Genomic DNA, 57,671 nt, shown 5'->3' on the forward strand with positions numbered 1-57,671 from the left:
CCGACCACGCAACCGGTCTCGCTCAGCACCTGATCCTTGGTCTTGCCCTGGCCGACCATGGCCAGTGCGTCCTTGGCGCGGTTGCCGAAAATCTTGAAGACGTTTTTGACTTCGATCTTGCTCACGGTTGCGTTGCTCATTTGCTCACCTCGTGCCGTGGCCGACCGTACGCCTGAGTAATGCGGTCGATGACCACTGCGAGAATCACGATCGCCAGACCGGCCTCAAGACCACGTCCGACGTTGAGGGTCTGAATCCCCACCAACACATCTTCACCCAGGCCACGGGCGCCGATCATCGAGGCGATCACCACCATCGACAAGGCCATCATGGTGGTCTGGTTGATCCCGGCCATGATGCTCGGCAGGGCCAGCGGCAGTTGCACGCCGAACAGTTGCTGCCAGCGGTTGGCGCCGAAGGCGTTGATCGCTTCCATCACTTCGCCGTCAACCTGGCGAATGCCCAGATCAGTCAGGCGAATCAGCGGCGGCGCGGCATAGATAACGGTAGCGAAAATCGCCGGCACCTTGCCCAGACCGAACAGCATCAGCACCGGAATCAGGTACACGAAACTTGGCATGGTTTGCATGATGTCGAGCAGCGGCATCAGTACCGAACGCAGGCGATTGCTGCGTGCCGAGAGAATCCCCAGCGGGATGCCGATCAGCACCGAAATGATCGTCGCGACCATCATCAGCGCCAGGGTTTGCATGAGTTTGTCCCACAGGCCGACCGCGCCGACGAGGAACAACAAACCGACGATGACCGCAGTGGTCACCACTTTGCGCGTGGCGTGCCAGGCGATCACACCGACGATCGCCAGCATCAGCCACCACGGCGCTGCGCGCAGCAGGCCTTCAAGGTTGACGATGGCCCACAGCAGGGTGTCAGAGATGTGGCGGAACACATCACCGTAGTTGGTGACGAGCGAATCGACCCAACCGTTGACCCAGTCGGCGATGGAAAAGGTAAAGCTTTCGGGAAACATAAGCGGCTCTCAATCAGAAATCTCAATCAAGCGTTTACGGCATATCTCCCGGCCAGCCTCACGGTTGACCGGGAGGTATCGACCTACAGCGCCGCGTCGATTTTCTTGGCTGCGTCTGCACTGACCCACGCATGCCAGACCTCAGGATGTTCCTTGAGGAAGATTTTCGCCAGTTTTGGCGACTCGATACGTTCCTTGGCCATGCGGCCCAGGTTCTGGTTCAGCAGATCGATCGGCAGGTTGACCTTTTCCAGTACGGCGACCAGTTCTGGCGCCTCTTCGTGGAAGGTTTTCGACAGGCCGACCTTGATGCTCACCGACTTGTCGACGCCCGGTTTTTCTTCGAGTTTGACCAAGTCCACCTGGCCCATCAGCGGGGTTGGCGACCAGTAGTAGAACAGGATCGGCTCGCCACGCTTGTAGCTCGACAGTACTGCCGCATCCAGCGCCGGGCCGGTGCCTGGGCGGAAGTTGGTGTAGCTGCTTTCGAGGCCGTAGCTTTTCAGCATTTCGCTGTTGTCGAGTTCGCAGGTCCAGCCGGCCGGGCAATTATAGAAACGACCCTTGGAAGGCTCTTCGGCGTCCTTGAACACGGCGGCGTATTTGCCCAGGTCGGCGATGTTTTTCAGGTCCGGCGCTTTCGGTTCCAGCTTGCGCTTGGCGTCGCCTTCGATCACGTAACGCGGCACGTACCAGCCTTCCACCGCGCCGACGACCGGAGCGCCAACGCCGACGACCTTGCCGGCCTTCTCGGCCTTGTTCCAGACCTCGCTGCGGCCGACCCACTCTTCGGCGAACACTTGAATATCGTTGCTGCTCAGGGCGTTCTCCATGGTGATGGAGTTGCCCGGCAGGCTGTCGGTCTTGCAGTCGTAACCTTTCTCCAGCACCACTTGCAGCACGTCGGTCAGCAGCATGCCGCTTTCCCAGTTCAGACCGGCGAATTTCACCGGTTTGCCTGATTCGCACCAGCCGGCGGCTTGCGTCGCACCGGCACTGGCCAACAGGCCCATGGACAGCAATGTGGTCAGCAGGGTCTTGTTCGATTTCATTGTTGTGACGCTCCTAATCATGAATTGGCTTACGGCAGTCAAGAGGCATCCAGCCCTGTCCACGTCCAATCAGGCCTGCGCCGCAGCGCGACCGGCCCCGCTTGTTTTAGGTTGTACAACGCCGTTCTGCTCGACCGGCAGAACCAGTTGATCGGGTACCGCGCTGTGCCATTTTTTTGCGCACACGTAGTAGACGACGGCCGGCAGCACCAGGCCGATGATCCAGGAAATATCCACATCACCGAGGGCCGCCACCAACGGACCGGTGTAGAACTTCGTGGAGATGAACGGCAACTGCACCAGCACACCGAACACGTAGACACTGATGCCGAGCAGGTTCCAGCGGCCGTAGCGACCGTTCGGATCGGCCAGCGCCGGCACGTCATAGCGCTCACGGGTGATGCAGTAGTAGTCGACCAGATTGATCGCGCTCCAAGGCGTGAAGAACGCGAGCAGGAACAGGATGAAAGACTTGAACGCACCGAGGAACGAGTGCTGACCGAGCAACGCAATCAGAGTCGCTGCGCCAACGATCACCAGCACAAACACCAGACGCTGCAGGCGCGTGACGGTCAGGTGGCCTTTGAAACCACTGATGATGGTCGCGATGCACATGAAACTGCCGTAGGAGTTCAGCGTCGAGATGGTCACCTTGCCGAACGCGATGCTGAAGTACAGCAGCGCGGCGGTGGCACCGGTGCCGCCCAGACCGACGATGTAGGCGACTTCGTGACCGGCGAACTGGCCGTTGGAGGAAGCCGCAGCGAACACGCCGAGGATCATCGCCACTTGCGCGCCGACCACTGAACCGGCGCCAGCGGCGAAGAAGGTTTTGACCGCCGAGGTGTTGCTCGGCAGGTAACGGGAATAGTCAGCCACGTACGGGCCGAAAGCGATCTGCCAGGAAGCCGCGAGCGACACCGCGAGGAGGAAACTGCTCCAGCTGAAGTGACGGATTTGCAACAGTGCACCAACGTCTACCTGACTGATCAGACGGCTGAACAGATAAACGAAAGCGATCACGCCAATGACGCTGGCGACACGGCCGATCCAGTGGATCACCCGATAACCGAGCACCGTGACCACCACAATGACACTGGCGAAAAGCAGGATGCCGACGGTGTCGCTGACGCCAAACAACTGGCCCAGCGCCTGGCCGGAAAGTACCGTGCCCGTCGCGGTGAAACCCAGGTACATCAGGCACACCAGGACGATCGGGATCGCCGCGCCATACACGCCAAACTGCACGCGACTGGAGATCATCTGCGGCAAACCCAGTTTCGGGCCTTGCGCGGCATGCAGCGCCATCACCCCGCCGCCGAGCAGTTGACCGATCAACAGACCGATCAACGACCAGAACACATCACCGCCCAGCACCACGGCCAAGGCCCCGGTGACGATCGCGGTGATTTGCAGGTTGGCACCCATCCACAGGGTGAACTGGCTAAACAGACGACCGTGTCTTTCCGCTTCCGGGATGTAGTCGATCGAACGCCTTTCGATCAACGGTTTGTTGCCTGCACGATCGGTGTTAACAGCCATGATTCAACCTCTGTGGATTGTTAGATTCTCTGTAGGAGCTGCCGCAGGCTGCGATCTTTTGATCTTGAAAAAACCAACATCAAAAGATCGCAGCCTGCGGCAGCTCCTACAGGGGTTTTGCATTTATTTGCCAGTAATCATCGGCAGGTTCAGGCCCTGTTCCTTGGCGCAGTCGATGGCGATCTGGTAACCGGCATCGGCGTGACGCATGACACCGGTCGCCGGGTCGTTGTGCAGCACGCGCGCAATGCGCTCGGCCGCTTCGTCCGTACCGTCGCAGACAATCACCATGCCCGAGTGCTGCGAGAAGCCCATGCCGACGCCACCGCCGTGGTGCAGGGAAACCCAGGTCGCGCCGCTCGCGGTGTTCAGCAGAGCGTTGAGCAGTGGCCAGTCGGACACGGCGTCGGAACCGTCCTGCATCGATTCGGTTTCACGGTTCGGGCTGGCGACCGAGCCGGAGTCGAGGTGGTCACGACCGATCACGATTGGTGCCGACAGCTGGCCGCTGCGGACCATCTCGTTGAAGGCCAGACCAAGCTTGGCGCGCAGGCCCAGACCGACCCAGCAGATACGGGCCGGCAGACCCTGGAAGCTGATGCGCTCGCGGGCCATGTCCAGCCAGTTGTGCAAGTGCGCGTCGTCCGGGATCAGCTCTTTGACCTTGGCGTCGGTTTTGTAGATGTCTTGCGGATCACCGGACAGCGCCGCCCAACGGAACGGGCCGATACCACGGCAGAACAGCGGACGGATGTAAGCCGGTACGAAACCTGGGAAGTCGAACGCGTTTTCGACGCCTTCTTCCTGCGCCATCTGACGGATGTTGTTGCCGTAGTCGAAGGTTGGAATGCCTTGTTTCTGGAATTCCAGCATCGCCTTGACGTGCACGGCCATCGACTGCTTGGCGGCTTTGATCACAGCGGCCGGTTCGGTCTTGGCGCGGGCGCGGTATTCGTCCCAGGTCCAGCCGGCAGGCAGGTAACCGTTGAGCGGATCGTGGGCGCTGGTCTGGTCGGTGACCATGTCCGGACGCACGCCACGCTTGACCAGTTCCGGGAGGATTTCTGCGGCGTTACCCAGCAGCGCGATGGAAATCGCTTTGCCTTCCTTGGTGTATTTGTCGATGCGCGCCAGAGCGTCGTCGAGATCTTTCGCTTGCTCGTCGACGTAACGGCTTTTCAGGCGGAAATCGATGCTGACCTGTTGGCATTCGATGTTCAAAGAGCAAGCGCCAGCCAGGGTTGCAGCGAGCGGTTGTGCGCCGCCCATGCCGCCCAGACCTGCGGTCAGGACCCACTTGCCGGTGAGGTTGTCGTTGTAGTGCTGGCGACCGGCTTCAACGAAGGTTTCGTAGGTGCCCTGGACGATGCCCTGGCTGCCGATGTAGATCCAGCTGCCGGCGGTCATCTGGCCGTACATGGCCAGGCCTTTGGCGTCGAGCTCATTGAAGTGTTCCCAGCTCGCCCAGTGCGGGACGAGGTTGGAGTTGGCGATCAGTACGCGCGGGGCGTTGCTGTGAGTCTTGAACACGCCGACCGGCTTGCCGGATTGCACCAGCAGGGTCTCGTCGTCGTTCAAGTTGGTGAGGCTCTCGACGATTTTGTCGTAGCACTCCCAGTTACGCGCGGCGCGACCGATACCACCGTAGACCACCAACTCTTTCGGGTTCTCGGCGACTTCCGGGTCGAGGTTATTCATCAGCATGCGCAGCGGCGCTTCGGTCAGCCAGCTCTTGGCGGTCAGCTTGTTACCGCGGGCGGCACGGATTTCAACATTGCGAACCTTGGTAGGTTTCTGGGTATTGTCAGTCACGAAAAAGACTCCTCAGCGATCAATTCAAACCAACCCTGGCAGTGGGCAAGCAGCCTGTGCGCTTCGCTGCGCGACAAGCGAATCAGTGGACGCTGCGGAGAGTCTCGAGCGACTCATACGCATACGTCTTTACTTGTACATACAAGCATATGCAATCAAACGGCCAACTTGTTGGAGGGGTGTTCAAGAAAAAACGCGGGCGAGGCTGGAGAGCGCCTGAATCAAGGGTTCGGGCGCGAATAAAATTTTTCGGGGGTATTGATTGAGAGGTTTAGGGATTGTTACGAAAGCGAGGTTTTGCGCCACGCTGGGGCGTTCGGTAACAAGTTGGTGCGTGGGTTGGGAACACCCCAAAAGCAAAAGATCGCAGCCTTCGGCCGCTCCTACAGTGGGATTGATGTACACCCTGTAGGAGCTGCCGAAGGCTGCGATCTTTTACGATTTTTGAATCAGCGCGCCGTCAGCTCAATGACACAGCAAGCGGCATTGGTGGAGACGGCAACCAGTCCGACGTTAACGTCCAGTTGCAGACAATCATGGCGACCGAGCTGCGAAACACTGTCACCAACCTGCACTTGCAGCAACTCACTGACACTGAACACCAACACGGTCCCCGCCGAGCTGAAGAACCGCTGTTCACCATCCAGCCACTGCAACCGCGCGCTGTAACGCTGCGGCGCGTAGATCAGATTGAAGTCACGAATCGCGCCGCCGAGCAGCGTGCACGAAACCTGACTTTCGCCGCTGAAGGCAAACGGGTCGAGCGGTAACAATGGCCGCGTATCGTCGCCATCAACGCACAGGGTCATGCCGTCACCCTGTAACACCGTTATCACTCGCTGGTAACTGGCGAAGGTGGAGAAACCGCCGGACTCGGCGATGTCGGCAATCGACAGGCGCCAGCCAAAACCGTCCAGACCGGCGCCCGCATCACGGGTGATTTCTTCAGTGCTGCCACCGCCGTTTTTCCACGGCATGCGCGGGTAGCCTTCGGCGCGTAAAACCTTCAAACCATTCATTTGTGAAAGCGTCCTTCCAGACGATGACGAGAACCGGGATGGATCAGACGAGCAGCGGTCACCGGCTGACGCCCCGACCACGTGCGACGACGAATCAACAAGCAAGGCTCGCCCTTTTCGATCTGCAACAACTTGCACTCGGACGATTCGGCAAGGATCGCTTCAACCACGTGCTCGCCTTCGGTCAGCGGCGCGACCTGGTTCAAATAGGCGTACGGCGTTTGCAGAGTGAAGTCCTGCTTGAGGTATTCCGGGGCGACCAGCGCGTTGACGAAACGGTCTTCGATTTGCACCGGAATGTCGTTTTCGTAATGCACGATCAGCGAGTGGAACACCTTCTGCCCTTCACGCATGTCCAGCGCCAGCGCGCGCTCGGAACCGGCGGCCTCTTCTTCGAGGGTGATGACCTGGCAAGTGTGGCGATGGCCACGGGAAGCGATTTCGTCAGCGATGTTGTGCACTTCGAACAGCGCGGACTGGCTCTTCGGTTCGGCGACAAACGTGCCGACGCCTTGCATGCGCACGAGCAGGCCGTCGGCGGTCATCTCGCGCAAGGCGCGGTTGATGGTCATGCGGCTGAAACCGAGTTGATTGACCAGCTCGCTTTCGGACGGCACGCGGTAATGCGGCGGCCAGTTTCCGCTGTCGATCTGCTGGGTGATCATCTGTTTGACGCGAGCGTACAAGGGCGCCGGACTGTCGCCCATGTTCGCGGCCAACGGGGAGACTGGAGGCGGAGTCGGCACGGTTGATCCCTGTTCATTGGATGAAAGTGGCTAGCTTGCCGGAGTTTACCGGGCAGGCAAACGTCTGTATATGTATATACAAATAACACACGATGGGGTGCTGAACCATGTCCGCCTTCTTTGCCGAACGCGCGCTGCTGCCTAACGGATGGGCCAACAATGTACGTCTTGAGGTCAGCGCCGAGGGCCTGCTGACCCGAATCCAGGCCGACTCCAACGCAGATGGCGCCGAACGGCTAAGCGGCCCGCTGCTGCCGGGCATGCCGAATCTTCACTCCCACGCCTTCCAGCGAGCGATGGCGGGACTGGCCGAAGTGGCCGGCAATCCGAACGACAGTTTCTGGACGTGGCGCGATCTGATGTATCGGCTCGTCGGAAAAATCAGCCCGGATCAGCTCGGTGTGATTGCCCGTCAGTTGTATATCGAAATGCTCAAGGCCGGTTACACCTCGGTCGCCGAATTTCATTACGTGCATCACGACAACAATGGTCAGCCATATTCCGATCCGGCTGAGCTGGCGTTGCGCATCAGTCAGGCCGCGAGCGAAAGCGGCATCGGTCTGACCCTGCTGCCGGTGCTCTACAGCCATTCCGGTTTCGGCGGCCAGACGCCGAATGATGGTCAGCGTCGTTTTATCAACAGCACCGAAAATTATCTGAATCTGCAGTCGCGGTTGCAGCCGTTACTGGCGCAGCAAAAAGCGCAGTCGTTGGGTCTGTGCTTCCACTCGTTGCGCGCGGTCACCCCGCAGCAGATCAGCGAAGTCTTGGCGGCCAGCGACAAACAATGCCCGATTCATATCCACATCGCCGAACAGCAGAAAGAAGTCGACGACTGTCTGAGCTGGAGTGGTCGGCGTCCGCTGCAATGGCTGTACGAAAATGCCGAAGTTGATCAGCGCTGGTGTCTGGTTCATGCGACCCATGCGAATCCGGAAGAGGTCACGCTGATGGCCAAGAGTCGCGCCATCGCTGGCCTGTGCCTGACCACCGAAGCGAATCTGGGCGACGGGGTTTTCCCGGCGGTGGATTTCCTCGCGCAGGGCGGACGCATGGGCATCGGCTCCGACAGCCATGTCTCGCTCAGCGTGGTGGAAGAATTGCGCTGGCTGGAATACGGCCAGCGTCTGCGTGATCAGCGGCGTAACCGTTTGTATGGTGCGGATCAGCCGATGGTCGGGCGCACGCTGTATGACGCAGCGCTGGACGGTGGGGCGCAGGCGTTGGGGCAGCCGATTGGTGCGCTGGAGGTTGGCAAGCGGGCGGACTGGATTGTGCTCGATGGTAATGATCCGTATCTGGCGACGGCCAATGGCGACGGGATTTTGAATCGCTGGTTATTTGCCGGCGGCGATCATCAGGTGCGTGATGTGCTGGTCAATGGCCAGTGGGTGGTGCGCGATGGGCGGCATGCTGGCGAAGAAGACAGTGCGCGAGCCTTCACCCAAGTTCTGCGCGACCTTTTAGGTTAAGAAAAGCAAAAGATCGCAGCCTTCGGCAGCTCCTACAGGGTGAACACTTTCCCATGTAGGAGCTGCCGAAGGCTGCGATCTTCTCGCTCTTAATTCGAGGTCTTGGCCATCTGCCGATCCGACGCCCGCCAGATCAAGCGCGTGGTGTCATAGCCCTGCTGACGCGCCTTGCTCAGCAGCTCTTCACGCACCACACCGTTAACCGTCGGCGTGCGCGACAGCAACCACATGTACTTGCGGCTCGGGTCGCCGACGATGGCGGTCTTGTAGTCATCGCTGACGTACAGCACCCAGTATTCGCCTTTCGCCACACCCGGAATCAGGCGTGAGAACCAGGTATCGAATTCGACCCACAACTTGTCGGTTTTGCCCGGCACTTGTGGCGAGGCCGTGCCCTTCACTTCTTCCCATTGCCATTGCGGGGTCAGGCAGCGATTGAGCACCGCGACATTGCCGTCAGGCTTGAGGGTGTAATGGGCTTCGGACTGCGCGCAATTTCGCTGGAAGTACATCGGCAAGCGTGCCAGCTCGTACCAGGTGCCCTGATAACGCTTGAGATTGACGCTGCTGGCGGTTTTCGGCGCCAACGGGTCTACGCCGGAAGTGGCGCAGCCGGCCAGTACCAGGCCGGCAAAAAGGATCAGCAATAACCGCTTCATTTTTCTTCTCCGTGGGCGCGAAGCCCCGGTTTACTTCAGGCCTTGGCCGGAAAACATCAGCACTTTGTCACCGGCGTACTGCACGCTGATAAAGCTGTTCTTGTCGCCCCAGGTGCAACTGGACATGCCGAGCGCGCCCGAGCAATCAGTCGGTTTGCCCAGCAGGGTCTCGACTTCGGTCTTGGCCATGCCGGCCGAGAGCTTCGAGTAGTTTTCCTGATTGACCTTGCTGCATGCGGCCAACAGCACGCAAAACGTCAGAAGGGCGATGGATCGCAGCGACATGGTGTAACTCCTGGAACGAGGGGGGGATGGCATGGTGCCAACCAGAAGCTTAGAAGAGAAAACCCTCATCTGGTTCCGTGGAGGAATGGCTATTTATTAGCCCGCCCGTCTGGCATTTGCCGATAAATCAGACACTTTGTAGGGCTATTGAGCATTTCGTCGCATTTCGCCAAAGACGCCTAATCTTTGGCGCGCCGCGGTCGAAATAAGAGCAGCGCAAAGCCCCCGAGTGTGGCAAATTGCCGCCCTTTCTTGACCAGCCCCTTCGCGGTAGTTCATTCGATGACCAGAAACATGAAATTCAGCCACAAGATCTTGTTGGCTGCCGCCCTCGTGGTGGCCGTTGCGTTCGCCTGTTTCATTTTCTTCAACGACTATCGACAGCGCGAAGCTCTGAGCACCAGCACCGAGTCCTCAATGCAGGAACTCGGCAGCCTGACCACCAGCAATATCCAAACCTGGCTGGAAAGCCGCATTCAGTTGCTGCAATCGCTGTCGCAGCAAGTCGCCGTCGACGGTAATGCCCCGTCCAGTCTGAAACGCATCATCGACTTGCCCGCTTATACCGGCAATTTCCAGCTCAGCTACTTCGGTGGCGCCGACGGCGTGATGTTTTCGGTGCCGGCCGGCAACCGCGCGCCGGACTACGATCCACGCGCACGCGGCTGGTACAAAGCCGCCAACAGCGCACAGCAGACCATCGTCACCGAACCTTACATCGCCGCGTCTTCGGGCAAACTGGTGATCACCGTCGCCACTCCGGTTCAGCGTCAAGGGCAGATGCTCGGCGTCGCCGGTGCCGACATTGACCTGACCAGCGTCAGCGCGATCATCAACTCGCTGAATTTCGGCGGCCACGGCCACGCGTTCATCGTCAGTGCCGACGGCAAGATCCTGATCCATCCGGACAGCAAACTGGTGCTCAAGACCCTCGCCGAGGCCTATCCGAACGGAGCACCGAAAGTCAGCCCGGGCCTGAAAGAAGTCGAGTTCAACGGCAAGACCCAACTGATCTCCTTCACCCACGTCAACGGCGTGCCGTCGGCCGACTGGTACGTGGCGCTGGTGCTGGACAAGGACACCGCGTTCTCGATGCTCAGCGAATTCCGCACCTCGGCGCTGATCGCCATGGTCATTGCCGTGGTGATCATCATCGCCCTGCTCGGCATGCTGATCCGCGTGCTGATGCAACCGCTGCTGACCATGGGCCGCGCGATGCACGACATCGCCGAAGGTGAAGGCGACTTGACCAAACGTCTGGTGATTCACGGCAACGACGAATTCGGCGCGCTGGGCACCTCGTTCAACCGCTTCGTCGAACGTATCCACACCTCGATCCGCGAAGTGTCCTCGGCCACCGGCCAGGTCAACGAAGTCGCCCTACGCGTGGTTGCCGCGTCGAACTCGTCGATGCACAACTCCGACCAGCAAGCCACCCGTACCAACAGCGTCGCCGCCGCGATCAACCAGCTCGGCGCCGCCGCCCAGGAGATCGCCCAGAACGCCGCCCTCGCCTCGCAGCATTCCAGCGATGCACGCAGCCTCGCGGTCGACGGCCAGCAGGTGGTGGATAAAACCATCCAGGCCATGCAGCAGCTGTCAGCGAAGATCAGCGATTCGTGCGGCAACATCGAAACGCTGAACAGCAACACGGTGAACATCGGTCAGATTCTCGAAGTGATCACCAGCATTTCCCAGCAGACCAACCTGCTCGCACTCAACGCCGCGATCGAAGCGGCGCGTGCCGGCGAGGCCGGTCGCGGTTTCGCCGTGGTCGCCGATGAAGTGCGCAACCTCGCGCACCGCACCCAGGATTCGGCGCAGCAAGTACAGAAGATGATCGAAGAGCTGCAAGTCGGCGCACGTCAGGCGGTCAGCATCATGACCGAGAGCCAGCGCGAGAGCGAAAGCAGCGTCGGCATTGCCAACCAGGCCGGCGAGCGACTGGGCAGCGTGACTCAGCGCATTGGCGAGATCGACGGGATGAACCAGTCGGTGGCTACGGCGACTGAAGAGCAGACCGCTGTGGTCGAGTCGATCAATGTCGATATCAACGAGATCAACACGCTGAATCAGGAAGGCGTGGAGAACTTGCAGGCGACGCTGCGCGCGTGCTCGGATCTGGAGCAGCAGGCGGCGCGGTTGAAGCAATTGGTGGGTAGTTTCCGCATTTAAGCGGTGCCGCTTCTGGCCCCTTCGCGAGCAAGCTCGGCTCCTACAATGGTTCTGTATCGCTCAGAGATCCACTGTAGGAGCCGAGCTTGCGCGCGAAGGCGACATCAGCGACGAAGGAACGTGGAAATTGGAACACGTTGGTCAGCTCGCACTGACGCTGGACTGAATTAAGACTAAACTCGGTCCTGTTCAATGACGGGGTTCAATCATGAAGCTTTCATCGCAAATCAAACCTATCAGTTACCTGAAAAGCCACACGGCCGAAATCGTCAAATCAATCACAGAAAGCCGCGAGCCGCTGGTCATCACTCAAAACGGTGAAGCCAAGCTAGTGGTTATGGATGTGAAAAGCTTTGAAGAGCAAGAAGGCACGATGGCTTTGCTGAAACTGCTGGCGATGGGTAATCGGGAGATCGAAGAAGGCAAGTTCAGTGATGCTGAAGATGTGTTTGCCGAACTGGATAAGGCCGATCATCAATGAGTTTAAAGGTCGTTATTCTCCAGTCCGCACAAGCAGATCTCAAAGAACTTCGCACCTACCTCGTCAGACAGTTCTCAAGCCAAATTTGGCAAAGCACTTATGCCGATCTCAAGACTGCAATCTTTGGTCTCGCAGATCTGCCTTATTCAGGATCAATCCCCGAAGAAATCGAGAAGCTCAATCTCTGCCAATACCGCCAGATTGTTTTGGGAATGAACCGGATTATTTATGAGGTGCGAGAAAAAACGGTTTTCATCCATATCATTGTCGATACGCGAAAAAGCCTGCCGGCCCTGTTGATGAAACGGCTTCTACGAGGCAACCCTTGATTTAGAACCGTGACCCAGGCTGACCGAGAAACACCAACTCCTCCGCCGTAGACTCCCGCCCCAACACCGCATTGCGATGCGGAAACCGGCCAAACCGCGCAATCACCTTTTGATGCCGCTCGGCATAGTCCAGATTATCGGCAAACACCGCCCGCTCCGCTTCCGGCTGTTCAGCCACCAGTTCGATAAAACGGGAAACCGCCTCGTTCTGCACAGCGAGGTTTTCGCAGTGTTCGAACACCAGATAAATAAACACACGCTGGATCGGTTTCAACTGCCGATCAAAATCTGCGGCAATGCCTTGACCGACAAGTTTCTGCGCGCGCAGATCACCGGAGAAGGCTTTGGGGGTGTCGCGAAAGATCATTCGCGGCAGTTGATCGAGCAGTAGCACTACCGCCAGCCAACCTTCGGGACGTTGCGTCCACTCGGTCAATTCGCCGGCCAGGGCCTGATCGACAAAGACCCCGAAACGCTCACGCGCTTCGAGGTCTTGGCTGTCTCGCTTACCGAACCACAACTTGCCCTTGTCAGCCGATATCTCGTCCGGGGATTCGGCTTGTCCGAACCACCAATCGAGCAACGGCTGCCAGGGCGCGGTCATGGTTTATTCCTTGTGGTAAGCCGTAGCGCGTGCGACTTCTTCTTTCGAACCGAGGAACACCGCTACGCGCTGGTGCAGGCCTTCTGGCTGAATGTCGAGGATGCGCTGGTGACCATCGGTGGACGCGCCGCCCGCTTGTTCCACCAGGAACGACATCGGGTTGGCTTCGTACATCAGACGCAGTTTGCCGGGTTTGGATGGCTCACGGCTGTCGCGCGGGTACATGAACAGACCGCCACGGGTCAGGATGCGGTGCACGTCGGCAACCATCGCCGCGACCCAACGCATGTTGTAGTTCTTCTTCAGCGGACCTTCTTCACCGGCCAGCAGCTCGCCGACGTAGCGCTGTACCGGGGCTTCCCAGTGACGCTGGTTGGACATGTTGATGGCGAATTCCTGGGTCGATTCAGGAATGGTGATGTTTTCGTGGGTCAACACGAAGCTGCCCATTTCGCGGTCCAGGGTGAAGCCTTTGACGCCGTCGCCCAAAGTCAGGATCAGCATGGTCTGTGGACCGTAGATCGCGTAACCGGCGGCCACTTGCTGGGTGCCTGGCTGCAGGAACGCTTTCTCGTTCAGCGGCTCGTTCTGGCTCAGGTATTCGTTCGGGCAACGCAGTACCGAGAAGATGGTGCCGACCGGAGCGTTGATGTCGATGTTCGACGAACCGTCGAGTGGGTCGAATACCAGCAGGTACGCACCTTTCGGGTATTTGCCCGGGATCTGGTAGGCATTGTCCATTTCTTCAGACGCCATGCCGGCCAGGTGACCGCCCCATTCATTGGCTTCGAGCAGGATCTCGTTGGAGATCACGTCGAGCTTCTTCTGCACTTCGCCCTGAACGTTTTCGGTGCCCATGCTGCCCAGAACACCACCCAGGGCGCCTTTGGAAACGGCGTGGTTGATCTCCTTGCAGGCACGCGCCACCACTTCGATCAGGAAACGCAGATCGGCAGGAGTGTTATTGCTGCGGGTCTGCTCAATCAAATAGCGACTCAGGGTAACGCGGGACATGGACGGCTCCGGTGGAATGGGGGGCTAAAAACCCGCGCAGTTTACAGGGAGTCTGAAAACGTAGCGAGCGAAGACGCCCGGTAACGTGCGTTGGGGTGTAATTGCCTGCATGAGACGTGATTGTCGGTGGAGAGTTCAGGTAGCGGGTTTAGCGTAGACCGGTTCGGGACGGATGGTGCTGGGTGCGCGCTACAGTTTGTGGATTTTTGTTGTTTGATCGGCCGCCATCGCTGGCAAGCCAGCTCCCACAGGATATTGGGTATACACAAGACAGATGAACAACCGAGATCACTGTGGGAGCTGGCTTGCCAGCGAATGGCGCGCCGCGCCAGCCATTCTCAGGTGTTGGTTGGCGGCTTGCGCAACAAGCTGAACGCCATCACCCCAAGAAAAACCACACTCAGCAACAACACCGCCCACAACCCGATCTTCTTCCAATTGGTCTCGGCCACCGCCGCCGTGGTCGCCGTCGAAGTCTGCGTAGCCACCACCTCACCCTGCACCGCAGCCTTTCCCAACGTCGCCAGTTTCTCTGGTTTGAAATCCGGAATCAGCGTCGCCAACGGCAGATTCGCCGTTTTCACACTCGAATTGCCCAGCGCCAGACTGTACGGCCCGTCGCCCCGAGCGAGGAAAATCACCTGCGTCGCCCGCACCGCGTATTTCACGCTCGGCGCTTGCTCACCGAGACCACCGCCCCGTTCATCTACAGTCAGCTTCAGTTGCTGCACGGTCTGCCCGTACAGCTGCAGCTCGTTCTGCACCACATCCTGACCATTCTGGGTCAGGCGATAGAGCAAACCATTGCTCAACGTTTGCCACGGCAGGCTGCTTTCGCGACGTCCGGCCAGCGTGACGGGCGCGAGGCTGTTCGGTTGTTTCAGCTCAACCTGCACCCGCTCGACATTGAGCCCCATCGGCAACTGCCAGGTGTATTCCCCGGCCTTGGTGCTGCTGCCGGCCAGTGCTTGCGACCAGACCAACGGCAGCGGCAATTCGCGCGGGTCGCTGCTTTTCAATTGCGCCGCCGTCAGGATCGGCGCCGAGTTTGGCGATTCCCACAACAAGCGCAGGTAACGCGCGGACTGTCCCGGCAACGTCACCTCATGCTGTTCGATGCGCTCATCGGAAAAGGTCAGCCGTGCAACCTGACCTTCGCCCCACGCCTGCCAATGTTGCAGGTCGTCGCTGGCTTCGATGCTGAAGCGCTGAAAGCCGTCGCGTTCGCTGGTCCAGTCGAGGATCAACTGCTGCAACGGCGCCTTGATCGCACTGGCGTCGAGCAGCCAGCCGCGCAGCACTTCTTCGCCCGCCTCCAGCTGACTGGACGGCTGCACCTCGACCAGCGTGCCGTTGGTGGTCGATTGCACGCGCACGTTCGGCGCGCGTTCGCTGGCGTCGGCGGCGCTGTACAGCGGGAACCACTTCACCTCGTGCAACTGACCGTCGTCGCGGGTCTGTGCCGATTCGCGTGCCAAGGCGTAAGCCTGCGGTTCACCGGCGGCGTTGAACACGCGCAGGTCACTGAGATCGGTCTGGCGCGCCTGCAATTGCACGCTCAGCGGCAACTCGAGGCGATACCACGGGCCGTCGCCGCTCACCGCCAGCGGCACTTGCGTGGCGAAGTCCGCCGGTTTTTCCTGAGCCCCGGCCACCATCACCACGCCCAACGCCAACCAACCCAGATTCAGCATGCGACTCAAGAGGAAACTCCTTCGGTGTCCGGGGCCGGTTTGTCCGCCGCGGGCTCAGCTTCAACGCGTTTGGGCGGCAGCGGCGCGAAATAGCCGACCACCAGCAGCAACACGCCAACGCCGATAAACGAGACGATCCGGGCGAGGCCGCCACGGTTGCTCAGTTCGACAAAAATCAGTTTGGCCACCACCAGCGCAATCAGCGCCGCGCCGATCAACCACACTTCGCGACGATGGCGAAGATGTCCACCGATCATCAGTCCGAGCGCCATCAGCGTCCAGACGATCGACAAACCGGCCTGCACCAGCATCGAGGCGAGCAACGTATCCAGCTCGAACGGGATCCCGGCCCAATGGTGCGCGGCGCGGGTGACCAGCGCGGTGCAGAAGGCGAACAGCGAAACTCCGGCGATCAATTGCGTGGCGTAATCGGCGTAATCCTGACGAATCGACAGTTGCGATACCGCGCTGCGCGACCACACATAGACGCCGAACAATGCGAACAGCAGGCCCAACTCCAGCGGGTTGAGCAGCGGCACGTACGGCAACGGTTCGGCATTGCCATCGCTGACACCATTCGCCAGCCAGAACCACGCCAGCATCAACACCGCCAACGGCGCAGCGGCGTACAAGCGGTATTCGCGAGCAAACGCCGCCACCGGCCACGGCCAGTTGCGCGGGGCCGCCGCCAGCAGCAGATACAGGCTCGGCAGAATCGCCCAGCCCAGCCAGCGCCAGGCGTTGTATTGCTCGGACAACAGCAGCAGGCCGAAACGCAGTTCCAGTGCCAGCACGCCGATCAGCAGCCAGCAGCCGAGCACATGCGCGGTGCTCAAGGCTCGCGTTGGCAGCATCGGCGCCAAACGTCGAAGGCTGAAGAAATGCACGGCGAATACCGCCGCCCACGCCAGCCAGCCAAAGTCGGCAGCCGGGTGATAACGTGAATGCCATGCATCGAACAGCACCAACGCCGCAGCCGGAATCAACAAGGTGCAGAGCAAGCCCAGCGCCGGCCATTTCAAGCGTAGAGACAGCAGCGCCCACAGCGCCACACTGAAAGCCGCAACCAACAGCAACAACGTGCCTTGCAGGCTCGGTGGTGCAAAGCGCAGCACTTCGCTGACCCACGCGAGCGCCCACCATCCCGCGCCCCACACCAGCAACACTTCGGACAAGCGCTGCAAACTCAACGCATCAAATGCCGAGGCGTGATTGCCCAGTTGCAGACGCCAGGCACCGATCATCGCCGCCAGCCCCAGAACCAGCGGCGTCCAGAATCCGCCATGGGCCAACGGTTTCAAACCTTCGCTGGACAGCGGCCCGAGCAACTCCGGACCGGCCAGCAAAAACGCCGCGCCGCCAATCACCTGCAACAGCAGACCGAAGACAAAACTCACGCGCTGCTTGAGGTACAAGCTCAGCCAGATGATCAGCAGACCACTCGCGGCCCACACCGCGCTCGCCGTTTGCCACGGCAGCACAAACAACACCGCCAGATTGATCAGCACCAGACCGGCCAGCAGCACCACCGACAAACCGCGCAGCAGACGTACATCACCGCGCACCATTTCATCGCGGGCCGCCAGCAGCATGCCGGCGATCAACGCCAGACCGATCAACGACGCACTGAGCAAGCCACTCCAACCAGCATTGAACACCGCCGTCGAATCCTCGCCCGCCCCTTGCAGACGCAACAGAAACAACGCGCCACCGAGCAACTGCACGGCGAACGCGCTGAACAGGAACGTGCGCGATTGAATGCGCAGACCGACAAACAACGTCACCAGCCCGGCCAGCGCCCAACTGATTGCCGTGGCCTGAACGAAGAAGAACAACGGCGCCAGCAGATAGAGGAAGGTCAGACCCAGACACGCCAGTACCGGCAAGCCTTGACGCTCCCAAGACGAAGCCTGTTCCGGCGAGGCCTTGCGCAATTGATAGAAGCTGAACAGCAAGGCAACACCGAGCATCAACGCGCCCAGCGGTGCACCGTCGAGCAGGCTGCTTTCGCCGACGCGCAATTGACTGAGGAAGGCCAGTGCCGAACCGAGTTGCAGCAACAACGCAAAGGCCCGGGCGAACGGTCGATGCTGACGCAGACCGAGCCAGAAAATCCCCGCACCTTCCACCGCCCACGCTGCCGAGGTCCAACGCGCATCGAGTCCCAGCGGAATGGCCAGACTGGCAAAAATCACTCCGAGCGCCAGACAGGTTTCACCCAGCAGCACCGCGCGGCCGCCCATCAATACCTTGGCCAACGCCATGTAGATCATGCCCAGGGCCAGCGCACTGAACGCTGCGGCAAATTCCAGATGCTGCACCAGCGCAAACTGCAAACCGAAGCCAATAATCGGTGGGCCGAACAACATGGTGCCGTCGACGTAATCGCCCTTGCGCGCCGACCAGTGCAGCAACGCGTCGCGGTCGCCGTCCGCCGGCGCATCGGGCATGTCGAGCAACTTGCGCCGGGCAAACAACGGACCGATGGCGAGGTACATCAGGAAAAACAGAATCAGGAACGGCTCGGTGCTCCACAGCAACTCTGGCGCATAAGAGCGCAAGCCCCAGGCGAAACCGATGCCGAAGGTGCCGACGAAGCCGATCAGGTTGAGCAGACGCCAGGCCTTGAACCAGGCGATGGCGAGAATGCCGGCGTTGAGCAGCGCGAAATAACTGAACAGCGCGACGTGGTTGCCGGCGCCGGTCGAGGTCAGGATCGGTGCGGCGAAACCGCCCAATGCCGCCGCAGCCGCCAGCCCCAAAGCATCCTGAGTGATCGCCAGAATCGCCGAAAACACCGTCACCGCGACCAGCAATCCCAACGCGGCGGACGGATCGAGCAACGGGTGCAGACGCATCGCCGCAAACACCGTCAGGTACAGCACCGCAATCCCGGTGCCTTGCAGCATCAAGGCGTAATTGCTGTTGCGCCGGCGCAACCACCAACCCAGCGCGAGCAGGCCGAACGCTGCCGCTGCGACACCGGCGTAACGCAACTCGATCGGCACGACCATGCCTTCGGTGGCGTAGCGCAACAGGAACGCCAGGCCGAAGAACAGCAACACCACGCCGACCCGCAGCACGGTGTTGCCGCCAAACAGCCAATTGCGCGCAGCGCTGATGCCGCGATCGAAAAGGTTTGGGCCACGGGGTTCGGCAGGTTGTTGCGGTTCAGGCGTGACGGCGTCGAGGCGCCAGACATCAGCGGGCAGCGGTTGACTGGTTTCACTGGCGACGGCGGAACTCGGTTCGAGTTCGGGCGGCAGTTCCCAGACCAGCTCGGGTGCCGGAGCTTCTAAGGCGGCTTTGACTGGTTCTACGACGGGCTCGGTAACCGGCGCCGCACTCGGTGGAGGGGCAGCATGAAGGGGCGCGCCTTCCAGTAAAAACAGACGTTGCTCGACACCCTGCAAAGCAACCTTCGCCTGCTCAAGTTGTTGCTGTTGCGCCGTCGCCAGCGAGCCAAGCCGAGCGATGCGGATCGTTTGCCCGATCGCCAGCCCCAGCAGCGCACCCAACAAAGTCGCGCTGAACGACTCGTCGAGCAGCCAGCCGAGCACCAGCCCGATCAACATGAACATCCATTGCATGGTCGATATCCCTAAGCGCGAAGGCTAATCCGGGAAGATTAGCGCAGCCTGACCCAAAAAGATCGCAGCCTGCGGCAGCTCCTACAGGGTTATGTGAACACCTGTGTAGGAGCTGCCGAAGGCTGCGATCTTTTCCGGCGCGCGATTATATCGAGCCGAGTGGAAAGTTACTCCAGTGCTTTCCAGATATCCGTGGCGTACTCGCGAATCGTCCGGTCTGAGGAGAACCAGCCCATCCGCGCTGTATTGAGCACTGCCGAACGCCACCAGTTATTGGAGTCGTGCCAGTGCGCTTCAACGCGCTTCTGCGCTTCCCAGTACGAATCGAAGTCGGCACAGACCAGAAAGCGGTCGTAATCCACCAGCGAATCGATCAACCCGGTATAGCGCGAAGTGTCGTCCGGCGAGAACACCCCGCTGCGAATCGCTTGCAGCACGTCGTTCAAACGATGCGACGCGGCGATGTCTGGCAAGGCGCTGAACTCGTGGTTCTGCTTGCGCGCTTCCACCTGCTGCGCGCTGAGGCCGAAAATAAACATGTGCTCGGCGCCGATGCGTTCACACATTTCCACATTGGCACCGTCCAGCGTGCCAATGGTCAGCGCGCCGTTGAGGCCGAACTTCATGTTACTGGTGCCTGACGCCTCGAAGCCTGCAGTGGAAATCTGCTCGGACAAGTCCGCAGCCGGGATAATGCTTTCCGCCAGGCTGACGTTGTAGTTAGGCAAAAACACCACTTTCAGGAGGCCGCGCACGGTTGGATCGTTGTTCACAACGCGGGCGATGTCGTTGGTCAGTTTGATGATCAGTTTCGCCTGGTGATAACTCGCCGCCGCTTTGCCGGCGAAGATCTTCACTCGCGGCACCCAGTCGACTTCCGGCTCGGCGCGAATCGCCTGATACAGCGCCACGGTGTGCAACAGGTTGAGCAACTGGCGTTTGTATTCGTGGATGCGTTTGACCTGCACGTCGAACATCGCCGCCGGATTGACCGCAATGCCCAAACGTTCGTGAATCAGATAGGCCAGCGCTTTTTTGCTGTGCAGGCGTTGCTCGGCGAAGGCTTTGCGGAACGCTGGTTTCTCGGCGAACGGTTCGAGATCGAGCAAGCGCTCTTCAGGGTTATCAAGCAGATCGGGGCCCAGCGCATCGACCAGCATCGAGGTCAGTTCCGAGTTGGCCTGATACAGCCAGCGGCGGAACGTGATGCCGTTGGTTTTGTTGTTGATCCGCTCCGGGTAGAGCTTGTGCAGTTCGGCGAACACGGTTTTGCGCATCAACTGCGTGTGCAGGCCGGACACACCGTTGACGCTGTGCGAACCGAGGAACGCGAGGTTGCCCATGCGTACCCGACGACCGTTGTCTTCTTCGATCAGCGACACCGCGCGCAACACGTCGAAATCGTGAATGCCCTTGGCCCGCAGCGAATCGATGTGCTGGGCGTTGATCAGGTAAATGATCTGCATGTGTCGCGGCAGCATGCGTTCCATCAGACCCACCGGCCAGGTCTCCAGCGCTTCCGGCAACAGCGTGTGGTTGGTGTACGACAGCGTGTCGACGGTCACTTGCCACGCCGCATCCCACGCGACGTCGTAGACATCGACCAATTGGCGCATCAGTTCGGCGACGGCAATCGAGGGGTGAGTATCGTTGAGCTGGATCGCCGCGTGATCGCCCAAGGTCAGCACCGAGGTGTGCATGTTGCGGTGACGACGCAGCAAATCCTGCAGAGAGGCGGCGACGAAGAAGTATTCCTGACGCAGGCGCAGCTCTTGCCCCGCTTCGGTGCTGTCCGCCGGGTAAAGCACGCGGGAGATACTCTCGGCGCGCGCCACTTCGGCGACGGCGCCCAAGTGGTCACCGGCGTTGAAGCGCTCCAGGTGCAAATCTTCCATGGCGCGGGCACGCCACAGGCGCAGCGTGTTGACGCTAGCCCCGCGCCAGCCGACCACCGGCGTGTCGTAAGCAATCGCGCGGACGGTTTCTGCCGGTGACCAGACTTGTTTGGATTTGCCGCTGACGTCGGTGACGGTTTCAACGCTGCCGCCGAAGCCGATGGAGTAGACGACTTCCGGCCGTTCGAACTCCCATGGATTACCGAAATCCAGCCAGTGCTCAGTCTGTTCCTGCTGCCAGCCGTCGACGATGGCCTGGCGGAACAAACCGTGTTCATAACGAATGCCGTAACCGTGGCCAGCGATGCCGAGGGTCGACATGCTTTCCATGAAGCACGCCGCCAGACGACCGAGGCCGCCGTTGCCCAGCGCCGCGTCGGGCTCCAGCAAGCGGATGCGTTCCAGATCAACACCGAGTTCGGTCAACGCTTCACGGGCGACGTCGAGCAGGCCGAGGTTGCTCAGGCTGTCGTAGAGCAAGCGGCCGATGAGAAATTCCAGCGAGAGGTAATACACCCGCTTCTGGCCTTTGCGGTAGATCTGCCGGGTGTGGTCCATCCAGTGTTCGACCATGTGATCACGCGCGGCCAACGCGATGGCTTCGAACCAGTCATGGTCGAAGGCGTGATCGGGGTCTTTGCCCACCGCGTAGGTGAGTTTGGTCAGGACGGCGTCGCGGAATGCGGCCACCTCTGCTTCGCGAACTAGTGGTTCTTGAGTCATCGATAGGACCTCGGGCGAGCGGGGAATTGTCTGAGCCTAGACGGTCTGACCGACGGTCGAGGCGCTGGTTCGGCAGTATTTCCTGAGACTGTGAGCTGGCCCGGCATTATCCTGGCGGATGAGCTAATGAATGCAGGGGCCGTGCCGAATTTTCCGGCAAAGTGCCTGCATCGAGAAAAAATCTGGCGAAAGGTTGTTCAAAAATCCACCAGTCCCGGTATGATCGCGCGCCCTGATGCATACACACCTGGTAACTCCCGATGATGAAGCCCAACCTGATTGCCGCCGCCGAGATCGATCGTCTCGATACGTGGGCAAAATATTCAGCGCCGATGTGCGGTTCCTGCATATCCAGCTGCTGCACGCTGCCGGTTGAGGTGAAGATCAAGGATCTGGTGCGCATCGGTGTGGTTGACGAGTTCGAACTGGGCGATCCGCCGAAGAACATCGCCAAGCGTTTGCAGAAGGAAGGCCTGGTTGAACGCTTCAACCAGAAGTCCGGCATCTTCACCCTCCAGCGCATGAGTAACAACGATTGCTACTACCTGGATCGTAAGAGCCGCCTGTGCACCATTTATGACAAGCGCCCGGATACTTGCCGCAATCACCCGAAGATCGGGCCGCGTCCGGGGTATTGCGCTTACAAGCCGAAGGAAGTGGTGCGCGAACAGAATTTCCGCGCCATCGAGAAGTTTTGATCTGCCCTGAGATTTTCGGCGGCTGATCGGCCGCCATCGCTGGCAAGCCAGCTCCCACAATGATTGTGGTCTTACACATATTTTATATACGACCCAAAACCCTGTGGGAGCAGGCTTGCCAGCGATGGGGCCAGCACAAATACCGCACAAACCCCAGACAAACAAAAACGCCCCCGGTCTCTCGACCGGGGGCGTTTTCATTCAGCCTGAACTAATGACTCAGTTCTTGGCTTTCTTGGCAGCGCGGGTACGCTCGCTTTCGTCCAGGATCTTCTTGCGAAGACGGATGGACTTAGGAGTCACTTCGCACAGCTCGTCTTCCTGGATGTATTCCAGAGCCTGTTCCAGAGTGAACTTCACTGGTGGAACCAGAGCGATGGTTTCGTCTTTACCCGAAGCACGCATGTTGTCGAGCTTCTTGCCCTTGGTAGGGTTAACGCCCAGGTCGTTGTCACGGCTGTTCTGACCAACGATTTGACCGTTGTAGATCTCCTGGCCGTGTTCTACGAACAGCTTGCCGCGAGCCTGCAGGGTTTCCAGCGAGTAGGTCAGTGCCTTGCCGGTTTCAACCGAAACCAGAACGCCGTTCTGACGGCCGGACATGTGGCCCGACTTGACGGTGTCGTAGCGATCGAAGATCGAGGTCAGGATGCCAGCACCGTTGGTCAGGGTCAGGAACTGGTTACGGAAACCGATCAGACCGCGAGCAGGGATGTTGTACTCCAGACGAACACGGCCCTTGCCATCCGGCACCATGTTGCTCAGGTCGCCTTTACGCAGACCCATCTCTTCCATGACCTTGCCCTGAGCTTCTTCAGGGATGTCGATGGTGACGTTTTCGAACGGCTCTTGCTTGACGCCGTCAACTTCACGAATGATCACTTCAGGACGGCCCAGGGCCAGCTCGAAGCCTTCGCGACGCATGGTTTCGATCAGTACCGAGAGGTGCAGCTCACCACGGCCGGAAACCTTGAACTTGTCAGCGGTGTCGCCTTCTTCAACGCGCAGTGCAACGTTGTACAGCAGCTCTTTGTCCAGACGGTCCTTGATGTTACGGGACGTCACGAACTTGCCTTCTTTACCGCAGAATGGCGAGTCGTTTACCTGGAAGGTCATCGAAACGGTTGGCTCGTCAACGGTCAGAGGCTTCATCGCCTCGACGGTGTCCGGGTGGCACAGGGTGTCGGAGATGAACAGCGAGTCCATACCGCTGATGCAAACGATATCGCCTGCTGCAGCTTCTTCAACGTCAACGCGGTGCAGACCGTGGTGACCCATCAGCTTCAGGATACGGCCATTGCGACGCTTGCCGTCGGCACCGATAGCCACAACCGGGGTGTTCGGCTTGACGCGGCCACGAGCGATACGGCCAACGCCGATAACACCCAGGAAGCTGTTGTAGTCCAGAGCGGAGATCTGCATCTGGAACGCGCCGTCACGGTCAACGGCCGGAGGCGGAACGTGGTCGACTACCGCTTGGTACAGCGGAGTCATGTCTTCAGCCATGTCGGTGTGATCCAGACCGGCAATGCCGTTCAGGGCCGAGGCGTAAACAACCTGGAAGTCCAGTTGTTCTTCGGTAGCACCGAGGTTGTCGAACAGGTCGAAGATCTGGTCCAGAACCCAGTCCGGACGCGCGCCTGGACGGTCAACCTTGTTGATCACCACGATTGGACGCAGGCCGGCTTCGAAAGCCTTCTTGGTCACGAAACGGGTTTGCGGCATAGGGCCGTCTTGAGCATCAACCAGCAGCAGAACGGAGTCGACCATCGACATTACGCGTTCAACTTCGCCGCCGAAGTCGGCGTGGCCCGGGGTGTCCACGATGTTGATGTGGTAGCCGTTCCAGTTGATGGCGGTGTTTTTCGCCAGAATGGTAATACCGCGCTCTTTTTCCTGGTCGTTGGAGTCCATCACGCGCTCGTCGTTGAGCTCGTTGCGCTCCAGAGTGCCGGATTGACGCAGGAGTTTGTCTACCAGGGTGGTTTTACCATGGTCAACGTGGCAATGATGGCGATGTTGCGTAGATTTTCGATCACTTGTGTATCTCGATCAGAGGATTCGGTTTGCTGACAAGTCTTGGCAGCGATTAGCAGTAGTGTCCGGCATGGCCGTTACAGCTTGACGGCGGTGTCGGGGGGCCGGTGACGCAGGCCACAGGCAAACAGCCCCGGGCACTTAGCTCGGTCGATAAACGCGCACATTGGCATGCCCCTCACTGAGCAAATGGTGAGCATGCAGGCGACTCATCACGCCTTTGTCGCAATACAGCAGGTACTGGCGAGTCGGATCCAGCTCCTTGAAACGAGCGTTCACTGCGTAGAACGGCATCGTCTGTACTTCTACGCCAGCGAGTTCCAGCGGCTCATCCTCGGCGGCATCCGGGTGACGGATGTCGATAACGATCTGGCCGGCCAGTGCTTCGCTGACTTCTTCAATCTGTACGTCCTGGCCCAATTCGTCGATCACCCGATCGATCGGCACCAGTTTGGCGTTTTCGAGCGCACGCTCGAGGACTGCCATGTCGAATTCTTTCTCTTCGTGTTCAACGCGACCGCGTTTGGCGGCGGTTTTCGGATTGACCGAAATGACCCCGCAGTATTCCGGCATGTGCCGGGCGAAATCGGCGGTACCGATCTCGTTGGCCGTGTCGATGATGTCCTGCTTGTGCGCCACGATCAGCGGACGCAGGACCAGCTTGTCGGTCACACAGTCGATCACCGACAGGTTCGGCAGCGTCTGGCTCGACACCTGGGAGATCGCCTCACCCGTGACCAGCGCCTCGATCTGCAGGCGGTCGGCGATGTTGGAAGCCGCGCGCAACATCATACGCTTCAATACGACGCCCATATGACTGTTATCGACTTTGCCGAGAATTTCGCCCAACACTTCTTCGAACGGAACACTGACAAATAGCACGCGTTGCGAGCTGCCGTACTTCTTCCAGATGAAATGCGCGACTTCCATCACGCCCAATTCATGGGCACGACCGCCCAGATTGAAGAAACAGAAGTGGGTCATCAGGCCGCGACGAATGATCTGATACGCCGCAACGGTCGAGTCAAAGCCGCCGGACATCAATACCAGCGTCTGCTCCAGAGCGCCGAGCGGGTAACCGCCGATGCCGTTGTGCTGGCTGTGGATAACAAACAACCGTTTGTCGCGAACTTCGATGCGCACTTCGATTTCCGGCGCTTTCAGGTCGATACCGGCGGCACCGCACTCGCGGCGCAGCTTGCTGCCGACATATTTTTCGACATCCATCGAGCTGAACGTGTGCTTGCCGGCACGCTTGCAGCGCACCGAAAAAATCTTCCCGGCCAGCGCATCACCGTAGTGCTGTTTGCACTTTTCGGTGATGTCGTCGAAGTCGCCCAGCGGGTACTCGTCGATCTGCAGAAAGTGCGCGATACCTGGCATGCAGGTCAGGCGCTCACCCATCTCTTTCAAGGCTTTGGCGTCAGTAACGCGGGTTTCCAGCTCGAGATTGTCCCACACACCGTTCACCACCACGGCCGGGTCCAGATCGCGGAGCACGGTGCGGATGTTCTTGGCCAACTGGCGGATGAATTTCGTCCGGACAGGTCGGCTTTTGATGGTGATCTCGGGAAAGACTTTTACGATTAGTTTCATGAAAACAGCGCGCGAACGGCCAGCCGAAAAAGGGGGGCGCGGATTATAGCGGAAATTGCTCAAGGTTTAACCAGTTAATGTGCAGAAGGTTTTGCATGCACCAAAACAGGTCATTTTCGATTTGTGACGCTACATTAAAGGGCGAGATTTTTAGCTTTCAGGCGTTTCGAGCCTTAATAAGCGTGAATTTGGGGCAAAAAACCCATGCTGGGGCACTGGCATGCAATTTGCTCCCTTGTGAGGCAGGTTGCCTTGGCAGAGTATTCGCGCCGGCATCAACCAAATTCAAGGGCATCCACTACCAAGCCCGAAGCCACCCGGAGGACATATGTCGAAGACGGTTCAACTCATCAAAGATCATGACGTCAAGTGGATTGATCTGCGCTTCACGGACACCAAAGGTACTCAGCACCACGTGACCATGCCGGCTCGCGATGCTTTGGACGACGACTTCTTCGAAGTCGGCAAAATGTTCGACGGTTCCTCCATCGCTGGCTGGAAAGGCATCGAAGCCTCCGACATGATCCTGATGCCGGTTGACGAAACGGCCGTTCTCGACCCGTTCACCGAAGACGCCACCCTGATTCTGGTGTGCGACATCATCGAACCTTCGAGCATGCAAGGCTACGACCGCGACCCACGTGCGATCGCCAAGCGCGCCGAAGAGCACCTGAAAGCCACCGGTATCGGTGACACCGTGTTCGCTGGTCCAGAGCCAGAGTTCTTCATCTTTGACTCGGTGAAATTCAAGTCGGACATTTCCGGCTCGATGTTCAAGATCTACTCCGAGCAAGGTTCGTGGATGTCCGACCAGGACATCGAAGGCGGCAACAAGGGTCACCGTCCAGGCGTCAAAGGCGGCTACTTCCCGGTTCCACCGTTCGACCACGACCATGAAATCCGTACCTCCATGTGCAACGCACTGGAAGAAATGGGCCTGACCGTCGAAGTTCACCACCACGAAGTGGCGACTGCCGGCCAGAACGAAATCGGCGTCAAGTTCAACACTCTGGTGAAGAAAGCCGACGAAACCCAAACCCTGAAGTACGTTGTGCACAACGTTGCTGACGCTTACGGCCGCACCGCGACCTTCATGCCGAAGCCACTGTACGGCGACAACGGTTCGGGCATGCACGTACACATGTCGATCTGGAAAGACGGCAAGAACACCTTCGCCGGTGAAGGCTATGCCGGCCTGTCCGATACCGCTCTGTACTTCATCGGCGGCATCATCAAACACGGTAAGGCCCTGAACGGTTTCACCAACCCGGCGACCAACTCCTACAAGCGTCTGGTGCCAGGCTTCGAAGCTCCGGTAATGCTGGCCTACTCGGCTCGCAACCGTTCCGCTTCGATCCGCATTCCTTACGTGTCGAGCCCGAAAGCCCGCCGTATCGAAGCACGCTTCCCGGATCCGGCTGCCAACCCGTACCTGGCCTTCGCAGCACTGCTGATGGCCGGTCTGGACGGTATCCAGAACAAGATCCACCCAGGCGACGCGGCGGACAAAAACCTGTACGACCTGCCGCCTGAAGAGGCGAAAGAGATCCCGCAAGTTTGCGGCAGCCTGAAAGAAGCCCTGGAAGAGCTGGACAAGGGCCGCGCGTTCCTGACCAAGGGCGGCGTGTTCTCCGACGACTTCATCGACGCTTACATCGCGCTGAAATCGGAAGAAGAAATCAAGGTTCGCACCTTCGTACACCCACTGGAATATGAGCTGTACTACAGCTGCTGATCCGGTAGCGCCGCGTTTCTCGGCGTGACAAAAAGAGGCCTCCTTCGGGAGGCCTTTTTTATTGCAGATCAAAAACCCCTCACCCTAACCCTCCCGAAACGTCGGACCGCCCAGAGGGAGAGGGGACTTATCTCCATGCTTTTCCGAACCTGAGTTCACATGGCAATTTCAGGTCGATGAAATTTGTCAGAGAAACACGGTCAATCCCCTCTCCCTCTGGGAGAGGGTTAGGGTGAGGGCGTTACCAGATGTTTACCGAGTTGGGCCAACCGCCGCACCTGTCCTATGCTGCACCCCATCGCTTTCAATCCCGGTCGATTTCATGGGTCGCACGCTTCTCTACATTCTGCTGCTGATCGCCCTGCCCGCCGTCGCGCAGATCTACAAGTACACCGACGCCAACGGCAACACGGTGTACAGCGATCACTCGCCGGACGGCGTGCAAGCGCAGCCGGTGGAGTTGCCGCCACTCAATCGGGTCGAGCCGCAAGCGCCGAGCGCACCGGCCGCACCTGAGCCCGACAATCGTGAGCCTGCGCGCAATGCCTACGACATTCTTGAACTGGCCGGCCTGCCCACTGAAGAAGCCTTGCGGGCCAACAACGGCACCTTCACTGTCAATGTGCTGATCAAACCGCGTCTGCAGGCGCCGCATCAATTACGGCTGGTGCTCGACGATGAACCGTACGGTCAGCCGAGCAACGTGCCAATCCTGCAGTTGGTGAATGTTGATCGGGGTGAGCATCGACTGGCCGTGCAGGTGATTGACGGGCAGACGATCATCCAGCAAAGCCCGCCAGTGGCGCTAAGCGTGCAGCGGGTGCACAAGCCATGATCCGCGCGTGGCTCATCGCTGTATTGGCGCTGCTGACACTGCAGGCTTCAGCCGAGGTCTTCACCTACACCGACGCCCAAGGCAATCGCGTGTTTACCGATCAACCGCACGGCAACGCCAAGCGCGTACCTATCGCGACCAGCAATCGCATGTCGGCCAATCCAACGGCCGCCGCGCCGATCACCACGGCGAAGAAGTCCCCGGAGCAGCCGCTGTTCCACTACGACATGCTGCGCATTCTGGTGCCCGAACCCGATGCCACGATTCGCAGCAGTGCAGGGGAAATCATTGTCAGTGTCACCAGCGAGCCGGGCCTGCAACGCGGTCATCGTTATCGCCTGCTACTGGACGGTCAGGCCACCGGCGAGCCCGGCCTGAGTCCAGTGTTTCCGCTGAACAATATCGACCGTGGCAGCCACAACCTTTCCGTCGAAATTCTCGACGCCGAAGGCCGTACCGTCGAACGCACCGCCAACCAGCCGTTTCACATGCTACGCATCTCCCTCGCACAGAAACGCCAGGTCAAACCCTGCGCCAAGGACGATTACGGCATCCGTCCGGAATGCTCACTGAAAGACAAACCGCCCGAGCCGAAAAACCCCTTCCTGCGGTTCTTCTAACGTCGTTCAGCTTTGCGCACTATATTGGTGCAATAGACTGCACCGTACTCACATTCCAACCCATTTTGGTTCGAAACTACTCGCGAGAGCTGGCCCTGTGCCACGCAAACGAGCGTCAAACGCCTGTTTCACGGGTTAAGCGCTTCTTTTCGGAGCCTTGGTTTGGTTTTTGCATTTTCCGTTCACCGACGCTTGTTACTTGCGCACGCTCCGCCCCCAAAAGAGGCTCCGATGACCATAAGCGACGCAATCCACCGTTTGCTGCTCGACAACCTGACCACCGCCACCATCCTGCTCGACGCCGAATTGCGCCTCGAGTACATGAACCCGGCGGCGGAGATGCTGCTCGCCATCAGCGGGCAGCGTAGCCATGGGCAGTTCATCAGTGAGCTGTTCACTGAATCCACAGAAGCGCTGAATTCGTTGCGCCAAGCGGTAGAGCAGGCGCACCCGTTCACCAAGCGCGAAGCGATGCTCACCGCCCTCACCGGCCAGACGTTGACCGTGGATTACGCGGTGACGCCGATCCTCAGCAACGGCGCGACCATGCTCCTGCTGGAAGTCCACCCGCGTGACCGCTTGCTGCGGATCACCAAGGAAGAAGCTCAACTGTCCAAGCAGGAAACCAGCAAGATGCTGGTGCGTGGCCTCGCCCACGAGATCAAGAACCCACTGGGCGGCATCCGTGGCGCTGCGCAGTTGCTGGCCCGCGAGCTTCCGGAAGACAGCCTGCGCGATTACACCAACGTGATCATTGAAGAGGCCGACCGCCTGCGCAATCTGGTCGACCGCATGCTCGGCTCGAACAAGCTGCCGTCGCTGGCGATGTGCAACGTCCACGAAGTGCTCGAACGCGTCTGCCAACTGGTGGAAGCCGAAAGTCAGGGCTGCATCACCTTGGTGCGCGATTACGACCCAAGCATTCCCGACGTCTTGATTGATCGCGAGCAAATGATTCAAGCCGTGTTGAACATCGTGCGCAACGCGATGCAGGCGATCAGCAGCCAGAACGAGCTGCGTCTGGGCCGCATCAGCCTGCGCACCCGGACCATGCGCCAGTTCACCATCGGCCACGTCCGCCATCGACTGGTGACCAAGATCGAGATCATCGACAACGGCCCGGGGATCCCCGCGGAACTTCAGGAAACCATTTTCTTTCCCATGGTCAGCGGTCGCCCGGACGGTACCGGGCTGGGCCTGGCCATTACCCAGAACATCATCAGCCAGCATCAGGGCCTGATCGAGTGTGACAGCCATCCAGGCCACACCACCTTCTCGATCTTTCTGCCACTGGAACAAGGAGCCACATCGACATGAGCCGTAGTGAAACCGTGTGGATCGTCGATGACGACCGTTCTATCCGTTGGGTTCTGGAAAAGGCCTTGCAGCAGGAAGGCATGACCACCCAGAGCTTCGACAGCGCCGATGGCGTGATGAGTCGTCTGGCCCGTCAGCAACCTGACGTGATCATTTCCGACATTCGTATGCCAGGTGCCAGCGGACTCGACCTGTTGGCGCGCATTCGCGAGCAGCACCCACGGTTGCCGGTCATCATCATGACCGCTCACTCCGATCTGGACAGCGCTGTCGCCTCGTATCAGGGCGGCGCGTTCGAGTATTTGCCGAAGCCGTTCGATGTCGATGAGGCCGTATCGCTGGTCAAGCGCGCCAATCAGCACGCACAAGAGCAGCAAGGCCTGGAAGTGGTGCCGGCACTGACCCGCACCCCGGAAATCATCGGCGAAGCGCCGGCGATGCAGGAAGTGTTTCGCGCCATCGGGCGCTTGAGCCACTCCAACATCACCGTGCTGATCAACGGCGAATCCGGTACCGGTAAAGAACTGGTCGCCCACGCCCTGCACCGCCACAGCCCGCGCGCGGCCTCGCCGTTCATCGCGCTGAACATGGCGGCGATCCCCAAGGATCTGATGGAGTCCGAGCTGTTCGGCCATGAGAAAGGCGCGTTCACCGGCGCAGCCAACCTGCGTCGCGGTCGCTTCGAACAGGCTGATGGCGGCACGCTGTTCCTCGATGAAATCGGCGACATGCCGGCGGACACGCAAACCCGTTTGCTGCGCGTTCTGGCTGATGGCGAGTTCTATCGCGTTGGCGGGCATGTGCCGGTCAAGGTCGACGTGCGCATCATCGCCGCGACGCACCAGAATCTGGAAACCCTGGTGCACGCCGGCAAATTCCGTGAGGACTTGTTCCATCGCCTCAACGTGATTCGCATCCACATCCCGCGCCTGTCGGATCGTCGTGAAGACATCCCGACCCTGGCCAAGCACTTCCTCAGCCGCGCCGCGCAGGAACTGGCAGTCGAGCCGAAACTGCTGAAAAGCGAGACCGAGGAATACCTGAAGAACCTGCCGTGGGGCGGCAACGTGCGCCAGCTGGAGAACACTTGCCGCTGGATCACGGTGATGGCGTCCGGGCGCGAAGTGCACATCAGCGACCTGCCGCCAGAACTGCTGAACCTGCCGCAGGATTCAGCGCCCGTGACCAACTGGGAGCAGGCGCTGCGTCAGTGGGCTGATCAAGCCTTGGCGCGTGGCCAGTCGAGTCTGCTCGACAGCGCGGTGCCGGCGTTCGAGCGGATCATGATCGAGACGGCGCTGAAGCACACCGCCGGGCGCCGTCGTGATGCAGCGGTGTTGCTGGGTTGGGGGCGTAATACCCTGACGCGCAAGATCAAGGAATTGGGCATGAAGGTGGATGGCGGGGATGATGATGAGGGGGATGAGGGTTAACGCTTGAGAATTGTTGTGTGCTCAGGATCCATCCCCCTCACCCCAGCCCTCTCCCCCAAGGGGTAGAGGGGGAAGGGAGCCGATTTATGTGATGTTCAAAATCTGAGTTCGGCTCGGTATTTCAGGTCGGTTTATTTTGACCGGGCAACTCGGTCAGTCCCCTCTCCCTCTGGGAGAGGGCTAGGGTGAGGGGCCACCTTGCACCGCATCAATGCACAATGACCCGTGATCGCGCACAGCCGCATCTGCACCCTGCGTTCTGAAAACACCGACAAAACCACTCTCCAAAAACACGAAAGCCCCGAACCCCGGGGCTTTCGCGTTTCTGACCAGCTTTTTTGTTTCAACAGATTAAAACCTGGCACGCCCCCTGCAATACCTCTGACAGGTGATTCGATTCACCAACCCTTTCGGGGACCTTGGTACAGGCAGGCCGGGGATTCCCCTCTTTACACCGGCGCGCACCGCAACGCGATGCGCCCACCCTTTTGGGATCCTTGGTACAGGCAGGCCGGGGGTTCCCTCTTTATACCGGACCGACGCTGCAAGCGAAGTCCACCCTTTTGGGAACCCTGATACAGGCAGGTCAGGGATTCCCGCTTTTACAACTCATGGCGAGGCGTTCAGCCCGGTGTCAATCGAGGACGCTTGGGCAATGCAGGGGCGGGTTCGCCGCCTTCGCGATGTTTGCGTATTTCATCTTCCATCCTGTTCAGCATCCTTGCTGGACTATGCTCGTAATTTCCAATTGCTCTTGCTAGCTCCTGAACAACCGGGTCGGCTTTCCTGTAGTTATTGAGCAACATCCAGACCCGAAGCTGCAAAGATTGTTGTTCGATCTGGTATTCAGGCGTTCGGGTCAGTTTTGCCATGCTCGAGGTAATTTGCGAGTGTTGACGATCCTGTTTGAACCACTCCCAAAGATCATGCTTTTCCTGGGACTGCTCCGCGGGTACATCTTTCATCCAGTAATCTATCCGCAGCGGATAGTTGGGCAACTCCCCCCCCAGCCAGATGTCAGCGCCTGTTTGTCGACGTGCAGTCATTAGTCGGCGAAGCGAAGCGGGGTCGGATATCGGGTTGTTAATCAGTTCAAAACCCTGCCTGAGTTCGATGGTGTCGGGGATCGACTTTATTAGATTATTGGAGAGACGTAAGCGGTCCTTGGGAATCTCACGCGTGACGCCCTCTGGAAACCTGTCTATTCCGGTATAACTCAGATCAACCTCCCGCAGCGCTGTCATGCCTTCCAGCGTTGGCACGGAAGACAGAGGATTTCCACTGAGCTTCAATACCTCCAGCCTTGACGGCCCCCCCTCCGCCCCCAGCCCGGCAGGCAGCTGTTTTATCAGGGTGTGCGAGAGATCCAACTCCCGTAACGCAGGCATTGCCATGAGCGACGGCGCATCCCGCAACGGAATGCTCGCCAGCTTCAATACCTCTAACGGCAATGGCCCGGCCTTGGAATCAAACCCATCGAAGTCTGGACTCATGTTGGTACCCGACAAATCCAATACCCGCAACTCGGACATACCGGACAGCGTAACGGCCCCCTGCAGATATCGATCATCATGCAGATCCAGCACTCGCAAACGTGAGCGCAAGGCCAAGTCGTTCAGCCCTTCAGGCAACTGAAGCAAATAAGAGTTACTGACCTTCAACACTCGTAACTCCGTCATGCCGGACACTGACAGAGCGGATTGTATGGTGCAGTCGCCCAGGTCCAGCTCTTGTAAACGGGGCAACACTTTGAATTGCAATTCAGCGGGAGGCAGCGGTCTTAGATTGGTGTGCTGAATACTCAGGGTTCTCAACTCTGAAATCATGGCGATAGCATCCAGTAATTCTTTACCGCGTATGCCGAATTCGTTCAATTTGAGGGTTTCAACATGAGAAAACGTGGATAGAAAATCTCCCAGATTACGTACAACGCTGCCCTTCAGGCTTAGAGAAACAACCGAGTCCAGTCGTTTGGAAAAAATCGGCAAATTGAGGTTGGCGCGAGTCCCAAGATCGAGCTCCAACTCAAAGCCCAGCAGCCGCCCGTCCCGGTAGACTTTCTCGCTTTCGTCCCCCTGCCATTTATACAACCGACGAAATTTGTCCCCGATCGCAAGTCGTCTGTTGCGCTCGTGGTCGGCGCTGCCCTTGTAGGTGGCCTCCCAGGCGCTGATTTCGTGGTGCAACCTGACAAACCCAAGCTGAAGATCCTTGAGTTTCACCTCTGCCGCATCCTTGTCACCGAACCGGGCGATGAAGTCATCCGCGTGTTGATCGGTCGCCTCCGGAAAGTACTTCTGGACTTGGGCTCGGGTGGTGGGTTCAACGACCCCACGCGGATACCAAAGGCCGCTGCGGGTATCGCGAAGCAGCACCGGCCCTGACGGCAGCCGTTCAGTGTAGAGTCGCGCCTTATGCAATCCGGACTTTGCCTCCACGGCAACAAGAACAGTGCCGCCATCAACCAGATCGACGTAGGTGCGCTTGTTGTGAATCCGTAAACCTTCTCCGTTGGCTGCTGAAAGGTTTTCTGCGGGGTTGATCAGGTAATCCTGCAGGGACAATTGAGGTGCAGGAGGACGGACTTCAACGGGAGCCGCATGAACCACTATGGCCGCAGTCGTAGAAGTGATATCTGCGTCGGTAACCCTGGACGAGCCCGCTTGCGGCGGCGGACTATCGAAGTAGACATCTGAACGTCTGTGCCCTGACGGGCCGGGGAGTGAAGTGTTCACGTCTGGTGGCCGGTTCGAGCTGCCGGAAACATCCACTTGCACGCGGTTACCGCCACCGGAAGTTGGTTTTACTGGCATGTTTTCATCCTTGAAAAAGTCGCCCCTGGCATTCGCGCAAGGGACGAAGGTTTTGGCATCCTGCCGGTATCAATAGAGCGCCACGCTTCTGTATTAGCCGTCGAGACTTTTACGGATCAAGTCTCGGACGCTTGGGCAAATGATGCAGCGGCGGATTTTGCCGCCCAGAGTCATATTCCCGAATCTCGGCTTCCAGCCTGTCGAGCATTTTTCCGGGGCTCCGTTCGGTGAGCAAAATGTTGTCGAGCCGAGCCTGCTCGCCAGATCCGCGCTCGCCGTAGATCTTGAGGAACGACCAGACCCGTCGCTGCAAAAGCAGATACTCGACATGAAACTCCGGTGTTCGACTCAGTTGCCGGATCGCGTCCAGCAGACGCGAGTCAGGGCCGAAGCTGTCCCAGAGCTTCAGTTTTTCAGTTAACTCTTTTCCCGGCGGCACATTTCGCAGCCAAAGATTTGCCGAGCGATCATGACTTGCATCTCCCAGCCAGATATCGATGCCTATTTTGATACGTGCATGTATCAGACGCCGGTGGGAGGCCGGATCCGTAATTGGATTGCCGATAAGATTGAAGCCTGCTCTGAGTTCTACGGATTCAGGAATCGATGTAATGCGATTGTTCGCCAGATTCAACACTTTCCCGGGAATCTCGTTGGTGATGCCCTCCGGAAATCTGTCTATTCCTGAATTGGAAAGATCCAGCTCCTTCAGCGCGGTCATTCCTTTGACTGAAGGCGCAACAGACAGCCGATTATGGCTGAGCTTCAATACTTCCAATCGCAACGGCCCGTTATCGGCATTGAGTCCTGGAAGGTGGGTTAGTCCGTTCTGCTCCAGATCCAATAAACGCAACCCGGTCATGCCGGCCACCGAAAAATCAGGCGACAAGTTAGCCCGTTGCAGCTTCAACTCTCGTAACCGCGCAAGCCTTGCCAGGCCTTCAATATTGCCCGGCTCCACGGTGAGCCGCAGGCCGGGATTATCAGAAGTCATTCCATATCCGAAAACCACCCCCAGACTTTCAAGATTAGGGAAAGCTGAAAGAAAACCTTCCGGAAGAGGCATGCGTAACCCACTTAGTTCAAGGGAAACGACGGAGTTGAAGGGTGTTGGTAGTGCCCAATGATCTGGCCATACCGAAAGAGTCGAAGACAGCTTGAAACCCACCGGCCGCTTATCGTGAAAGACCAGCTCGTCAGGCTCCCCTTGCCACGTGTACAGACGGCGCAATGTGGGACCTAATTCATTTCCGTAGAACCCCGAGGAACTCGTCCAAAGGCGCAGTTTTGAGTCCAGTTGAGCAAGTCCAAGCTGGAGCCGTTTGAGCTCAACCTCTGCCGCATCCTTGTCACCGAAGTGCACGCGAAAGTGATCGGCTTGTTGATCGGTCACGTCCGGGAAGTATTTCCGGACCTGCGCTCGGGTGGTTGGCTCAGCGGCATCGAGCAAGTGCCCAACGTCACTGCCGGTATCACTGCGCTGCACCGGGTCCGCTGGCAGTGGTTCGCTTGACAGCCCTGTTTCTGCTTCCAGTCTTTCCAGCTTTTTCAAGGGACTGGGCTCATTCCACAAAATGCTCTCCAGCCTGGCCTTGACGCCGGGTTCAGCCTTTCTGTAACGCTCGAAAAACTGCCAGACCCGTTGCTGCAAAAGCGGGCGCTCAACATGAAATTCGGGGGTACGAGCCAGGTCCCAGACGATTTGCCTCACGCCTGACAAAGAATGGCCATAACTGTTCCAAACGTTCAAATTCTCAGACAGCTCCTCTAGCGGCAAATGTCGTAGCCACGCATTTGGCGAGCTATCAGTACTTCTTTTTCCCAGCCAAATGTCGATGCCTGTTTTTATACGCGCGTCCCTCAGCCGCCGCAGGGTCGCCAGATCCGTTATGGGATTGCCCATGAGATTGAAGCCCGCTCTGATTTCAACGGACTCGGGGATCGATGTAATACGGTTATTCGAAAGATTCAGCACTTTCCCGGGATTATCGGATGTGACGCCCTCCGGAAACCTGTCCAGACCGGTGCTGGAAAGATCCAGCTCCTGCAGCGCAGTCCTGACTTTCAGTGAAGGCATAGCAGACAGCGCATTATCGCCGAGCTTCAATACCTCCAGTCGTAACGGCCCGTTGTCAGCATCAAGCCCGAGCGGGAGCTGTTCTATACCGGTCTGCGTCAGATCCAATACACGCAACCCGGCCATCCCCGTCACGTCAGGTGCCACTTTCAAGGACGCATTCCGCTGCAGATCGAGAACCTGCAAGCTCAACCGCCCCGGCAGGCCATTCACTACGGCATTCAAATCCGTCATTCCCTGAATGTTGCCAAGTGCCAGAGCTCGCAGCTCGGTCATGCTTGTCAGCGAGAACCCGGCTGGCAAAATGCAGTTTTGCAGATTCAGCTCGCGTAGACGGGGAAGCTTTTCCAACTCGAGAACGAAACCTAGCTCAATATTGAGCCTCGATGCAGAGTTATTGAAAGGGCGAGTGGATGGCAAGCCAACTACCGTCAGACTTTCAATGTTGGGAAATTGCGCAGATAAATGATACGAGAATAGATGTTCACCCGCTCTCAGGGTAAGAGCGACAACAGCGTTGAATTTTGTTCTGACAGGAAAACCGGATTGCCGGGCACCAAGATCGATATCCATCTTGAAACCCACTAGTCGGCCCTCGTGATAGACGCGCTCGCTGGGTTCGCCCTGCCACCTGGCAAGTCTGCGTAGCTTGCTCGCCATTTCCTCGCTGATATCAGAGTAGCCCACTTCAAGGAGCTCTCGCTCGATCCGCTTCAGTTCCACCTCTGCTACATCCTCGTCGCCAAACCGGGCGATGAAAGCATCGGCGTCGATGTCAGTTGTTTCCGGAAAGTATCTTTGCACCTGCGCTCGGCTGGCGGGCTTGACGAGCGTACGCTGGTACCAAAAACCATTATCGACGTTACGCAACATCACCGGGCCTAAAAGCAGCTCGCTTGGCCGTCGGGCATGATGCAATCCAGTCTTCGGATCCACGGCGACAGGAACAAAAACGCCATCGGCCACCTCAGCGTAGGCACGATTGTTGAAAACCCTTAATCCTTCTTCGTTGGCTTCTGGAAGTAACGCCTTGGCGGGGATGACGTAATGATCCAGCGACGGCTGAGGTGCCAGTCGAGGAGTTTGAACGGGAACCGTGTGTACGACGACGGCCGGCGTCGGGTGGACGGCATCAATGTCTGTAGTGCCGGATCCCCCGGCTCGCGACTGCTGATTATCGGGAAAGATATCTGAGCCGGAACCTCAGCGGCCCGATGGACCGGGAAGCTCAATGTTCACCTCCGCCGGTCGGGTCGGACTGGTGGACGCATCCACTCTCACGTGGCTACTGCCACCGGTAGGTGGTTTTACTGGCATGTTTTTTCATCCTTGAAAAAGTCGCCCCTGGCATTCACGCGAAGGGACGATGGTTTTGGCATCCTGCCGGTTTAGAGGAGCAGCGCACGATAGCGTGCACAGGTGTTGAAGGAGATAGGAAAGGCAGACTGGCGAAGCGGGAAACAACGCCAGGAAACGTAGGAGAATCGGAGAGAGGCGGCAGCTTTGCGATCAGTTCGCTTGCAAGCGAATCTCCAGCCGCCAACGCTCGTCGACCTTGCTGCCAGCCCAGTCGCCCTGTAATGGCCGCGCCGCCAGTACCGTCAACAGCAATCCGCCGTCACTTTTGCGCGTACGCCAGTTGACGTCTTTGCCGTTGAGCTTGAGCTGGCCCTTCTGCGCCTGGCCTTCAGCCTGAAACAGCAGCGCCACGGTGCCATCGATGATCTCGCCGTGCAGCTTTGGCTCATTGTTGAACCACACCACCAGCCCCTGTTCCGTCACCTCAACTTGCTGCAGAACAGTCGGGTCCGGCGTGGTCAGGCGGCCGATCATCAAACCGATCATCAAGCCGACAATCGCCAGCGAACCGATGACACGCGGGAATAGTTTCGAACGGTTGTCCACAGGCGGCGTAGAATGCCGCTCATCTTTACCTTCGGAGCCGTGCATGTTTCACGTCATCCTTTTTCAACCAGAAATTCCGCCGAATACCGGCAACGTTATCAGGCTGTGCGCCAACAGCGGCTGCCACCTGCATTTGATCGAACCGCTGGGCTTCGAGATGGACGACAAGCGCTTGCGCCGTGCCGGTCTCGATTACCACGAATATGCCACGCTGCAACGTCACGCGGATCTGGCCAGTTGCCTTGAGAGTCTGGGCAACCCGCGATTGTTTGCGTTCACCACCAAGGGTTCGCGACCGTTTCATGATGCGGCGTTTGTCCCGGGGGATGCGTTCATCTTCGGCCCGGAAAGCCGTGGCCTGCCAGCGGAGGTGCTCGATGCCTTGCCCGCCGAGCAACGCCTGCGTCTGCCGATGCGCGAAGGCTGCCGCAGCCTGAACCTGTCCAACACCGTGGCCGTCGCTGTATACGAAGCCTGGCGCCAGAACGACTTCAAGTAACACCACACCTGATCGTTCCCACGCTCTGCGTGGGAATGCAGCCCGTGACGCTCCGCGTCACTGGAGGCGTAGCGTCCCCAGAGGCATTCCCACGCGGAGCGTAGGAACGATCAGCCAAGAAAAAAGCGCCTGTTACGGCGCTTTTTTCGTTGTAGCCCAGACCGTTTACTGAACGGTTGGCGTCTCGCCGCTTTCCTGCATGCGCTGCAATTCTTGCGCGTACAGAGCGTCGAAGTTCACCGGGGCCAGCATCAGGGCCGGGAACGAACCGCGGGTCACCAGGCTGTCCAGGGTTTCGCGCGCGTACGGGAACAGGATGTTCGGGCAGAACGCACCCAGAGTGTGGCTCATGGAAGCCGCATCGAGGTTCTTGATCAGGAAGATACCGGCCTGTTGCACTTCAGCAATGAAGGCCACTTCTTCACCGTTTTTCACGGTAACGGACAGGGTCAGCACGACTTCGAAGAAATCACCTTCCAGTGCTTTCTGGCGAGTGTTCAGATCCAGCGCAACAGCCGGATCCCACTGCTGGCGGAAGATCGCCGGGCTTTTCGGGGCTTCGAAGGACAGGTCGCGTACGTAGATGCGCTGCAAGGAAAATTGCGGTGCGGTTTCTTCTTCGCTGGCTGCAGTGTTCTGTTGGTCAGTCATCTCAGATCCTTATCGATCTTGGGTCTTTTAGGGAGTGCTGTACGTGGGTGCAGCCGTTCAGGCCTTGAGCAGCGCGTCGAGTTTGCCGGCGCGCTCCAGGGCATACAAATCGTCACAACCGCCGACGTGCTTGCTGCCGATCCAGATCTGCGGCACGGACGTGCGTCCGGCTTTCTGGGCCATTTCGGCGCGCACCTGCGGCTTGCCATCGACCTTGATCTCTTTGAAGGCCACGCCTTTGTTCTCGAGCAGGTACTTGGCTCGCGAGCAATAAGGGCAGTAATCGCTGGAGTAGACGATGACTTCGCTCATATCACTTCACCAACGGCAGGTTGTCGCCTTTCCAGCTGGAAATCCCGCCGGACAGCTTGGCGGCGGTGAAGCCGGATTTCATCAGTTCGCGGGCGTGGGTTCCGGCGGTCTGGCCCAGAGCGTCGACCAGAATGATGGTCTTGGCCTTGTGCTTTTCCAGCTCGGCGGTGCGCGCAGCCAGTTTGTCCTGGGGAATGTTGATCGCGCCAACGATGTGGCCGGCAGCGAAATCCTTGGCCGGACGGATGTCCACCACCACGCCTGCATCTTTATTGACCAGTGCGGTCAGCTCGCCGGTGCTCAGGCTTTTACCGCCGCCCTGCATCGTGTGCGCCAGCAGCAGAGCCAGCAGTACGACGAAGATACCGACAAGAATGTAGTGGTTAGTGGCAAATTCAATCAGGTGAGCAACCATCGAAGGAGGTTCCAGGGCGTTAAAATGTCGGCCAGTATACACAGCCACTATGGTGGGCCAAACCCCGTCCGGCGGTGACGCGGTCGGAACTTAGCTTTAAACTCCAACTCCCTTTTCCATCGCCCTCTTCTTTATTAGCCACGAGTGGATTCCATGACTACCACGCCTAAACCTTTGGTCCTGATGATTCTCGACGGCTTCGGTCACAGCGACAGCCCCGAATCCAACGCCGTTTTCGCGGCGAAGAAGCCCGTCCTTGATCGCCTCTGGGCCACCGTGCCGAACGGCTTGATCTCAGGCAGCGGCATGGACGTCGGCCTGCCGGACGGCCAGATGGGCAACTCCGAAGTCGGCCACATGAACCTCGGCGCCGGCCGGGTGGTGTATCAGGACTTCACCCGCGTGACCAAATCGATCCGTGACGGCGAATTCTTCGAAAACCCGACCATTTGCGCCGCTGTGGATAAAGCCGTGGCCGCCGGCAAGGCCGTGCATTTCATGGGTCTGCTCTCCGATGGCGGCGTGCACAGCCACCAGGATCACCTGATCGCCATGGCCGAACTGGCCTTCAAGCGCGGCGCCGAAAAAATCTACCTGCACGCTTTCCTTGATGGCCGCGACACCCCGCCGAAAAGCGCTGCTTCGTCGATCGAACTGCTCGACGCAACCTTCCAGGCACTCGGCAAGGGCCGCATCGCCAGCATTATCGGCCGCTACTTCGCCATGGACCGTGACAACCGCTGGGATCGCGTCGCTCAGGCGTACAACCTGATTGTCGACGGCAACAGCGAATTCAACGCCGCCACCGCGCAGGAAGGTCTGGAGGCTGCTTACGCTCGCGGCGAGAGCGACGAATTCGTTAAAGCCACGACCATCGGTGAACCGGTAAAAGTCGAAGATGGCGACGCCGTGGTGTTCATGAACTTCCGTGCCGACCGCGCCCGCGAGCTGACTCGCGTGTTCGTCGAGGACGACTTCAAGGACTTCGAACGCGCACGCCAGCCGAAACTGGCCGGCTTCGTCATGTTGACCCAGTACGCGGCAAGCATTCCGGCGCCCTCGGCGTTCGCGGCGGGCAGCCTGGAAAACGTCCTCGGTGACTATCTGGCGAAAAACGGCAAAACTCAACTGCGCATCGCTGAAACCGAAAAATATGCACACGTGACTTTCTTCTTCTCCGGCGGTCGTGAAGAACCGTTCCCGGGCGAAGAGCGCATCCTGATCCCGTCGCCGAAAGTCGCCACTTATGACTTGCAGCCGGAAATGAGCGCGCCGGAGGTGACCGACCGCATCGTCGAGGCCATTGAAAACCAGCGTTACGACGTGATCGTGGTCAATTACGCCAACGGCGACATGGTCGGCCACAGCGGCGTGTTTGACGCGGCGGTGAAGGCCGTGGAATGCCTCGACACTTGTGTGGGTCGTATTGTTGAGGCACTGGAAAAAGTGGGTGGCGAAGCGCTGATCACCGCTGACCACGGCAACGTCGAGCAAATGGCCGATGAGTCCACTGGCCAGGCACATACCGCGCACACCACTGAGCCGGTGCCGTTCATTTATGTCGGCAAGCGTGACCTGAAAGTGCGTGAAGGCGGCGTGCTGGCGGATGTGGCCCCGACCATGCTGAAACTGCTGGGCCTGGAAAAACCGGCGGAAATGACTGGCACGTCTATCCTGGTGTAATACGCCCGATCAAACACCACAAAACCCTGTGGGAGCTGGCTTGCCAGCGATAGCAATCTGACAGCCAACATCTATGTTGAATGTGCAGACGCCATCGCTGGCAAGCCAGCTCCCACAGTGGTTCAAGGCGTTTTCGAAATGGAATCGGGCCTATTGCTTGCTCCAGTTATCACACAGCCCCAATTGGGCGTTTTTTTTGCAGCCTCGGGCGGGCATACTAGGCCGTCCCTTACCCTGGTGCCGCCCGCCCCTATGCTTCGCGTCCTGATCGCCCTTGCTCTGACCTGCCTGCTCCAACCGGCCTTCGCTGACGAGCGCGCGCAAACCCAACAGCAGTTGGACGCCACGCGTCAGGACATTGCCGAGCTGAAGAAGCTGCTGAGCAAAGTCCAGGAAGAAAAGTCCGGCGTACAGAAAGAGCTCAAGGGCACTGAAACCGAGCTGGGCAAGCTGCAGAAGCAGGTCGACGCGCTGCAGAAAGAACTGCAGAAAAGCGAATCCGAGCTGCAGCGACTCGATGCAGAGAAAAAAAAACTTCAGAGCGCGCGCACTGAACAGCAGCGACTGATCGCCATTCAGGCCCGTGCGGCCTATCAGAACGGTCGGCAGGAATACCTCAAGCTGCTGCTCAACCAGCAGAATCCCGAGAAATTCGCCCGTACCCTCACCTATTACGATTACCTGAGCCAGGCCCGCCTGGAACAGCTGAAAAACTTCAACGAAACCCTGCGCCAGCTGGCCAACGTCGAAAAAGACATTGCCGCCCAGCAGGCCCAATTGCTGGTACAGAAAAGCAGCCTCGATACCCAGCGCGACGAACTGGAAAATGTTCGCAAGGAACGCCAGCAAGTCCTCGCCAAGCTCAACGACGACGTGAAGGCCCGCGATCAGAAACTCGCCGCGCGCGAGCAGGATCAGGCAGACCTGTCTAAAGTCCTTAAAACCATTGAAGAAACCCTGGCCCGCCAGGCTCGTGAGGCTGAAGAAGCGCGGCAGAAAGCGCTGATCGCCCAGCAGGAAGCGGAAAAAAAGCGCTTGCGTGAGGCGCAGGCTGAAAACAGCGACGCCCCACGAAAACCCGCCAGATCCACTCCCGGCGCGCTGGTCTCCAGCAGCGGCGAGACCTTTGGTGGCCCTTTTGCTGCAACCCGGGGAAAACTTCCGTGGCCGGTTGATGGTCGACTGCTGGCACGCTTCGGCGAAAGCCGTGGCGACGATGCCCGTACCAAGTGGGACGGCGTGATGATCAGCGCCTCCGCCGGCAGCCAGGTGCATGCCGTACACGGTGGTCGCGTGGTGTTCGCCGACTGGCTGCGCGGTGCCGGGCTGTTGGTGATCCTTGATCACGGCAACGGTTTTCTGAGTCTTTACGGTCACAACCAGACGCTGCTCAAGTCGGCCGGTGACGTGGTAAAAGCCGGTGAGTCGATCTCCACTGTCGGTAACAGTGGCGGCCAGGACACACCAGCGCTGTATTTCGCAATTCGTCAGCAGGGTCACCCGAGTGATCCGGCGCAATGGTGCCGCGCGCAAGGATAGGCGTTGAGTCACCTACATTAGGAGTTCGTTCGACATGCTGCATTTGTCCCGCCTTACCTCGCTGGCCCTGACGATCGCTCTGGTGATCGGCGCGCCTCTGGCGTTCGCCGCGCAACCAGCCCCGGCCGTCGCTCCGGCAGGCACAGCCGCGACTTCCAAGGCGCCACTGCCGCTAGAAGAGTTGCGCACCTTTGCCGAGGTCATGGACCGGATCAAAGCCGCGTACGTCGAGCCGGTGGACGACAAGACCCTGCTGGAAAACGCGATCAAGGGCATGCTCAGCAACCTCGACCCGCACTCGGCCTACCTCGGCCCGGAAGATTTCACCGAGCTGCAGGAAAGCACCAGCGGCGAGTTCGGCGGTCTGGGCATCGAGGTTGGCGCTGAAGATGGCTTCATCAAAGTGGTCTCGCCAATCGATGACACCCCGGCGTCGAAGGCCGGTATTCAGGCCGGCGACTTCATCGTCAAGATCAACGGTGCGCCGACGCGCGGCCAGACCATGACCGAAGCCGTGGACAAGATGCGTGGCAAGATCGGCCAGAAAATCACCCTGACCCTGGTGCGCGATGGCGGCACGCCGTTCGACGTGACCCTGGCGCGCGCGGTGATTCAGGTGAAGAGCGTCAAGGCGCAACTGCTGGAAACCGGTTATGCGTATATCCGCATTACCCAGTTCCAGGTCAAGACCGGCGAAGAGGTTTCCAAAGCCCTGGCCAAGCTGCGCAAGGACAACGGCAAGAAGCTCAACGGCATCATTCTCGACCTGCGCAACAACCCGGGCGGCGTGTTGCAGGCGGCGGTGGAAGTGGTCGACCACTTCATCACCAAAGGCCTGATCGTCTACACCAAAGGCCGCATCGCCAACTCCGAACTGCGCTTCTCTGCCACCGGTAAAGACGAAAGCGAAGCGGTGCCGATGGTCGTGCTGATCAACGGTGGCAGCGCCTCGGCCTCGGAAATCGTCGCTGGCGCCCTGCAGGACCAGAAACGCGCGGTGGTCATGGGCACCACCAGTTTCGGCAAAGGCTCGGTACAAACCGTGCTGCCGCTGAACAACGATCGCGCACTGAAGATCACCACGGCGCTGTACTTCACGCCGAACGGCCGCTCGATTCAGGCCCAGGGCATCGTCCCTGACATCGAAGTACGCAAGGCCAAGATCACCAGCGAGGCCGATGGCGATTACTTCAAGGAAGCCGACCTGCAAGGTCACTTGGGCAACGGCAACGGTGGCGCGGACAAACCGACCGGCTCCGGCGCCAAGCCCAAAGCCATGCCGCAGGATGACGACTACCAATTGGCCCAGGCCCTGAGCCTGCTCAAAGGGCTGAGCATCACGTCCGGCCGTTGAGGATGTCTTTGCGTTTCGTCTGCGTTCTGTTGTGCTGTCTGGCGGGTGCTGCTCACGCAGAGCCCGTCAGCCCAAAGCCACACAAAGCCTACCTGACACTGATCATCGACGACCTGGGGCAGAACCTGCCTCGGGATCGCCGCGTGCTGGCCCTGCCCGGCCCGGTGACCACGGCGATCATGCCCGACACCCCGCACGCCACTGAATTTGCCCGCGAAGCCCATCGCGCCGGCAAGATCGTCATCCTGCACATGCCGATGGACCCGGCCACCGGGCCGTACGCCTGGCATCCCGAACTGCCGATCGAAGAACTGGAAAAACGCCTCAACGCCGCGTTCAAAATGGTCCCGTACACCGCCGGCATCAATAACCACATGGGCAGCCGCATGACTGCGCAACCAGTGGCGATGGCGTGGTTGATGGCCGATTTGCAGCGCCGGCACAAGTTTTTCGTCGACAGCCGTACCAGTGCGCAGACCGTTGCTGCGCAGCAGGCGCAGAAGATCGATCTGGCGAGTGTGTCGCGGGATGTATTTCTCGATGATGAGCGCACCGAAGCAGCGATTTACACGCAGTTGCAGACCGCGATCAGCCTGGCGCACAAGCAGGGTTCGGCGGTGATGATCGGGCATCCGTATCCGCAGACGCTGGCGGTGCTGGAGCGTGAATTGCCCAGACTCAAGGCGCAGGGAATCGAGTGGATCGACATCAAGCAGATGATCAGCGTACGCAGCAATCGCGCCATGAGCGGCCACGGTAAAGACGGGATTTATCGGTAATACCCGGTAACGCTCTATACATAGTTACCGCCAGCAATCCTCCTGACTTCCGGATAGTGAGACCTGCAACAGGTCGTGGCTCGCCCGAGCCGCTTCTCAACTATCAGGAATGACTATGATTATCGAAGAAAACGCTGCCTCGCTACCCGGGCCAATGCAGCCCATCACGCACGACAACCTGCTGATCAACTTCACAACGGAGTTTTATCGGATCTGGAGTACCAACGGTACAAAGGCAAAACTTGGCACTTTTTGGCGACCCACCCCCGCCAGAGATGCATTACCGGGTTACTTTCCGTTGGGCGACGTGTTCATTCCCGGCAATGTAAACATCAACGGCGACATGGTCTCGGCAGTCGTTTGCGAGAAGGACTTGAAAGGGGCGAAAAACAGTAAAGGCAACGCACTGGCCAAGCCTGCCGATTTCGAATTGGTCTGGAAAGAGTCCCCGACACACAGTGTTACGCGCACATCGATATGGCGCCCGATCCCCCCCGTTGGCTACGTCGCCATGGGCCTGGTGTGCGCCAGCGACCATAATAAGCCATCACTCAATACCATCCGCTGCGTGAGGGCCGATCTGGTTGTGGAGGCAAATGTCGGGGATCCGCTGTGGAATGACAAAGGTACGGGGGCAAAACTCAGTTTCAGTGCCTGGACCATAGAACCACCTACAGCCCAACCAGGTGAAATCTGTTTTGCTCCAGGCACCTTTGTGGGCATACAGGCCTACAGCAAGCCCACAGCGCCCGACACTGCTTACGCCTTACGGATGCAGATCCCGCTGCAAATCACGGCAAAGCCACAAGCTCCGACACTCAACGAATATGTGCACCCTACGGGTGGAGAAATCGTCGAAGTCACTCAGATTGCCCGCCTGCCCTGGTTTGCGGTCAGAGATCACGTCAATCCCGCAGAGCAATTCGTCAACTCGCCCTATTACGAGCTGAAAAGAACCGACGGACACGTGTTGATTGGTTACGACCACAATTCCTCGGGCAAAACCCGTTCGGCCAAATGGATCGCCCACCGGGCACAAAACCCGACAGGGCTACGCGTATTCAAGAGCTTCACGTCGATTGAAATCGGCAAGGCCTGGCCTTCTGTGCCGTTGAGCGATCTACGCGTGACGAAGTTTTCGGCCCGTTTGCCAGAGCACTTCACTCATACCGAGACTTCTGCGAGCGGCTGGAACGAAATGCGTCCTCAGGTCGTCATCGCCATGGTTGCGAAGCAGACTGCCGTTGCGGTCTACCAGATGGAGAGCCATTACAAACTCATACGTGAAGACGGCACTCAAGTGGCCGTCGACTTCGGCTATACCGACGACTCAAGCGTTCATCTCACACAATATCCGCCGGAGCACATAGAGGTCGCCAGCACGTGTCCGCAACCGACTGAAATCACACCACGTGGCGTCGACGAAAGCGCCAGTGTCGTTGAAGTGATTGTAACGTCACCGCTGGAACTACCGATTGTTACAGATAGCGCCCCATAATTTCGTCGACAATCCCGTCCTTGCGCAACTGATCCAGTGCGGCCTGAAGCTTGGCGACAACGTCGTCGGAGACGTCCTTGTTCAACGCCAGATACAGTTCAGCGCTATTAAAGCGCAGCACGGTCTTGAGTCCGGTGACACCCTCCTGCCGCGCCAGATAGCGCCCGGCAGGATCACCTGTTGCCCACAGATCGATCTGACCATTGACCAGTTTCTTTGCATTGTCCTGATCGCGCAACACCACTATCGGCTTCAGGCCCTGCTTGGCTAGCGTCTCGGCAATCGCGTCACCTTTGTAGGCTCCGATCTTGTACTTGCGCGCGTCATTGAGGGTTTCAAGGGTGATCTTGCTGTCAGCCTTGGCCAGCAGGATCCAGTCATCCGGGCCGATCGGCCCGACCCATTTGAACAGTTTTTCGCGATCCGGCAGACGCGCCATCACAAAGGCGCCGTAACCGGGATTTTCCAGAGCCAGTTTGTAGACGCGCTCCCAAGGAAAACGCAGGGTCAGGCTGTAGGTGATGCCGGCCCGCTGGAACATTTCGCGCACGATGTCGGTGGCAATACCGTTGATGTTCTCGCCCTGGGCGAAATTCTTGCCGTTCTTCGCCATGTTGTACGGCGGGAAGTTTTCGGTGAGGAGCACCAGATCGGTGTCGGGACTGGTTTCGGCGCGGGCCGTGTTGATGAGCAACATCGAGGCGCTGGCGAGAACTAGAAGCAGGCGTTTGATCATGTCGGGCTACCGAAATCCATGGCGTGCCCAAGAGTGCCTTGGGTGCGCCATGGTGTCCACTGGCCTGTATGGAATTTGACGCTTAACGCATCACGATGCCGCGTTTGGCCATATACGCTTTGGCTTCCTGCACGGTGTATTCGCCGAAGTGGAAAATACTCGCCGCCAATACAGCACTGGCGTGGCCCTCGAGAATGCCGTCAGCCAAATGCTGCAAGTTGCCAACGCCACCGGAAGCGATCACCGGAATACCCAGCGCATCGCTGATCGCGCGGGTCACGCCGAGGTCGAAGCCGTTTTTCATGCCGTCCTGATCCATGCTGGTCAGCAGGATCTCGCCGGCGCCGAGGCCTTCCATTTTCTTCGCCCACTCGACCGCGTCGAGGCCGGTCGGCTTGCGCCCGCCGTGGGTGAAGATTTCCCAGCGCGGGGTTTCGCCCGGGCCGGAAACCTTTTTGGCGTCGATGGCGACGACGATGCACTGCGAGCCGAAATGCTGCGCGGCTTCGCCAACGAATTCCGGGTTGAACACGGCAGCGGTGTTGATCGACACCTTGTCCGCGCCGGCATTCAGCAGATTGCGGATGTCCTGCACGGTACGCACGCCACCGCCGACAGTCAGCGGGATAAACACCTGACTGGCCATGCGCTCGACAGTATGCAGCGTGGTGTCGCGGCCATCGACGCTGGCGGTGATGTCGAGAAAGGTAATCTCGTCGGCGCCCTGCTCGTCATAGCGACGGGCGATTTCCACCGGGTCACCGGCGTCGCGTATGTTCTCGAACTTCACACCTTTGACGACCCGGCCGTTGTCCACGTCCAGGCAAGGGATGATGCGTTTGGCCAGCGCCATGGTCAGTCCTCAGCCTTGGTACGAATCGCAGAAAGCTTGCGCTTCGGCGACGTCGAGGGTGCCTTCGTAGATCGCGCGGCCCGTAATGGCGCCGATGATGCCTGGCGCCTTGGCGTCGAGCAGCGACTTGATGTCACCCAGATTGTGGATACCGCCGGAAGCGATCACCGGGATCTTCGTGGCAGCAGCCAGCGCAGCGGTGAACGGTACGTTGCAGCCCTGCATCATGCCGTCTTTGGCGATGTCGGTATAAACGATCGAGGACACGCCGTCGGCTTCAAACTGCTTGGCCAGATCAATGACCTGCACGGTGCTGATTTCAGCCCAGCCATCGGTCGCAACAAAACCGTCTTTGGCGTCCAGGCCGACGATGATCTTGCCCGGGAACGCACGGCAGGCTTCAGCGACGAATGCCGGATCTTTAACGGCTTTGGTGCCGATGATCACGTAGCTGACGCCAGCCTTGACGTAGTGCTCGATGGTTTCCAGTGAACGGATGCCGCCACCGATCTGGATCGGCAGGGTCGGGTAGCGCTTGGCGATCGCAGTCACCACTTCGCCATTGACTGGCTGGCCCTCGAACGCGCCGTTCAGATCGACCAGATGCAGACGGCGGCAACCGCCCTCCACCCACTTGGCAGCCATGCTCACCGGGTCATCGGAGAACACTGTGGAATCTTCCATGCGGCCCTGGCGCAGACGTACGCAGGCACCGTCTTTAAGATCGATAGCGGGAATAATCAGCATGCTTTTTCCTTCGTCAAAAGAGCGGCAAGCTGCAAGCGACTAGCTGCGAGCATGCGGTGTACCAGTTCTTGCAGCTTGAAGCTTGCGGCTTGCAGCTGCTCCTAATTTTTTTCGAGCGCCCACAGGTCGCTTTCGATGCTTTCGAACCGCTCTTTGAGGTGGGTCTGCACATCGAAAATCGCCCTGTTGTAATAGTGCGGAGCAATTTCGCGGGTAAACAGCTCAAGAATTTCTCCCGCTTCGAACGATCCCAGATCGAGTTCGAAACGGTCCTCCATGAACCGCTGAATCTTGCGATTGGCCTCGTTCTCCTGTTCGGGAGTGAGGGTCAGAATCGGCGGTTTGGATTTCCTGGCAGCCATTTACCAGCGACCGTCCCACGCGGCGAAGTTCTGCAGCAATTGCAGGCCATGGGTATGGCTCTTCTCCGGGTGGAACTGCACGGCGAAACGCGAGCCATCGGCCAGCGCCGCAGCGAAATCGACGCCGTAATGACCGCCACCCACCACCTGCCGCGCATTGGCGGCAGCGATGTAGTAGCTGTGCACGAAGTAGAAACGCGCCATGTCCGGAATGTCATGCCACAGCGGGTGGCTGACCTTCTGCTGCACTTCGTTCCAGCCCATGTGCGGGACTTTCAGGTGCTCGCCGTCTTCGTGCAGGTCTTTACCGAAGAACTTCACCGCGCCCGGAAACAGACCGATGCAGTCAACGCCATCGTTCTCTTCGCTGGTGTCGAGCAAGGCTTGCATGCCGACACAGATGCCGAGAAACGGACGATCCTGACTGACTTCGCGCACCAGCGAGTCGAAGCCGAGACGACGGATCTCCGCCATGCAATCGCGAATCGCACCAACACCGGGGAACACCACGCGGTCAGCTTCACGAATCACGTTGGCATCGCTGGTGATCAGCACCTTGCCGGCACCGACGTGCTCGAGGGCCTTGGCCACCGAGTGCAGATTGCCCATGCCGTAATCGATAACTGCAACCGTCTGCATTACAGAACGCCTTTGGTCGATGGCATTTGCCCGGCCATGCGCTCATCCAGCTCGACAGCCATGCGCAGCGCGCGGCCGAAAGCCTTGAACACGGTTTCGATCTGGTGGTGGGTGTTGGTGCCACGCAGGTTATCGATGTGCAGGCTGACCAGTGCGTGGTTGACGAAGCCCTGGAAGAATTCCTGGAACAGGTCAACGTCGAAACCGCCGACGGTGGCGCGGGTGTACGGCACGTGCATCTGCAGGCCTGGACGACCGGAGAAGTCGATCACCACGCGCGACAGCGCTTCATCGAGCGGCACGTAGGCGTGACCGTAACGACGGATGCCTTTTTTATCGCCAATGGCTTTGGCAAATGCCTGGCCGAGGGTGATACCGACGTCTTCCACCGTATGGTGGTCGTCGATATGCAGATCGCCCTTGCATTCAATATCCAGGTCGATCAACCCGTGACGGGCGATCTGATCCAGCATGTGCTCAAGAAAAGGAACACCGATATCGAATCGGGCCTTTCCGGTGCCATCAAGGTTGATCGAGGCTTTGATCTGGGTTTCCAGAGTGTCGCGCTCGACAGACGCCTTACGTTCGGCCATCACCAGCTCCGCAAAATCATTGGGCGAAAAAGGCAGCCATTATAGGCACGCGAGGCGCAAACAGAAACACGAGAGGTGAGATGGCTGACGGATAGAATGCCCGGCTGTCGCGGGTAGACATGTCCATACAAGCCATAAAGGGCATTGATCGCTCCCACGCTCTGCGTGGGAGTGCAGCCCCGGACGCTCTGCGTCCGCTTCGAATGTGACGCAGAGCGTCACGGGAGGCATTCCCACGCAGAGCGTGGGAATGATCAGGTAGAAACGAACTTAGTGAAACAGTACCGCCGTTTTCTGCAGGGTCACCCACACACCCCACGCCAACGGAATACCCACCACCAGCCACGCAGCGATCGCCAGCGGCTTGCTGCCCGGCGCGGCTTTCCACTCCAGAACGGTGCTGGCATCAGCACCTTTGTCGTGACCCAGCGCCTGTTCGGCGGCCAGTTCAGCGTCGGTCATGAAGTACTTGTCGGCCACTGGACGCACCAGCAGGTTGCACAGGAAGCCCAGCACCAGCAGACCGGCGAGGATGTACAAAGTGATGTCGTAAGCGGCAGCGCGTTCAACGCCGATGCTCAACTGATATTCACGCAAGTAGTTCACCAGCACCGGACCCAGCACGCCCGCCGCCGCCCACGCCGTCAGCAGACGACCGTGGATCGCGCCAACCATCTGCGTACCGAACAGGTCGGCCAGATACGCTGGAACCGTGGCGAAGCCACCGCCGTACATCGACAGAATGATGCAGAACGCCGCCACGAACAGCGCAACGTTGCCCAAATGGCCCATGTTCGGAATCAGCGCGTACAGGGCAAAACCCAAGGCGAAGAACACGAAATAAGTGTTTTTGCGGCCCAGGTAGTCCGAGAACGAGGCCCAGAAGAAGCGACCGCCGATGTTGAACAGACTCAGCAGACCGGTGAACCCGGCAGCAATCGCCGCGATCGAAGCCAGTTGGCCGGCATCGAGCTGGCCAAACGGCACATCAACACCCAGCAGCTTGCCGCCGAACACTTCCTGCAGCAGTGGCGAAGCCATGCCGAGGATGCCGATACCGGCGGACACGTTCAGGCACAGCACCAGCCAGACCAGACGGAACTGCGGGGTTTTCCACGCCACATTCACATGCACGTGGCGATTGGTGATCATCGCGTTCGCCGCTTTCTTCGCCGGCGCGGTCCAGCCTTCAGGTTTCCAGCCGGTTGGCGGCACGCGGTACGACAGAGCGCCACCGATCATGAACACGAAGTAGATCGCGGCCATAGCGACGAAACTCTGCCAGACGCCGACCCCTTCAGCCGAGCCGAAGTGGCTCATCAGTGCAGTTGCCAGCGGTGCACCGACCATCGCGCCGCCACCGAAGCCCATGATTGCCATGCCGGTGGCCATGCCGCGCTTGTCCGGGAACCACTTGATCAGGGTCGACACTGGCGAGATATAGCCCAGACCCAGACCGATACCGCCGATCACGCCCGAACCGAGCCACATCAGCCAGATCTGGTGGGTATAAATACCCAGCGCCGAGATCAGCAGACCGCCGCACCAGCACAATGCCGATACCACGCCGGCCTTACGCGGGCCTGCGTGTTCCAGCCAGCCACCCCAGATCGCTGCCGAGCAGCCGAGGAAGATGAAGAACAGCGTGTAGATCCAGCCGAGCATCGAGATCGGCCAGTCGCATTGCGAAGAAAAGACCTGTGTGATGAAGCTCATGTCCGGTGAGCAAGCCACCGGAGCGGTAACGCCCAGCGCCTTGGACAGCGGCAACCAGAACACCGAGAAGCCGTAGGCCATGCCGATGCACAGGTGGATGGCCAGAGCGGCCGGTGGCACCAGCCAACGGTTGAAACCGGGCTTGGCGATGATGCGTTCCTTGGACAGGAACGCGGGCTGATCGGCTTTGAGACCGTCCGCCGTGATGCTCGTGCTCATTGTGTATCCCCCAATTATTAGTATGGTTCGCCAGCCACTGTTCACCCTTGGCCTTATGCACGCAGGCATGACCTTTTTTAAGGTGAAGCTCCTTGAAGGCGCGACGTTAAGTCGCAGAAGGACGGACGAACGGGCGAAGGTTACCATTTGCACGTGACAGAAAAACCAAACTGATATCACCTTTTTTATGTCATCTGTTCTCGTACCACTCAGGAAAACGCCATGCCGATCGTTGTTCAAGCCTTGAAAGACGCCAGTTATCAGGATCAGCAGGATTTGCAGAAGATCTATGGCGATGCGCCAGAATGGCTGTTCGCACCGTTTTCCGGGGAGACAGGCCTGATCGACAGCGCCCTCGCCGACGGGACTTTCATCGCCGGGCGCTTCAACGACCGCTTGCTCGGTGCCGGTCGCCTGCAAAGGCACCACGACGTTTGGTATTTGTCCCATTTATGCGTACGAAAAGTTACCCGTCGCCGTGGCGTTGCCGAACGGCTGGTGAACCAAGCGCAGAAAATGGCGTCGCAAGCGGGGGCCGAACTGCGCCTGCAGGCCCCTGCGGAGCATCTTGAGGCTCAGGCACTGGCCACCAGGTTGCAGGTACCGCTGGAGGTCCTGGCAACATGACGTCACAGCGAACCGGGTGGTTGCAGCGCTATACTCCCCGGCTAAATTACGAATTCGACTAATTACAAGGACTCGCCCATGAAAGCGTTCGGCAAAATCCTGGGTCTGGTACTTCTCGGGCTGTTGCTGATCATTGTGGCGGCAGGTTTTGCCCTGACCCACCTCTTCGATCCCAACGATTACAAAGACGAGATCCGCCAGATAGCCCGCGACAAGGCCCACATCGAGCTGACGCTCAATGGCGATATCGGCTGGAGCCTGTTCCCGTGGCTTGGCCTGGAATTGCACGAGGCCAGCGTCGCCACCCTGGTCAAACCTGCCGAACCGTTTGCCGATTTGCAGATGCTTGGTCTGTCCGTGCGCGTGCTGCCGCTGCTGCGCCGCGAAGTGCAAATGAGCGATGTGCGCGTCGAAGGCCTGAACCTGCGCCTGAACCGCGACAAGGACGGCCACGGCAACTGGGAAGACATCGGCAAGGTGCCCGCCCCCGCCGGAGCAACGCCGTCAGCCGCTACTCCAGGCCAACCGGCCAGCGAAGCCCCTGTTGCGGTGGAAAAACCACCACAGCCGATCCGCCTCGACATCGATAGCCTGACCGTCAACAACGCCCGCGTTGAGTACAACGACGAGAAGACCGGCAAACAGTTCAGTGCCGAGAGTATCCAGTTGAGCACGGGGCCAGTTCACGACTCGACCAATATCCCGGTGAAAGCCACTGCCTTCCTCGGCACCAACCAGCCGGTTCTGCGCGTGCGCACCGAACTCACTGGCGAGTTGCGCATCGAGCGCGCTCTGCAACGCTACAAGTTCGAGGATATGAAGCTCTCCGGCGAACTGGCTGGCGATCCGTTGCAAGGCAAGACCATGACCTTCGCTGCCCAAGGTCAATTGTTGCTGGATAAAGCCGCGAACGTCGCCGAATGGACCGGCATCAAGATCTCCGCCAACCAGCTGCGCGCACTGGGCGAACTGAAAGCCAACGACCTCGACAAGACCCCGCAGATCACTGGCGGCCTCTCCATCGCCCAGTTCGACCTGGCGAAGTTTGTCGACAGCATCGGCCAGAAACTCCCAGCGATGGCTGAAGGCAGCCTGAGCAAAGTCGAACTGGTCAGCCGTGTGGCCGCCACACCGACCAGCGTCGCTTTCGACAACATCAACCTGAAACTCGACGACAGCAGTTTCAGTGGCCGCATCGCCGTCGAAGACTTCGCCAGGCAATCGCTGCGGGCAATTCTTAAGGCCGATACGTTCAACGCCGACCGTTACCTGCCACCGAAATCCGCGCAAGCCAACAGCGCCACGCAAGTGCGTCAGGCCGAAGTCGCCAGCACCGAAGCCGATGCCATGGCCGGTGCAGGCTCCACACCGCTGCCGGACAAACCCAGCAAAACCGCCTGGAGTACCGAGCGCCTGTTGCCGGTTGAACGCCTGGCCAAACTCGACGTCGATGCCGATCTGACCTTTGGCCAACTGACACTCGACAAACTGCCGATCCAGAACGCCGCACTGAAAGCCACCGGTCAGGGCGGCCTGCTGACCCTGACCAACCTGAGCGGCGAGCTGTACAACGGTGGCTTCGAAGCAAAGGGCACCCTTGATGTGCGCCCAAGCGCGCCGGTGCTCAACCTGCAGACCAAGCTCAACCGCGTGCCCGCGGAAAAAATCCTCGAAAGCCAAGGCAAAAACCCGCCGGTCAAAGGCCTGGTGACCCTCACCAGCAACGTGACCGGCAGCGGTAACAGCCAGCAGGCGCTGATCGATACCCTCAACGGTAACGCCAGTTTTGTGATCAACAACGGCGTACTGCTCAACGCCAACCTTGAACAGCAACTGTGCAAAGGCATCGCCACGCTCAACCGCAAAACTCTTAGCGGCGAGCCTCGCGGCAAAGACACGCCATTCCAGGAGCTGAAAGGTAACCTGACTTTCCGCAACGGCATCGCCAGCAACCCGGATCTGAAAGTGCGCATCCCCGGAATGACCGTCAACGGTGACGGCGACATCGACCTGCGCGTGCTGGGTATGGATTACCGCGTCGGCATCATCGTCGAGGGCGACACCAGCGCCATGCCGGATCCGGCCTGCCAGGTCGGCGAAAAATTCGTCGGCATCGAGTGGCCGCTGCGGTGCCGTGGCCCGCTGGAACTCGGCGCCAAGGCCTGCCGTGTCGACAATGATCGCCTTGGCCAGGTCGCCAGCAAACTGGCGGGTGACAAGCTCAGCGAGAAGATCGACGAGAAACTCGGCGACAAAGTCAGCCCGGAATTGAAAAACGCATTGAAGGGGCTGTTCAAGCGATGAGAGCGGAGCAGTTTTCCACGGCGGTGCTGGATTGGTTCGACCGCCACGGCCGCCACGATCTGCCTTGGCAGCAGGACATCAACCCGTACCGGGTGTGGGTGTCGGAGATCATGTTGCAGCAGACCCAGGTCAGCACCGTGCTCAATTACTTCGACCGCTTCATGGCCGCGTTGCCGACGGTCGAAGCGCTGGCCGAAGCGCCGGAAGACGAAGTGCTGCACCTGTGGACCGGCCTCGGTTACTACACCCGTGCGCGCAACTTGCAGAAGACCGCGAAGATCGTCGTCAGCCAGTACGGCGGCGAGTTTCCACGGGACGTCGAAAAGCTTACAGACTTGCCGGGCATTGGCCTGTCCACCGCTGGCGCCATCGCGAGCATCAGCATGGGCCTGCGCGCGCCGATCCTCGACGGCAACGTCAAACGCGTGCTGGCGCGCTTTACTGCGCAAGAGGGCTATCCCGGCGAGCCGAAAGTCGCCAAACAGCTCTGGGCCAACGCTGAGCGCTTTACGCCGCACGATCGGGTCAACGCCTACACCCAGGCGATGATGGATCTCGGCGCCACGCTCTGCACGCGCAGCAAGCCGAGTTGCCTGCTGTGTCCGCTGGAACGTGGTTGCGAGGCGCACATGCTCGGCCTCGAAACCCGCTACCCGATTCCCAAACCGCGCAAAGCCATCCCGCAGAAGCGCACGCTGATGCCGATGCTGGCCAACGGCGACGGCGCGATTCTGCTTTACCGCCGCCCTTCCAGCGGCTTGTGGGGCGGTTTGTGGAGCCTGCCGGAACTCGATGACCTCGATGACCTGCAACATCTTGCCGATCAGCACTCGCTGACCATGGGCGAGCAGCAGGCGCTGCCGAGTCTTGTCCACACGTTCAGCCATTTCCAACTGTCCATCGAACCCTGGCTGGTTCAGGTACAGGAGGCCGCCCATCACGTGGCCGAGGCCGACTGGCTCTGGTATAACCTCGCCACCCCGCCGCGCCTGGGCCTCG

Annotated in this window: 47 protein-coding genes and 2 pseudogenes (2 of these 49 cut by a window edge); 20 read left to right on the top strand and 29 right to left on the bottom strand. The window is 59.2% G+C overall.

Features of this window, described 5'->3' with window-relative positions:
- The 7 genes from ACIF4X_RS02130 to hutC form a co-directional block, all read right to left on the bottom strand.
- On the bottom strand, positions 1 to 140 hold the 5' end (the start) of the coding sequence (locus ACIF4X_RS02130; protein ID WP_064117063.1) for a glycine betaine/L-proline ABC transporter ATP-binding protein. The gene continues 691 nt to the left of window position 1, outside the view; only the first 140 of its 831 coding nucleotides appear in the window; the start codon lies at positions 138 to 140; the stop codon falls past the left edge of the window.
- Positions 137 to 988 carry a proline/glycine betaine ABC transporter permease gene (locus ACIF4X_RS02135; RefSeq protein ID WP_158956696.1) on the bottom strand — a complete coding sequence of 284 codons (852 nt, stop codon included), beginning with the start codon at positions 986 to 988 and terminating at the stop codon, positions 137 to 139. Before ACIF4X_RS02135 ends, ACIF4X_RS02130 begins: the two co-directional genes overlap by 4 nt.
- A gap of 83 nt (positions 989 to 1,071) precedes the next feature.
- Entirely contained in the window at positions 1,072 to 2,040 is a 969-nt protein-coding gene (locus tag ACIF4X_RS02140; RefSeq protein WP_397480747.1) for an ABC transporter substrate-binding protein, read from the bottom strand.
- A gap of 69 nt (positions 2,041 to 2,109) precedes the next feature.
- Entirely contained in the window at positions 2,110 to 3,582 is a 1,473-nt protein-coding gene (locus tag ACIF4X_RS02145; protein WP_397480748.1) for a purine-cytosine permease family protein, read from the bottom strand.
- Positions 3,583 to 3,705: 123 nt separating this feature from the next.
- Entirely contained in the window at positions 3,706 to 5,394 is a 1,689-nt protein-coding gene (gene hutU, locus ACIF4X_RS02150) for a urocanate hydratase (RefSeq protein WP_397480749.1), read from the bottom strand.
- 449 nt (positions 5,395 to 5,843) lie between these two features.
- Positions 5,844 to 6,413 (bottom strand): HutD family protein, encoded by a 570-nt coding sequence (locus tag ACIF4X_RS02155; protein WP_397480750.1) that lies wholly within the window; start codon positions 6,411 to 6,413, stop codon positions 5,844 to 5,846.
- Entirely contained in the window at positions 6,410 to 7,120 is a 711-nt protein-coding gene (gene hutC, locus ACIF4X_RS02160; protein WP_162130175.1) for a histidine utilization repressor, read from the bottom strand. Before hutC ends, ACIF4X_RS02155 begins: the two co-directional genes overlap by 4 nt.
- 146 nt (positions 7,121 to 7,266) lie before the next feature.
- Here hutC and ACIF4X_RS02165 point away from each other — a divergent pair, with 146 nt between their 5' ends.
- Positions 7,267 to 8,631 carry a formimidoylglutamate deiminase gene (locus tag ACIF4X_RS02165; RefSeq protein WP_397480751.1) on the top strand — a complete coding sequence of 455 codons (1,365 nt, stop codon included), beginning with the start codon at positions 7,267 to 7,269 and terminating at the stop codon, positions 8,629 to 8,631.
- A gap of 89 nt (positions 8,632 to 8,720) precedes the next feature.
- Here ACIF4X_RS02165 and ACIF4X_RS02170 read toward each other — a convergent pair whose 3' ends face one another.
- Positions 8,721 to 9,290, bottom strand: coding sequence for a lipocalin family protein (locus ACIF4X_RS02170; protein WP_397480752.1), 570 nt, complete (start codon positions 9,288 to 9,290; stop codon positions 8,721 to 8,723).
- 30 nt (positions 9,291 to 9,320) lie between these two features.
- Positions 9,321 to 9,575: a hypothetical protein gene (locus ACIF4X_RS02175; protein ID WP_397480753.1), complete on the bottom strand. Its 255-nt coding sequence runs from the start codon at positions 9,573 to 9,575 to the stop codon at positions 9,321 to 9,323.
- 294 nt (positions 9,576 to 9,869) lie between these two features.
- Between ACIF4X_RS02175 and ACIF4X_RS02180 the strand changes: the two are divergent.
- From ACIF4X_RS02180 to ACIF4X_RS02195, 4 genes and pseudogenes are all read left to right on the top strand, one after another.
- Positions 9,870 to 10,892 (top strand): annotated as a pseudogene (locus ACIF4X_RS02180) (cache domain-containing protein); the annotation flags it as partial.
- A gap of 93 nt (positions 10,893 to 10,985) precedes the next feature.
- Positions 10,986 to 11,750 carry a methyl-accepting chemotaxis protein gene (locus ACIF4X_RS02185; protein WP_397480927.1) on the top strand — a complete coding sequence of 255 codons (765 nt, stop codon included), beginning with the start codon at positions 10,986 to 10,988 and terminating at the stop codon, positions 11,748 to 11,750.
- A gap of 208 nt (positions 11,751 to 11,958) precedes the next feature.
- A complete protein-coding gene (locus tag ACIF4X_RS02190) occupies positions 11,959 to 12,231 on the top strand; it encodes a type II toxin-antitoxin system Phd/YefM family antitoxin (protein ID WP_158832480.1) in 273 nt (90 codons plus the stop codon).
- A complete protein-coding gene (locus tag ACIF4X_RS02195; RefSeq protein ID WP_158832482.1) occupies positions 12,228 to 12,560 on the top strand; it encodes a type II toxin-antitoxin system RelE/ParE family toxin in 333 nt (110 codons plus the stop codon). The genes ACIF4X_RS02190 and ACIF4X_RS02195 overlap by 4 nt, the downstream gene beginning before the upstream one ends.
- 1 nt (position 12,561) lies before the next feature.
- Here the strand turns inward: ACIF4X_RS02195 and ACIF4X_RS02200 are convergent, their stop codons facing one another.
- The 5 genes from ACIF4X_RS02200 to ACIF4X_RS02220 all read right to left on the bottom strand — a co-directional run bounded on the left by ACIF4X_RS02200 (position 12,562) and on the right by ACIF4X_RS02220 (position 22,080).
- Positions 12,562 to 13,164, bottom strand: coding sequence for a DUF924 family protein (locus ACIF4X_RS02200; RefSeq protein WP_397480754.1), 603 nt, complete (start codon positions 13,162 to 13,164; stop codon positions 12,562 to 12,564).
- 3 nt (positions 13,165 to 13,167) lie between these two features.
- Positions 13,168 to 14,178 (bottom strand): class 1 fructose-bisphosphatase, encoded by a 1,011-nt coding sequence (locus ACIF4X_RS02205; protein ID WP_008080580.1) that lies wholly within the window; start codon positions 14,176 to 14,178, stop codon positions 13,168 to 13,170.
- Between the two features lie 338 nt (positions 14,179 to 14,516).
- The gene (locus ACIF4X_RS02210) at positions 14,517 to 15,881 is read right to left on the bottom strand and encodes a DUF3999 domain-containing protein (protein ID WP_397480755.1); all 1,365 of its coding nucleotides are present in this window, start codon (positions 15,879 to 15,881) and stop codon (positions 14,517 to 14,519) included.
- A complete protein-coding gene (locus ACIF4X_RS02215) occupies positions 15,878 to 19,462 on the bottom strand; it encodes a DUF2339 domain-containing protein (RefSeq protein ID WP_397480756.1) in 3,585 nt (1,194 codons plus the stop codon). The genes ACIF4X_RS02210 and ACIF4X_RS02215 overlap by 4 nt, the downstream gene beginning before the upstream one ends.
- A 167-nt stretch (positions 19,463 to 19,629) precedes the next feature.
- Complete coding sequence (locus ACIF4X_RS02220) at positions 19,630 to 22,080, bottom strand: glycogen/starch/alpha-glucan phosphorylase (protein WP_397480757.1); 2,451 nt, start codon at positions 22,078 to 22,080, stop codon at positions 19,630 to 19,632.
- A 260-nt stretch (positions 22,081 to 22,340) separates the two neighbouring features.
- Here ACIF4X_RS02220 and ACIF4X_RS02225 point away from each other — a divergent pair, with 260 nt between their 5' ends.
- Positions 22,341 to 22,778 (top strand): YkgJ family cysteine cluster protein, encoded by a 438-nt coding sequence (locus ACIF4X_RS02225; RefSeq protein WP_008080573.1) that lies wholly within the window; start codon positions 22,341 to 22,343, stop codon positions 22,776 to 22,778.
- 219 nt (positions 22,779 to 22,997) lie between these two features.
- Here ACIF4X_RS02225 and typA read toward each other — a convergent pair.
- A pseudogene (gene typA, locus ACIF4X_RS02230) lies at positions 22,998 to 24,817 on the bottom strand (translational GTPase TypA).
- A 139-nt stretch (positions 24,818 to 24,956) separates the two neighbouring features.
- Positions 24,957 to 26,411: a tRNA uracil 4-sulfurtransferase ThiI gene (gene thiI, locus ACIF4X_RS02235; RefSeq protein ID WP_034153004.1), complete on the bottom strand. Its 1,455-nt coding sequence runs from the start codon at positions 26,409 to 26,411 to the stop codon at positions 24,957 to 24,959.
- Positions 26,412 to 26,739: 328 nt separating this feature from the next.
- Here thiI and glnA point away from each other — a divergent pair, with 328 nt between their 5' ends.
- From glnA to ntrC, 5 genes are all read left to right on the top strand, one after another.
- Positions 26,740 to 28,146, top strand: coding sequence for a type I glutamate--ammonia ligase (gene glnA, locus ACIF4X_RS02240; RefSeq protein WP_008080570.1), 1,407 nt, complete (start codon positions 26,740 to 26,742; stop codon positions 28,144 to 28,146).
- 322 nt (positions 28,147 to 28,468) lie between these two features.
- Positions 28,469 to 28,981 (top strand): DUF4124 domain-containing protein, encoded by a 513-nt coding sequence (locus ACIF4X_RS02245; protein WP_397480758.1) that lies wholly within the window; start codon positions 28,469 to 28,471, stop codon positions 28,979 to 28,981.
- Complete coding sequence (locus ACIF4X_RS02250) at positions 28,978 to 29,601, top strand: DUF4124 domain-containing protein (RefSeq protein WP_397480759.1); 624 nt, start codon at positions 28,978 to 28,980, stop codon at positions 29,599 to 29,601. Before ACIF4X_RS02245 ends, ACIF4X_RS02250 begins: the two co-directional genes overlap by 4 nt.
- Before the next feature lie 231 nt (positions 29,602 to 29,832).
- Positions 29,833 to 30,918 carry a nitrogen regulation protein NR(II) gene (gene glnL, locus ACIF4X_RS02255; RefSeq protein ID WP_007909240.1) on the top strand — a complete coding sequence of 362 codons (1,086 nt, stop codon included), beginning with the start codon at positions 29,833 to 29,835 and terminating at the stop codon, positions 30,916 to 30,918.
- Complete coding sequence (gene ntrC, locus ACIF4X_RS02260) at positions 30,915 to 32,351, top strand: nitrogen regulation protein NR(I) (RefSeq protein WP_007909238.1); 1,437 nt, start codon at positions 30,915 to 30,917, stop codon at positions 32,349 to 32,351. The genes glnL and ntrC overlap by 4 nt, the downstream gene beginning before the upstream one ends.
- 623 nt (positions 32,352 to 32,974) lie before the next feature.
- On the opposite strand, the gene ACIF4X_RS02265 is transcribed toward ntrC, so the two are convergent.
- The 3 genes from ACIF4X_RS02265 to ACIF4X_RS02275 all read right to left on the bottom strand — a co-directional run bounded on the left by ACIF4X_RS02265 (position 32,975) and on the right by ACIF4X_RS02275 (position 39,191).
- Positions 32,975 to 35,164: a leucine-rich repeat domain-containing protein gene (locus ACIF4X_RS02265; RefSeq protein WP_397480760.1), complete on the bottom strand. Its 2,190-nt coding sequence runs from the start codon at positions 35,162 to 35,164 to the stop codon at positions 32,975 to 32,977.
- Positions 35,165 to 35,273: 109 nt separating this feature from the next.
- Complete coding sequence (locus tag ACIF4X_RS02270; protein WP_397480761.1) at positions 35,274 to 38,114, bottom strand: leucine-rich repeat domain-containing protein; 2,841 nt, start codon at positions 38,112 to 38,114, stop codon at positions 35,274 to 35,276.
- A 636-nt stretch (positions 38,115 to 38,750) separates the two neighbouring features.
- Positions 38,751 to 39,191, bottom strand: coding sequence for a hypothetical protein (locus tag ACIF4X_RS02275; protein WP_397480762.1), 441 nt, complete (start codon positions 39,189 to 39,191; stop codon positions 38,751 to 38,753).
- Between ACIF4X_RS02275 and trmL the strand changes: the two genes are divergently transcribed.
- On the top strand, positions 39,190 to 39,645 hold the full coding sequence (gene trmL, locus ACIF4X_RS02280; protein WP_027611265.1) for a tRNA (uridine(34)/cytosine(34)/5-carboxymethylaminomethyluridine(34)-2'-O)-methyltransferase TrmL: 456 nt from the start codon (positions 39,190 to 39,192) through the stop codon (positions 39,643 to 39,645). The genes ACIF4X_RS02275 and trmL overlap by 2 nt on opposite strands.
- A gap of 165 nt (positions 39,646 to 39,810) precedes the next feature.
- Here trmL and secB read toward each other — a convergent pair whose 3' ends face one another.
- From secB to ACIF4X_RS02295, 3 genes are read right to left on the bottom strand one after another with little or no spacing between them, the layout of a single operon-like run.
- The gene (gene secB / locus ACIF4X_RS02285) at positions 39,811 to 40,296 is read right to left on the bottom strand and encodes a protein-export chaperone SecB (RefSeq protein ID WP_064117041.1); all 486 of its coding nucleotides are present in this window, start codon (positions 40,294 to 40,296) and stop codon (positions 39,811 to 39,813) included.
- A gap of 57 nt (positions 40,297 to 40,353) precedes the next feature.
- Positions 40,354 to 40,608 (bottom strand): glutaredoxin 3, encoded by a 255-nt coding sequence (grxC, locus tag ACIF4X_RS02290; RefSeq protein WP_397480763.1) that lies wholly within the window; start codon positions 40,606 to 40,608, stop codon positions 40,354 to 40,356.
- A 1-nt stretch (position 40,609) separates the two neighbouring features.
- A complete protein-coding gene (locus ACIF4X_RS02295) occupies positions 40,610 to 41,023 on the bottom strand; it encodes a rhodanese-like domain-containing protein (RefSeq protein ID WP_008080560.1) in 414 nt (137 codons plus the stop codon).
- A 153-nt stretch (positions 41,024 to 41,176) separates the two neighbouring features.
- Here ACIF4X_RS02295 and gpmI point away from each other — a divergent pair, with 153 nt between their 5' ends.
- The 5 genes from gpmI to ACIF4X_RS02320 all read left to right on the top strand — a co-directional run bounded on the left by gpmI (position 41,177) and on the right by ACIF4X_RS02320 (position 47,876).
- Positions 41,177 to 42,706 carry a 2,3-bisphosphoglycerate-independent phosphoglycerate mutase gene (gpmI, locus tag ACIF4X_RS02300; protein WP_397480764.1) on the top strand — a complete coding sequence of 510 codons (1,530 nt, stop codon included), beginning with the start codon at positions 41,177 to 41,179 and terminating at the stop codon, positions 42,704 to 42,706.
- A 252-nt stretch (positions 42,707 to 42,958) separates the two neighbouring features.
- Entirely contained in the window at positions 42,959 to 44,245 is a 1,287-nt protein-coding gene (locus ACIF4X_RS02305; RefSeq protein ID WP_034153012.1) for a murein hydrolase activator EnvC, read from the top strand.
- Positions 44,246 to 44,279: 34 nt separating this feature from the next.
- Positions 44,280 to 45,599 (top strand): S41 family peptidase, encoded by a 1,320-nt coding sequence (locus tag ACIF4X_RS02310; protein ID WP_397480765.1) that lies wholly within the window; start codon positions 44,280 to 44,282, stop codon positions 45,597 to 45,599.
- A 2-nt stretch (positions 45,600 to 45,601) separates the two neighbouring features.
- Positions 45,602 to 46,378: a divergent polysaccharide deacetylase family protein gene (locus ACIF4X_RS02315; RefSeq protein WP_397480766.1), complete on the top strand. Its 777-nt coding sequence runs from the start codon at positions 45,602 to 45,604 to the stop codon at positions 46,376 to 46,378.
- 115 nt (positions 46,379 to 46,493) lie between these two features.
- Complete coding sequence (locus ACIF4X_RS02320; RefSeq protein ID WP_397480767.1) at positions 46,494 to 47,876, top strand: Vps62-related protein; 1,383 nt, start codon at positions 46,494 to 46,496, stop codon at positions 47,874 to 47,876.
- On the opposite strand, the gene ACIF4X_RS02325 is transcribed toward ACIF4X_RS02320, so the two are convergent.
- The 7 genes from ACIF4X_RS02325 to ACIF4X_RS02355 all read right to left on the bottom strand — a co-directional run bounded on the left by ACIF4X_RS02325 (position 47,857) and on the right by ACIF4X_RS02355 (position 53,741).
- Positions 47,857 to 48,612, bottom strand: coding sequence for a substrate-binding periplasmic protein (locus ACIF4X_RS02325; protein ID WP_397480768.1), 756 nt, complete (start codon positions 48,610 to 48,612; stop codon positions 47,857 to 47,859). The genes ACIF4X_RS02320 and ACIF4X_RS02325 overlap by 20 nt on opposite strands.
- Before the next feature lie 82 nt (positions 48,613 to 48,694).
- Positions 48,695 to 49,465: an imidazole glycerol phosphate synthase subunit HisF gene (gene hisF, locus ACIF4X_RS02330; RefSeq protein WP_007909211.1), complete on the bottom strand. Its 771-nt coding sequence runs from the start codon at positions 49,463 to 49,465 to the stop codon at positions 48,695 to 48,697.
- A 9-nt stretch (positions 49,466 to 49,474) separates the two neighbouring features.
- A complete protein-coding gene (gene hisA, locus ACIF4X_RS02335; RefSeq protein WP_003220753.1) occupies positions 49,475 to 50,212 on the bottom strand; it encodes a 1-(5-phosphoribosyl)-5-[(5-phosphoribosylamino)methylideneamino]imidazole-4-carboxamide isomerase in 738 nt (245 codons plus the stop codon).
- Positions 50,213 to 50,313: 101 nt separating this feature from the next.
- Positions 50,314 to 50,574: a DUF2164 domain-containing protein gene (locus ACIF4X_RS02340; RefSeq protein WP_397480769.1), complete on the bottom strand. Its 261-nt coding sequence runs from the start codon at positions 50,572 to 50,574 to the stop codon at positions 50,314 to 50,316.
- On the bottom strand, positions 50,575 to 51,213 hold the full coding sequence (gene hisH / locus ACIF4X_RS02345) for an imidazole glycerol phosphate synthase subunit HisH (RefSeq protein ID WP_075947168.1): 639 nt from the start codon (positions 51,211 to 51,213) through the stop codon (positions 50,575 to 50,577).
- Entirely contained in the window at positions 51,213 to 51,806 is a 594-nt protein-coding gene (gene hisB / locus ACIF4X_RS02350; RefSeq protein ID WP_007909204.1) for an imidazoleglycerol-phosphate dehydratase HisB, read from the bottom strand. Before hisB ends, hisH begins: the two co-directional genes overlap by 1 nt.
- A gap of 270 nt (positions 51,807 to 52,076) precedes the next feature.
- Entirely contained in the window at positions 52,077 to 53,741 is a 1,665-nt protein-coding gene (locus tag ACIF4X_RS02355; RefSeq protein WP_397480770.1) for an OFA family MFS transporter, read from the bottom strand.
- A 222-nt stretch (positions 53,742 to 53,963) separates the two neighbouring features.
- On the opposite strand from ACIF4X_RS02355, the gene ACIF4X_RS02360 reads away from it, so the two are divergent.
- From ACIF4X_RS02360 to mutY, 3 genes are all read left to right on the top strand, one after another.
- Positions 53,964 to 54,368, top strand: coding sequence for an acetyl-CoA sensor PanZ family protein (locus ACIF4X_RS02360; protein WP_397480771.1), 405 nt, complete (start codon positions 53,964 to 53,966; stop codon positions 54,366 to 54,368).
- Between the two features lie 78 nt (positions 54,369 to 54,446).
- Positions 54,447 to 56,672, top strand: coding sequence for an AsmA family protein (locus ACIF4X_RS02365; RefSeq protein ID WP_397480772.1), 2,226 nt, complete (start codon positions 54,447 to 54,449; stop codon positions 56,670 to 56,672).
- A protein-coding gene (mutY, locus tag ACIF4X_RS02370; protein WP_134176247.1) for an A/G-specific adenine glycosylase crosses the window boundary here: on the top strand, positions 56,669 to 57,671 show its 5' portion. 65 nt of this gene lie beyond the right edge of the window; 1,003 of the gene's 1,068 nt are visible here — the first part of the coding sequence; its start codon is at positions 56,669 to 56,671; its stop codon lies beyond the right edge, outside the window. Before ACIF4X_RS02365 ends, mutY begins: the two co-directional genes overlap by 4 nt.

Origin of the sequence: Pseudomonas sp. NPDC085632, from assembly GCF_044541255.1 — a bacterium.
Lineage (GTDB): Bacteria > Pseudomonadota > Gammaproteobacteria > Pseudomonadales > Pseudomonadaceae > Aquipseudomonas.

What these genes read in the sequence shown, in the direction of transcription:
- hisB (WP_007909204.1), bottom strand. Translation starts at nt 51,806, where the DNA reads ATGGCCGAACGTAAGGCGTCTGTCGAGCGCGACACTCTGGAAACCCAG.
- trmL (WP_027611265.1), top strand. Translation starts at nt 39,190, where the DNA reads ATGTTTCACGTCATCCTTTTTCAACCAGAAATTCCGCCGAATACCGGC.
- ACIF4X_RS02205 (WP_008080580.1), bottom strand. Translation starts at nt 14,178, where the DNA reads ATGTCCCGCGTTACCCTGAGTCGCTATTTGATTGAGCAGACCCGCAGC.
- glnA (WP_008080570.1), top strand. Translation starts at nt 26,740, where the DNA reads ATGTCGAAGACGGTTCAACTCATCAAAGATCATGACGTCAAGTGGATT.
- hisH (WP_075947168.1), bottom strand. Translation starts at nt 51,213, where the DNA reads ATGCAGACGGTTGCAGTTATCGATTACGGCATGGGCAATCTGCACTCG.
- ACIF4X_RS02310 (WP_397480765.1), top strand. Translation starts at nt 44,280, where the DNA reads ATGCTGCATTTGTCCCGCCTTACCTCGCTGGCCCTGACGATCGCTCTG.
- ACIF4X_RS02140 (WP_397480747.1), bottom strand. Translation starts at nt 2,040, where the DNA reads ATGAAATCGAACAAGACCCTGCTGACCACATTGCTGTCCATGGGCCTG.
- gpmI (WP_397480764.1), top strand. Translation starts at nt 41,177, where the DNA reads ATGACTACCACGCCTAAACCTTTGGTCCTGATGATTCTCGACGGCTTC.
- ACIF4X_RS02340 (WP_397480769.1), bottom strand. Translation starts at nt 50,574, where the DNA reads ATGGCTGCCAGGAAATCCAAACCGCCGATTCTGACCCTCACTCCCGAA.
- ACIF4X_RS02295 (WP_008080560.1), bottom strand. Translation starts at nt 41,023, where the DNA reads ATGGTTGCTCACCTGATTGAATTTGCCACTAACCACTACATTCTTGTC.
- ntrC (WP_007909238.1), top strand. Translation starts at nt 30,915, where the DNA reads ATGAGCCGTAGTGAAACCGTGTGGATCGTCGATGACGACCGTTCTATC.
- glnL (WP_007909240.1), top strand. Translation starts at nt 29,833, where the DNA reads ATGACCATAAGCGACGCAATCCACCGTTTGCTGCTCGACAACCTGACC.
- ACIF4X_RS02225 (WP_008080573.1), top strand. Translation starts at nt 22,341, where the DNA reads ATGATGAAGCCCAACCTGATTGCCGCCGCCGAGATCGATCGTCTCGAT.
- ACIF4X_RS02275 (WP_397480762.1), bottom strand. Translation starts at nt 39,191, where the DNA reads ATGCACGGCTCCGAAGGTAAAGATGAGCGGCATTCTACGCCGCCTGTG.
- hisA (WP_003220753.1), bottom strand. Translation starts at nt 50,212, where the DNA reads ATGCTGATTATTCCCGCTATCGATCTTAAAGACGGTGCCTGCGTACGT.
- ACIF4X_RS02325 (WP_397480768.1), bottom strand. Translation starts at nt 48,612, where the DNA reads ATGATCAAACGCCTGCTTCTAGTTCTCGCCAGCGCCTCGATGTTGCTC.
- ACIF4X_RS02155 (WP_397480750.1), bottom strand. Translation starts at nt 6,413, where the DNA reads ATGAATGGTTTGAAGGTTTTACGCGCCGAAGGCTACCCGCGCATGCCG.
- ACIF4X_RS02250 (WP_397480759.1), top strand. Translation starts at nt 28,978, where the DNA reads ATGATCCGCGCGTGGCTCATCGCTGTATTGGCGCTGCTGACACTGCAG.
- ACIF4X_RS02175 (WP_397480753.1), bottom strand. Translation starts at nt 9,575, where the DNA reads ATGTCGCTGCGATCCATCGCCCTTCTGACGTTTTGCGTGCTGTTGGCC.
- ACIF4X_RS02135 (WP_158956696.1), bottom strand. Translation starts at nt 988, where the DNA reads ATGTTTCCCGAAAGCTTTACCTTTTCCATCGCCGACTGGGTCAACGGT.
- ACIF4X_RS02170 (WP_397480752.1), bottom strand. Translation starts at nt 9,290, where the DNA reads ATGAAGCGGTTATTGCTGATCCTTTTTGCCGGCCTGGTACTGGCCGGC.
- ACIF4X_RS02220 (WP_397480757.1), bottom strand. Translation starts at nt 22,080, where the DNA reads ATGACTCAAGAACCACTAGTTCGCGAAGCAGAGGTGGCCGCATTCCGC.
- hisF (WP_007909211.1), bottom strand. Translation starts at nt 49,465, where the DNA reads ATGGCGCTGGCCAAACGCATCATCCCTTGCCTGGACGTGGACAACGGC.
- ACIF4X_RS02200 (WP_397480754.1), bottom strand. Translation starts at nt 13,164, where the DNA reads ATGACCGCGCCCTGGCAGCCGTTGCTCGATTGGTGGTTCGGACAAGCC.
- grxC (WP_397480763.1), bottom strand. Translation starts at nt 40,608, where the DNA reads ATGAGCGAAGTCATCGTCTACTCCAGCGATTACTGCCCTTATTGCTCG.
- ACIF4X_RS02195 (WP_158832482.1), top strand. Translation starts at nt 12,228, where the DNA reads ATGAGTTTAAAGGTCGTTATTCTCCAGTCCGCACAAGCAGATCTCAAA.
- ACIF4X_RS02245 (WP_397480758.1), top strand. Translation starts at nt 28,469, where the DNA reads ATGGGTCGCACGCTTCTCTACATTCTGCTGCTGATCGCCCTGCCCGCC.
- ACIF4X_RS02355 (WP_397480770.1), bottom strand. Translation starts at nt 53,741, where the DNA reads ATGAGCACGAGCATCACGGCGGACGGTCTCAAAGCCGATCAGCCCGCG.
- ACIF4X_RS02360 (WP_397480771.1), top strand. Translation starts at nt 53,964, where the DNA reads ATGCCGATCGTTGTTCAAGCCTTGAAAGACGCCAGTTATCAGGATCAG.
- ACIF4X_RS02305 (WP_034153012.1), top strand. Translation starts at nt 42,959, where the DNA reads ATGCTTCGCGTCCTGATCGCCCTTGCTCTGACCTGCCTGCTCCAACCG.
- ACIF4X_RS02185 (WP_397480927.1), top strand. Translation starts at nt 10,986, where the DNA reads ATGCACAACTCCGACCAGCAAGCCACCCGTACCAACAGCGTCGCCGCC.
- secB (WP_064117041.1), bottom strand. Translation starts at nt 40,296, where the DNA reads ATGACTGACCAACAGAACACTGCAGCCAGCGAAGAAGAAACCGCACCG.
- ACIF4X_RS02315 (WP_397480766.1), top strand. Translation starts at nt 45,602, where the DNA reads ATGTCTTTGCGTTTCGTCTGCGTTCTGTTGTGCTGTCTGGCGGGTGCT.
- hutC (WP_162130175.1), bottom strand. Translation starts at nt 7,120, where the DNA reads ATGGGCGACAGTCCGGCGCCCTTGTACGCTCGCGTCAAACAGATGATC.
- ACIF4X_RS02190 (WP_158832480.1), top strand. Translation starts at nt 11,959, where the DNA reads ATGAAGCTTTCATCGCAAATCAAACCTATCAGTTACCTGAAAAGCCAC.
- ACIF4X_RS02365 (WP_397480772.1), top strand. Translation starts at nt 54,447, where the DNA reads ATGAAAGCGTTCGGCAAAATCCTGGGTCTGGTACTTCTCGGGCTGTTG.
- ACIF4X_RS02215 (WP_397480756.1), bottom strand. Translation starts at nt 19,462, where the DNA reads ATGCAATGGATGTTCATGTTGATCGGGCTGGTGCTCGGCTGGCTGCTC.
- ACIF4X_RS02320 (WP_397480767.1), top strand. Translation starts at nt 46,494, where the DNA reads ATGATTATCGAAGAAAACGCTGCCTCGCTACCCGGGCCAATGCAGCCC.
- thiI (WP_034153004.1), bottom strand. Translation starts at nt 26,411, where the DNA reads ATGAAACTAATCGTAAAAGTCTTTCCCGAGATCACCATCAAAAGCCGA.
- ACIF4X_RS02145 (WP_397480748.1), bottom strand. Translation starts at nt 3,582, where the DNA reads ATGGCTGTTAACACCGATCGTGCAGGCAACAAACCGTTGATCGAAAGG.
- ACIF4X_RS02265 (WP_397480760.1), bottom strand. Translation starts at nt 35,164, where the DNA reads ATGCCAGTAAAACCAACTTCCGGTGGCGGTAACCGCGTGCAAGTGGAT.
- ACIF4X_RS02270 (WP_397480761.1), bottom strand. Translation starts at nt 38,114, where the DNA reads ATGTTGCGTAACGTCGATAATGGTTTTTGGTACCAGCGTACGCTCGTC.
- ACIF4X_RS02165 (WP_397480751.1), top strand. Translation starts at nt 7,267, where the DNA reads ATGTCCGCCTTCTTTGCCGAACGCGCGCTGCTGCCTAACGGATGGGCC.